62 protein-coding genes and 1 riboswitch (2 of these 63 cut by a window edge) are annotated in these 52,618 nt (G+C 73.3%); of the genes, 34 read left to right on the top strand and 28 right to left on the bottom strand.

Features of this window, described 5'->3' with window-relative positions; translation table 11 throughout:
* Positions 1-652, top strand: partial view of a D-alanine--D-alanine ligase family protein gene (locus BLT67_RS03545; RefSeq protein WP_231945572.1) — the 3' portion only. 467 nt of this gene lie to the left of the window's left edge; only the last 652 of its 1,119 coding nucleotides appear in the window; its start codon lies beyond the left edge, outside the window; the stop codon is at positions 650-652.
* Positions 577-1,227, top strand: coding sequence for a DUF488 domain-containing protein (locus tag BLT67_RS03540; RefSeq protein ID WP_231945571.1), 651 nt, complete (start codon positions 577-579; stop codon positions 1,225-1,227). Before BLT67_RS03545 ends, BLT67_RS03540 begins: the two co-directional genes overlap by 76 nt.
* On the opposite strand, the gene BLT67_RS03535 is transcribed toward BLT67_RS03540, so the two are convergent.
* Positions 1,163-2,086 carry a DMT family transporter gene (locus BLT67_RS03535; RefSeq protein WP_092665746.1) on the bottom strand — a complete coding sequence of 308 codons (924 nt, stop codon included), beginning with the start codon at positions 2,084-2,086 and terminating at the stop codon, positions 1,163-1,165. The two genes, BLT67_RS03540 and BLT67_RS03535, sit on opposite strands and share 65 nt — an antisense overlap.
* Before the next feature lie 130 nt (positions 2,087-2,216).
* On the opposite strand from BLT67_RS03535, the gene BLT67_RS03530 reads away from it, so the two are divergent.
* Complete coding sequence (locus BLT67_RS03530; protein WP_092665745.1) at positions 2,217-2,792, top strand: DinB family protein; 576 nt, start codon at positions 2,217-2,219, stop codon at positions 2,790-2,792.
* A gap of 48 nt (positions 2,793-2,840) precedes the next feature.
* Here the strand turns inward: BLT67_RS03530 and BLT67_RS03525 are convergent, their stop codons facing one another.
* The 7 genes from BLT67_RS03525 to BLT67_RS13635 all read right to left on the bottom strand — a co-directional run bounded on the left by BLT67_RS03525 (position 2,841) and on the right by BLT67_RS13635 (position 7,031).
* The gene (locus tag BLT67_RS03525; RefSeq protein ID WP_157674144.1) at positions 2,841-3,023 is read right to left on the bottom strand and encodes a hypothetical protein; all 183 of its coding nucleotides are present in this window, start codon (positions 3,021-3,023) and stop codon (positions 2,841-2,843) included.
* A gap of 161 nt (positions 3,024-3,184) precedes the next feature.
* Positions 3,185-4,249, bottom strand: coding sequence for a Glu/Leu/Phe/Val dehydrogenase dimerization domain-containing protein (locus BLT67_RS03520; RefSeq protein ID WP_092665743.1), 1,065 nt, complete (start codon positions 4,247-4,249; stop codon positions 3,185-3,187).
* 236 nt (positions 4,250-4,485) lie between these two features.
* Positions 4,486-5,301 carry a YoaK family protein gene (locus tag BLT67_RS03515; protein ID WP_092665742.1) on the bottom strand — a complete coding sequence of 272 codons (816 nt, stop codon included), beginning with the start codon at positions 5,299-5,301 and terminating at the stop codon, positions 4,486-4,488.
* A gap of 60 nt (positions 5,302-5,361) precedes the next feature.
* Complete coding sequence (locus BLT67_RS03510) at positions 5,362-6,069, bottom strand: PRC-barrel domain-containing protein (protein ID WP_092665741.1); 708 nt, start codon at positions 6,067-6,069, stop codon at positions 5,362-5,364.
* A 39-nt stretch (positions 6,070-6,108) separates the two neighbouring features.
* On the bottom strand, positions 6,109-6,372 hold the full coding sequence (locus BLT67_RS13645) for an acylphosphatase (RefSeq protein WP_231945570.1): 264 nt from the start codon (positions 6,370-6,372) through the stop codon (positions 6,109-6,111).
* 26 nt (positions 6,373-6,398) lie between these two features.
* On the bottom strand, positions 6,399-6,656 hold the full coding sequence (locus tag BLT67_RS13640; RefSeq protein WP_157674142.1) for a hypothetical protein: 258 nt from the start codon (positions 6,654-6,656) through the stop codon (positions 6,399-6,401).
* A gap of 24 nt (positions 6,657-6,680) precedes the next feature.
* Entirely contained in the window at positions 6,681-7,031 is a 351-nt protein-coding gene (locus BLT67_RS13635; RefSeq protein WP_157674140.1) for a hypothetical protein, read from the bottom strand.
* 107 nt (positions 7,032-7,138) lie between these two features.
* Here BLT67_RS13635 and ychF point away from each other — a divergent pair, with 107 nt between their 5' ends.
* The 9 genes from ychF (at position 7,139) to BLT67_RS03460 (ending at position 13,586) form a co-directional block, all read left to right on the top strand.
* A complete protein-coding gene (gene ychF, locus BLT67_RS03500; RefSeq protein ID WP_092665740.1) occupies positions 7,139-8,212 on the top strand; it encodes a redox-regulated ATPase YchF in 1,074 nt (357 codons plus the stop codon).
* Between the two features lie 126 nt (positions 8,213-8,338).
* A complete protein-coding gene (locus tag BLT67_RS03495) occupies positions 8,339-8,725 on the top strand; it encodes a VOC family protein (protein ID WP_092665739.1) in 387 nt (128 codons plus the stop codon).
* A gap of 137 nt (positions 8,726-8,862) precedes the next feature.
* Positions 8,863-9,606, top strand: coding sequence for a class I SAM-dependent methyltransferase (locus BLT67_RS03490; RefSeq protein WP_172801974.1), 744 nt, complete (start codon positions 8,863-8,865; stop codon positions 9,604-9,606).
* A 4-nt stretch (positions 9,607-9,610) separates the two neighbouring features.
* Positions 9,611-9,964 (top strand): HigA family addiction module antitoxin, encoded by a 354-nt coding sequence (locus BLT67_RS03485; protein WP_092665738.1) that lies wholly within the window; start codon positions 9,611-9,613, stop codon positions 9,962-9,964.
* Positions 9,964-10,785: an alpha/beta fold hydrolase gene (locus BLT67_RS03480; RefSeq protein WP_092665737.1), complete on the top strand. Its 822-nt coding sequence runs from the start codon at positions 9,964-9,966 to the stop codon at positions 10,783-10,785. Before BLT67_RS03485 ends, BLT67_RS03480 begins: the two co-directional genes overlap by 1 nt.
* A 368-nt stretch (positions 10,786-11,153) precedes the next feature.
* A complete protein-coding gene (locus BLT67_RS03475; RefSeq protein WP_331712168.1) occupies positions 11,154-11,675 on the top strand; it encodes an AAA family ATPase in 522 nt (173 codons plus the stop codon).
* Entirely contained in the window at positions 11,672-12,133 is a 462-nt protein-coding gene (locus BLT67_RS03470; RefSeq protein ID WP_231945569.1) for an NUDIX hydrolase, read from the top strand. The genes BLT67_RS03475 and BLT67_RS03470 overlap by 4 nt, the downstream gene beginning before the upstream one ends.
* A gap of 191 nt (positions 12,134-12,324) precedes the next feature.
* Positions 12,325-13,047: an SDR family NAD(P)-dependent oxidoreductase gene (locus BLT67_RS03465; RefSeq protein WP_231945568.1), complete on the top strand. Its 723-nt coding sequence runs from the start codon at positions 12,325-12,327 to the stop codon at positions 13,045-13,047.
* A gap of 74 nt (positions 13,048-13,121) precedes the next feature.
* Positions 13,122-13,586 (top strand): MarR family winged helix-turn-helix transcriptional regulator, encoded by a 465-nt coding sequence (locus BLT67_RS03460; protein ID WP_092665733.1) that lies wholly within the window; start codon positions 13,122-13,124, stop codon positions 13,584-13,586.
* A gap of 16 nt (positions 13,587-13,602) precedes the next feature.
* Here BLT67_RS03460 and BLT67_RS13330 read toward each other — a convergent pair whose 3' ends face one another.
* The gene (locus BLT67_RS13330; RefSeq protein WP_157674138.1) at positions 13,603-13,773 is read right to left on the bottom strand and encodes a hypothetical protein; all 171 of its coding nucleotides are present in this window, start codon (positions 13,771-13,773) and stop codon (positions 13,603-13,605) included.
* 95 nt (positions 13,774-13,868) lie between these two features.
* Between BLT67_RS13330 and BLT67_RS03455 the strand changes: the two genes are divergently transcribed.
* Together BLT67_RS03455 and BLT67_RS03450 are read left to right on the top strand one after the other, a co-directional pair.
* Complete coding sequence (locus BLT67_RS03455) at positions 13,869-14,594, top strand: competence/damage-inducible protein A (RefSeq protein WP_092665732.1); 726 nt, start codon at positions 13,869-13,871, stop codon at positions 14,592-14,594.
* A 201-nt stretch (positions 14,595-14,795) separates the two neighbouring features.
* Positions 14,796-15,743 carry a zinc-binding dehydrogenase gene (locus tag BLT67_RS03450; RefSeq protein WP_092665731.1) on the top strand — a complete coding sequence of 316 codons (948 nt, stop codon included), beginning with the start codon at positions 14,796-14,798 and terminating at the stop codon, positions 15,741-15,743.
* Between the two features lie 177 nt (positions 15,744-15,920).
* Here the strand turns inward: BLT67_RS03450 and BLT67_RS03445 are convergent, their stop codons facing one another.
* On the bottom strand, positions 15,921-16,625 hold the full coding sequence (locus tag BLT67_RS03445; RefSeq protein ID WP_092665730.1) for a VOC family protein: 705 nt from the start codon (positions 16,623-16,625) through the stop codon (positions 15,921-15,923).
* A gap of 47 nt (positions 16,626-16,672) precedes the next feature.
* Between BLT67_RS03445 and BLT67_RS03440 the strand changes: the two genes are divergently transcribed.
* Positions 16,673-16,990 (top strand): 4a-hydroxytetrahydrobiopterin dehydratase, encoded by a 318-nt coding sequence (locus tag BLT67_RS03440; RefSeq protein WP_092665729.1) that lies wholly within the window; start codon positions 16,673-16,675, stop codon positions 16,988-16,990.
* A gap of 16 nt (positions 16,991-17,006) precedes the next feature.
* Here the strand turns inward: BLT67_RS03440 and BLT67_RS13630 are convergent, their stop codons facing one another.
* On the bottom strand, positions 17,007-17,396 hold the full coding sequence (locus BLT67_RS13630) for a TraR/DksA family transcriptional regulator (protein ID WP_231945567.1): 390 nt from the start codon (positions 17,394-17,396) through the stop codon (positions 17,007-17,009).
* 135 nt (positions 17,397-17,531) lie between these two features.
* On the opposite strand from BLT67_RS13630, the gene BLT67_RS03430 reads away from it, so the two are divergent.
* Together BLT67_RS03430 and BLT67_RS03425 are read left to right on the top strand one after the other, a co-directional pair.
* A complete protein-coding gene (locus BLT67_RS03430) occupies positions 17,532-18,785 on the top strand; it encodes a flavin monoamine oxidase family protein (RefSeq protein ID WP_092665728.1) in 1,254 nt (417 codons plus the stop codon).
* Between the two features lie 268 nt (positions 18,786-19,053).
* Positions 19,054-20,706 carry an ABC-F family ATP-binding cassette domain-containing protein gene (locus tag BLT67_RS03425; protein ID WP_092665727.1) on the top strand — a complete coding sequence of 551 codons (1,653 nt, stop codon included), beginning with the start codon at positions 19,054-19,056 and terminating at the stop codon, positions 20,704-20,706.
* Positions 20,707-20,715: 9 nt separating this feature from the next.
* Here BLT67_RS03425 and BLT67_RS03420 read toward each other — a convergent pair whose 3' ends face one another.
* Positions 20,716-21,195, bottom strand: coding sequence for a hypothetical protein (locus BLT67_RS03420; protein ID WP_231945566.1), 480 nt, complete (start codon positions 21,193-21,195; stop codon positions 20,716-20,718).
* A gap of 139 nt (positions 21,196-21,334) precedes the next feature.
* Here BLT67_RS03420 and BLT67_RS03415 point away from each other — a divergent pair, with 139 nt between their 5' ends.
* On the top strand, positions 21,335-21,718 hold the full coding sequence (locus tag BLT67_RS03415; RefSeq protein WP_092665726.1) for a VOC family protein: 384 nt from the start codon (positions 21,335-21,337) through the stop codon (positions 21,716-21,718).
* An 18-nt stretch (positions 21,719-21,736) separates the two neighbouring features.
* On the opposite strand, the gene BLT67_RS03410 is transcribed toward BLT67_RS03415, so the two are convergent.
* Genes BLT67_RS03410 through BLT67_RS03400 form a run of 3 tightly spaced genes read right to left on the bottom strand, consistent with a single transcriptional unit; the run spans position 21,737 to position 23,783 of the window.
* Positions 21,737-22,045: a biopolymer transporter Tol gene (locus BLT67_RS03410; protein WP_092665725.1), complete on the bottom strand. Its 309-nt coding sequence runs from the start codon at positions 22,043-22,045 to the stop codon at positions 21,737-21,739.
* Positions 22,042-22,488 (bottom strand): Lrp/AsnC family transcriptional regulator, encoded by a 447-nt coding sequence (locus BLT67_RS03405; protein ID WP_231945565.1) that lies wholly within the window; start codon positions 22,486-22,488, stop codon positions 22,042-22,044. Before BLT67_RS03405 ends, BLT67_RS03410 begins: the two co-directional genes overlap by 4 nt.
* Positions 22,485-23,783 carry an aspartate aminotransferase family protein gene (locus tag BLT67_RS03400; protein ID WP_231945622.1) on the bottom strand — a complete coding sequence of 433 codons (1,299 nt, stop codon included), beginning with the start codon at positions 23,781-23,783 and terminating at the stop codon, positions 22,485-22,487. The genes BLT67_RS03405 and BLT67_RS03400 overlap by 4 nt, the downstream gene beginning before the upstream one ends.
* 232 nt (positions 23,784-24,015) lie before the next feature.
* Between BLT67_RS03400 and BLT67_RS03395 the strand changes: the two genes are divergently transcribed.
* A complete protein-coding gene (locus tag BLT67_RS03395; RefSeq protein WP_092665722.1) occupies positions 24,016-25,251 on the top strand; it encodes a saccharopine dehydrogenase family protein in 1,236 nt (411 codons plus the stop codon).
* 24 nt (positions 25,252-25,275) lie between these two features.
* On the opposite strand, the gene BLT67_RS03390 is transcribed toward BLT67_RS03395, so the two are convergent.
* Together BLT67_RS03390 and thpR are read right to left on the bottom strand one after the other, a co-directional pair.
* Positions 25,276-26,061 carry a YwaF family protein gene (locus BLT67_RS03390; protein ID WP_231945564.1) on the bottom strand — a complete coding sequence of 262 codons (786 nt, stop codon included), beginning with the start codon at positions 26,059-26,061 and terminating at the stop codon, positions 25,276-25,278.
* 38 nt (positions 26,062-26,099) lie between these two features.
* Positions 26,100-26,657 carry an RNA 2',3'-cyclic phosphodiesterase gene (gene thpR / locus BLT67_RS03385; RefSeq protein ID WP_092665721.1) on the bottom strand — a complete coding sequence of 186 codons (558 nt, stop codon included), beginning with the start codon at positions 26,655-26,657 and terminating at the stop codon, positions 26,100-26,102.
* 62 nt (positions 26,658-26,719) lie between these two features.
* Here thpR and BLT67_RS03380 point away from each other — a divergent pair, with 62 nt between their 5' ends.
* Both BLT67_RS03380 and BLT67_RS03375 read left to right on the top strand, forming a co-directional pair.
* On the top strand, positions 26,720-27,361 hold the full coding sequence (locus BLT67_RS03380) for a YdeI/OmpD-associated family protein (protein ID WP_092665720.1): 642 nt from the start codon (positions 26,720-26,722) through the stop codon (positions 27,359-27,361).
* Positions 27,349-27,693: a DUF488 domain-containing protein gene (locus BLT67_RS03375; RefSeq protein ID WP_092665719.1), complete on the top strand. Its 345-nt coding sequence runs from the start codon at positions 27,349-27,351 to the stop codon at positions 27,691-27,693. Before BLT67_RS03380 ends, BLT67_RS03375 begins: the two co-directional genes overlap by 13 nt.
* Here the strand turns inward: BLT67_RS03375 and BLT67_RS03370 are convergent, their stop codons facing one another.
* On the bottom strand, positions 27,694-28,116 hold the full coding sequence (locus BLT67_RS03370; protein WP_092665718.1) for an Hsp20/alpha crystallin family protein: 423 nt from the start codon (positions 28,114-28,116) through the stop codon (positions 27,694-27,696).
* Between the two features lie 153 nt (positions 28,117-28,269).
* On the opposite strand from BLT67_RS03370, the gene BLT67_RS03365 reads away from it, so the two are divergent.
* The 3 genes from BLT67_RS03365 (at position 28,270) to BLT67_RS03355 (ending at position 31,871) form a co-directional block, all read left to right on the top strand.
* Positions 28,270-28,722, top strand: a complete 453-nt coding sequence (locus tag BLT67_RS03365) for an SRPBCC family protein (protein WP_092665717.1) — start codon at positions 28,270-28,272, stop codon at positions 28,720-28,722.
* Between the two features lie 249 nt (positions 28,723-28,971).
* Positions 28,972-31,107 carry a DEAD/DEAH box helicase gene (locus tag BLT67_RS03360; RefSeq protein WP_407922513.1) on the top strand — a complete coding sequence of 712 codons (2,136 nt, stop codon included), beginning with the start codon at positions 28,972-28,974 and terminating at the stop codon, positions 31,105-31,107.
* A gap of 14 nt (positions 31,108-31,121) precedes the next feature.
* Positions 31,122-31,871, top strand: coding sequence for a class I SAM-dependent DNA methyltransferase (locus BLT67_RS03355; RefSeq protein WP_092665716.1), 750 nt, complete (start codon positions 31,122-31,124; stop codon positions 31,869-31,871).
* Between the two features lie 372 nt (positions 31,872-32,243).
* Here BLT67_RS03355 and BLT67_RS03350 read toward each other — a convergent pair whose 3' ends face one another.
* From BLT67_RS03350 to BLT67_RS03325, 6 genes are all read right to left on the bottom strand, one after another.
* Positions 32,244-32,906: a DsbA family oxidoreductase gene (locus tag BLT67_RS03350; RefSeq protein WP_092667499.1), complete on the bottom strand. Its 663-nt coding sequence runs from the start codon at positions 32,904-32,906 to the stop codon at positions 32,244-32,246.
* An 87-nt stretch (positions 32,907-32,993) separates the two neighbouring features.
* The gene (locus BLT67_RS03345; protein ID WP_092665715.1) at positions 32,994-33,470 is read right to left on the bottom strand and encodes a GyrI-like domain-containing protein; all 477 of its coding nucleotides are present in this window, start codon (positions 33,468-33,470) and stop codon (positions 32,994-32,996) included.
* Positions 33,471-33,472: 2 nt separating this feature from the next.
* Positions 33,473-33,916: a hypothetical protein gene (locus BLT67_RS03340; protein ID WP_092665714.1), complete on the bottom strand. Its 444-nt coding sequence runs from the start codon at positions 33,914-33,916 to the stop codon at positions 33,473-33,475.
* 10 nt (positions 33,917-33,926) lie between these two features.
* Positions 33,927-34,535, bottom strand: coding sequence for a CDP-alcohol phosphatidyltransferase family protein (locus tag BLT67_RS03335; protein ID WP_092665713.1), 609 nt, complete (start codon positions 34,533-34,535; stop codon positions 33,927-33,929).
* Between the two features lie 65 nt (positions 34,536-34,600).
* Positions 34,601-35,647: an FUSC family protein gene (locus tag BLT67_RS03330; RefSeq protein ID WP_231945563.1), complete on the bottom strand. Its 1,047-nt coding sequence runs from the start codon at positions 35,645-35,647 to the stop codon at positions 34,601-34,603.
* Positions 35,644-36,285: a TetR/AcrR family transcriptional regulator gene (locus BLT67_RS03325; RefSeq protein ID WP_092665712.1), complete on the bottom strand. Its 642-nt coding sequence runs from the start codon at positions 36,283-36,285 to the stop codon at positions 35,644-35,646. The genes BLT67_RS03330 and BLT67_RS03325 overlap by 4 nt, the downstream gene beginning before the upstream one ends.
* Before the next feature lie 71 nt (positions 36,286-36,356).
* On the opposite strand from BLT67_RS03325, the gene BLT67_RS03320 reads away from it, so the two are divergent.
* Together BLT67_RS03320 and BLT67_RS03315 are read left to right on the top strand one after the other, a co-directional pair.
* Entirely contained in the window at positions 36,357-36,764 is a 408-nt protein-coding gene (locus tag BLT67_RS03320) for a VOC family protein (RefSeq protein WP_092665711.1), read from the top strand.
* An 88-nt stretch (positions 36,765-36,852) separates the two neighbouring features.
* The gene (locus BLT67_RS03315) at positions 36,853-38,355 is read left to right on the top strand and encodes an MDR family MFS transporter (protein WP_092665710.1); all 1,503 of its coding nucleotides are present in this window, start codon (positions 36,853-36,855) and stop codon (positions 38,353-38,355) included.
* On the opposite strand, the gene BLT67_RS03310 is transcribed toward BLT67_RS03315, so the two are convergent.
* Positions 38,327-38,812, bottom strand: a complete 486-nt coding sequence (locus tag BLT67_RS03310; protein WP_092665709.1) for a general stress protein — start codon at positions 38,810-38,812, stop codon at positions 38,327-38,329. The genes BLT67_RS03315 and BLT67_RS03310 overlap by 29 nt on opposite strands.
* 134 nt (positions 38,813-38,946) lie before the next feature.
* On the opposite strand from BLT67_RS03310, the gene BLT67_RS03305 reads away from it, so the two are divergent.
* Entirely contained in the window at positions 38,947-39,660 is a 714-nt protein-coding gene (locus BLT67_RS03305; RefSeq protein WP_092665708.1) for a hypothetical protein, read from the top strand.
* 102 nt (positions 39,661-39,762) lie between these two features.
* Here BLT67_RS03305 and BLT67_RS03300 read toward each other — a convergent pair whose 3' ends face one another.
* The 3 genes from BLT67_RS03300 to BLT67_RS03290 are packed head-to-tail and all read right to left on the bottom strand — an operon-like array spanning position 39,763 to position 45,194.
* Positions 39,763-40,923, bottom strand: a complete 1,161-nt coding sequence (locus tag BLT67_RS03300) for an LOG family protein (protein ID WP_092665707.1) — start codon at positions 40,921-40,923, stop codon at positions 39,763-39,765.
* 10 nt (positions 40,924-40,933) lie between these two features.
* A complete protein-coding gene (locus BLT67_RS03295; RefSeq protein WP_092665706.1) occupies positions 40,934-43,975 on the bottom strand; it encodes an AAA family ATPase in 3,042 nt (1,013 codons plus the stop codon).
* A 52-nt stretch (positions 43,976-44,027) separates the two neighbouring features.
* Positions 44,028-45,194 carry an exonuclease SbcCD subunit D gene (locus BLT67_RS03290; protein WP_092665705.1) on the bottom strand — a complete coding sequence of 389 codons (1,167 nt, stop codon included), beginning with the start codon at positions 45,192-45,194 and terminating at the stop codon, positions 44,028-44,030.
* Positions 45,195-45,297: 103 nt separating this feature from the next.
* Here BLT67_RS03290 and BLT67_RS03285 point away from each other — a divergent pair, with 103 nt between their 5' ends.
* From BLT67_RS03285 to gcvT, 7 genes are all read left to right on the top strand, one after another.
* Positions 45,298-48,141 (top strand): Na+/H+ antiporter subunit A, encoded by a 2,844-nt coding sequence (locus BLT67_RS03285; protein ID WP_092667497.1) that lies wholly within the window; start codon positions 45,298-45,300, stop codon positions 48,139-48,141.
* Positions 48,138-48,596 carry a Na(+)/H(+) antiporter subunit C gene (locus BLT67_RS03280; RefSeq protein WP_092665704.1) on the top strand — a complete coding sequence of 153 codons (459 nt, stop codon included), beginning with the start codon at positions 48,138-48,140 and terminating at the stop codon, positions 48,594-48,596. The genes BLT67_RS03285 and BLT67_RS03280 overlap by 4 nt, the downstream gene beginning before the upstream one ends.
* Positions 48,596-50,104, top strand: coding sequence for a Na+/H+ antiporter subunit D (locus BLT67_RS03275; protein WP_092665703.1), 1,509 nt, complete (start codon positions 48,596-48,598; stop codon positions 50,102-50,104). Before BLT67_RS03280 ends, BLT67_RS03275 begins: the two co-directional genes overlap by 1 nt.
* Positions 50,101-50,631 carry a Na+/H+ antiporter subunit E gene (locus BLT67_RS03270; RefSeq protein WP_092665702.1) on the top strand — a complete coding sequence of 177 codons (531 nt, stop codon included), beginning with the start codon at positions 50,101-50,103 and terminating at the stop codon, positions 50,629-50,631. The genes BLT67_RS03275 and BLT67_RS03270 overlap by 4 nt, the downstream gene beginning before the upstream one ends.
* Positions 50,631-50,969, top strand: a complete 339-nt coding sequence (locus tag BLT67_RS03265) for a monovalent cation/H+ antiporter complex subunit F (RefSeq protein ID WP_092665701.1) — start codon at positions 50,631-50,633, stop codon at positions 50,967-50,969. The genes BLT67_RS03270 and BLT67_RS03265 overlap by 1 nt, the downstream gene beginning before the upstream one ends.
* Positions 50,966-51,346 carry a monovalent cation/H(+) antiporter subunit G gene (gene mnhG / locus BLT67_RS03260; RefSeq protein WP_231945562.1) on the top strand — a complete coding sequence of 127 codons (381 nt, stop codon included), beginning with the start codon at positions 50,966-50,968 and terminating at the stop codon, positions 51,344-51,346. The genes BLT67_RS03265 and mnhG overlap by 4 nt, the downstream gene beginning before the upstream one ends.
* Positions 51,347-51,376: 30 nt before the next feature.
* A riboswitch (glycine riboswitch) is annotated at positions 51,377-51,463 on the top strand.
* Between the two features lie 62 nt (positions 51,464-51,525).
* On the top strand, positions 51,526-52,618 hold the 5' portion of the coding sequence (gene gcvT, locus BLT67_RS03255; RefSeq protein WP_092665700.1) for a glycine cleavage system aminomethyltransferase GcvT. 26 nt of this gene lie beyond the right edge of the window; only the first 1,093 of its 1,119 coding nucleotides appear in the window; it begins with the start codon at positions 51,526-51,528; its stop codon lies off the right edge, out of view.

The raw sequence follows: 52,618 nt of genomic DNA, 5'->3' as shown, positions 1-52,618 counted from the left end.
GACCGTGCTCGAGCACGCGGGCATCCGCGTGGCCCCCTGGATGACGGTCTCGCGGCAGGAGTGGGCGGCCGATCCGGATGCGGTGCGGGCGCGGCTCGGCGACTTCCCGATGCCGGTGTTCGTGAAGCCGGCCCGCGCGGGCTCGTCGGTCGGCGTGAGCCGCGTCGCCTCGGTGCTCGACTTCGACCGCGCGATGGACGTCGCCCTCGCCGAGGACACCCGCGCGCTCGTCGAGGCGGGCGTCTCCGGCCGCGAGATCGAGGTCGGCGTGCTCGGCGGCCACCACGGCGATCGCCCCCGCGCGTCGCTGCCGGGCGAGATCGTGCTCGACGAGGGCACCTTCTACGACTTCGACGCGAAGTACCGCGGGCTGCCGACCGCGCGCACCGAGTGCCCCGCCGACCTCGACGAGGCGACCATCCGGGCACTGCAGGAGACCGCGATCCACGCGTTCGAGGCGATCGACGGTGCGGGGCTCGCGCGCGTCGACTTCTTCGTCTCGCCCGAGCACGGCATCGTGCTCAACGAGGTCAACACGATGCCCGGCTTCACCGCGATCTCGATGTTCCCGGTCGTGTGGGAGGCGAGCGGCATCGCGTACGGCGACCTCATCACCGAGCTCATCGAGCTGGGGCTGCAGGAGGAGCGATAGCCACGCTGCTCACCTTCGGCCACGGGCGCCTCGACGGCGAGGGCCTGCGGTCGCTGCTGACGGACGCCGGCGTCGGCCTCGTCGTCGACATCCGCCGCTTCCCCGGCAGCCGCGCCAACCCGGCGGCGGCGCGCGACGCGATCGAGGGCGAGCTCGGCGCGGCGGGCATCGACTACCGCTGGGAGGAGCGCCTCGGCGGCCGGCGGCGGCTGAGCGCCGAGCAGGACGCCGCGTCGCCCGACGGATGGTGGCGCGTCGCGGCGTTCCGCGCCTACGCCGCGTGGACGCGCACGCCCGAGTTCGCGGCGGGGCTCCGAGCGGTGCTCGACGAGGCGGCGGCGCGCGTGGATGCGGGCTCGGCGGATGCGTCGGGCGCACGCACGGCGGTGATGTGCTCGGAGGCCGTGTGGTGGCGCTGCCACCGCCGCGTCGTCGCCGACGTCGCGACGGCGCTCCACGGCGCGGAGGTGCTGCACCTCATGCACGACGGGAGCCTGCGCGCGCACCCGCTCAGCGAGACGGCGACCGCTGCGCGAGGCGAGGTGCGCTGGCCGCCCGCTCCGGCAGGCGCGTGAGCGCGACGCCCGCGAGGCACAGCAGCCCGCCGAGCAGCGCGAGGGGCGGGGGCACCTCGCCGAGGAGCGGCCACGCGGCCGCCGTCGCGAGCACCGGCACGAGGTAGGTGGTCGTGACGAGGCGGCCCGCGGGCATCCGCCGCAGCGCGTATGCCCACGCGAGGAACGCGACCGCCGTCGGCACGATGCCGAGGTAGACGACGCCGACCGTCGCCGCTGCCGGGGCGGCGACGGCCAACTCGAGGAGGGCGCCGCTCCATGGCAGGCTGCCCGCCGCGCCGATCGCGACGCCGACGAACGTCACCTGCAGCGCGGGCAGCCGCCGCAGCAGCGGCTTCTGCACGAGCACGGCGATCGCGTAGGTGACGGCTGCGACGAGTGCGAGCACGACCCCGACGACGCTGAGGGCGCCGCTCGCGGTCGCGAGCCCGATGAGCGCGATGCCGCCGAACGCGACCACCGCGCCGACGATGAGCCAGCGGGGGAAGCCCTCGCCGAGCAGCCCGCCGGCGACGAGCGCGACGATGAGCGGCGCGACGTTGACGAGCAGCGCCGCGGTACCGGGGTCGAGCTCGTGCTCGGCGGCGTTGAGGGCGAGGTTGTAGACGAGGAACCACGCGACGCCGAAGAGCGCGAGCAGCCACCACTCGCGGCCCGTCGGCCGCACCCACGTGCCGCGCAGCAGCTGCACCGCACCGAGCGCGAGCGCCGCGACGAGCAGGCGGCCGAGGGTGAGCGCGCCCGGGTCGTAGACCGGCGCGACGGCGCGGATGACGAGGAACGCCGAGGCCCACGCGAGCAGCGTCACGACGACGGCGGCGAGCACCAGGATGCGCTCGCGCGCGGGGGCGTGGACCATCCCTCGAGCGTAGGGCGGCCCGGCGTGCGATCGCGACGCCCGGGACTGCCGCGATCCGCCCAGATCCCGCCAACGGCAGCCGGCGGCGGGCGCTCCCGGCTCGGCGGCCGTCGGCTGGCAGGATGCGAGCATGGACGACACGAAGGCCACGCTCGCGCGGTACCTCCGCGCCCAGCGGGATGCCCTGCGCTGGAAGCTCGACGGCGTCTCCGAGCGCGACGCGCGCATGCCGATGACCGGCACCGGCACCAACCTGCTGGGGCTCGTCAAGCACGTCGCCTCGGTCTCCGTCGAGTACCTCGGCGACTGCGTTGGCCGGCCCTTCGGCGAGCCGATGCCGTGGCTCGCCGACGACGCCGAGGACAACGCCGACATGTGGGCCGGACCCGACGAGACGATGGACGACGTGCTCGCGCTGTGGGATCGCGCGTGGGCGCACATCGACGCGACCATCGAGGCGCTGCCGCTCGACGCTCCCGCCCGCGTGCCGTGGTGGGGCGAGGAGGAGACGACCCTCGAGCGCCTGCTCGTGCACCTCATCGCCGAGGTCGCGCGCCACGCGGGTCACGCCGACATCGTGCGCGAGACGATCGACGGCGCGGTGGGCCTGCGGGACGGCGTCTCGAACCTGCCCGGCGGCGACGCGTCGTGGTGGGCGGCGTACGTCGCGCGGCTCCGCGCGGTCGCCGAGGCGTCGGGCCGCTAGTCGCTCGCCGGGCCGCCGGCGACGCGCGTGCTTCGCCGGCGCACCGCGTCAGCCCTGACCGGGCGCGTCGGCGTCCCAGCCCTCCGCGGGGTTCTCCTTCGCATCCTCGCCGACCGTCGGCTGCTGCACGTGCGCGCCGCTGTGCGCGCCGCCCGTGACGACGTCGGCGTCGTGCGCGGCACTGTGGTGGCGGTGGGTGCTCGGCGTGTGCTTCGGGATCTCGTCGGTCATCGCCATGCCTCCTTCGGCGGCGCGGGTGCGCCGCGTGCCCCCGACGGTACGGGAGGCGCACCGCTCGCGCCACGGGTCGTTCCCGTCGTGCCCGCCGGGCGGCGGTGGGCCGCCCGAGCCGAGCGCTGCGGTGTGGCCTCCGGGTGCGACCTGCGGATGCGTCAGGCCGAGACGGTCTGGCGCCCCCGGGCCGCGTCGATGCGCGCGTAGGCGAGTGCCTCGGCGGCCTCGAGCGTCGTGGTGCCGCGCTCGCGCGCGCTCTCGAGCACGCTGCGCACCGTCTCGCCGATGCCGGTGAGGCGCTCGGCGATCGCGGGCCACTCGAGCCCGTGCGCGATGCCCTCGAGGTGGATGACGCCGCCGGCGTTCACGACGAAGTCAGGGGCGTAGACGATGCCGCGCTCCTGCAGCCGCGCGGCGCCCGAACGCTCGGCGAGCGGGTTGTTCGCGGGGCCCACGACCGCTCGCACGGGCAGCGCGTCGATCGCCTCGTCGGTGAGGATGCCGCCGAGGCCGGCGGGCACGAGCACGTCGGCCTGCGTCGTGAGGGCCCGCTCGGGAGCGATCCACGTGGCGCCGAGCTCATCGGCGAGCTCGCGCTTGCGCGGGTCGATGTCGGTGACGATGAGCTGCGCGCCCTCGGCGGCGAGCATGCGCGCGAGGCGCCCGCCCACCTGGCCGAGGCCCGAGATGACGAAGGATCGGCCCGCGATCGCCTCGCTGCCGAAGGCGGCCTCGAGCGTCGGGGCGATCGACGAGTAGACGCCGAGCGCGGTCGCGCCGGCCGGTTCGCCCGCCCCGCCCTTCTCGGCGGGCAGGCCCACGACGTGCGCGGTGCGCTCGCGCACGACGACCATGTCGTGCTCCGTCGTGCCGACGTCCTCCGCGGTGCGGTAGCGGCCGTCCATGAGCTCGACGAGGTCGCCGAGGTCGAGCAGCGCAGCGCGGCGGCGGTCGTGGTCGACCGGCTCGCCGATCGGCAGCGCGATGACCGACTTGCCGCCGCCCGCATCCAGCCCGGCCGCGGCGTTCTTGAGCGTCATCGCAGCCGAGAGCCGCAGCGCATCCGCCTGCCCGTCGGCCCAGGTGGGGTACGTCCACATGCGGCAGCCGCCGAGCGCCGGCCCGAGGACGCTCGAGTGCAGTGCGACGGTGATGACGAGCCCGCTGCGGGGGCCCTGTGCGGTCAGGACCCGCTCGTGCGTGAAGTCGGGGATGGCGCTCATGATGCTCTCCTCATCGAGTGCATGCACCGCGTCGTGCGCGGTGCAGTCTGTCGGGTGCCGCGGATCGCGCGGCTGCCTCGATCTTGGTGCGGATGCGCGGCGCGCGCAAGCGAGCACGCGCCCGTTGCGCTCCCCGCGCAATCGCGCCCCGCGGCGGCGGTCGGGAGTGCGCGTCGCGCTCGCTCTGCGCCGGGTCGACGCGCGCGGAGCGGGCCTCCCCGAAGCCGCGGCGAGGGTCAGTCGCCAGCGCCGGACGATCGCTCGGCGCGACGGCGGCCGAGCCCGCGCAGGTCGTCGACGACGGGGATCGCGGCGAGCACGAGCAGGATGCTCGCCGTCGGCACGACCGTCGCGAAGCCGATCGCGCCGTAGGCGAGCGCACCGATGAGGCCGCCGGCGAAGAAGGCGCCGACGAGCAGGGCGTGGAGCCGCAGCCGCTCGAGGTGCGGGCGCACGGGATCCGGGTCGCCGGCGCGGCGCGGGTAGACGAGCTTGCCGAGCTCGATCCCGATGTCGGTGACCATGCCGGTCACGTGGGTCGTGCGGATCTGCGCGTTGGAGATCTTCGTGATGATGGCGTTCTGGAGGCCCATCGTGAAGCCGAGCAGGCCGATGAGCACCCAGTCGCGGCCGCCGGAGGTCAGCTCGTGCGCGATGAGCCCGACGAGCAGCACGAGCAGCGCCTCGACGAGCAGCACGAGGGCGTAGCGGCTGTGGTGGCCGCGCCGCCGGCCCCAGTTGAACAGCAGCGCGCAGCACGCGGCGCCGGCGACGAACGCGCCGATCCCGACCGCGCACAGCAGCGCGACGTCGAGCGCGCCGAGCGCGAGGTTGTCGGCGAGCATCGCCGTCAGCCCCGTCATGTGCGAGGTGTAGAGCGCGATCGCCATGAAGCCGACGGAGTTGAGGATGCCCGCGGTCAGCGCGAGCAGCGCCGCCAGATCGCGGTTGGTGTGCGCGTTCCGCTCGGGACCTGCGATGGCGCGCAGGTGCTGCAGCGCTCGTGCGACGGCGCCGGGCGCCGCCGACGCGCGCGCCTCCTCCGACTCCATGGCTCGAGGCTAGTCGGACGGCTGCGCCGTCGCGGCGGCCCCCGAGCGGAGGACGCGGGGCTACCGCCGGGGCTCGTCCGGCTCGAGGCCCTCGCCCTCCACGACGATCTCCTCGCGCTGCACCGGCACCTGGATCGTCTGCATCTCGGTCACGATCCGCCGCCGCAGCCGCGGGGTGCCGCCGCTGCCCGCGTGCGCGCCCGCCGGGCGGCCCGCCGCATCCGTCGTCCGCGCCGACGCGTCCGGGTGAGCGTCGCCCGCCCGGGCGGCGTCGGGCGCCGCGGGATTGGGGACCGCGCCGTCCTGCACGGGCGCATCGCCGCGCTCGTCGGCGGGCTGGGCGTCGATGCGGTCGGGAGCGGTCGCGGCCGCGCCGCTGGTACCCGCTGCGCCGCCCGCACCCGCCGCGGCGCCCGCATCCGCTGCAACGCCTGCGCCTCCCGCGTCGGCCGCCCTGCGGGGCGGCTCGACCCCGTAGTAGCGGTAGAGCTCGGCCTCCTGCTCGACCGTCAGGTCGTCGGAGCCCGCGATGCGCGGCGCATCCTTCACGACGTCCTTCGCGTGGGCGACGACGATCTCGTCGCCCCGCATCCGCGCCCCCTCGACCGGCACGAACGACTCGTGCATGCCGAACAGCCCCGTGCGCACCGCCATCCAGGTCGGCCGGTCGGTGCCCTCGAGCACGAAGACCTGCTCGACCGTGCCGATGCGGTGGCCGTCGCTGCCGAAGACCTCCGCGCCCTCGTGGATCTCACCCTCGAACGTCATGCTCTCCTCCTTCGTGCGCGCGCCATCGCGCGCTCGTGGTCATGCGATGCGGAACGCCTGCTCGCCGCGAGGCTCCGCGTCGGTCGCCTCGACGCGCTCGACGCGCGCCGACGGCGGGCCGTGGGCGAGCCACGCCGCCATCTCGGCCACCGCATCCGCCGTGCCCTCGACCTCGGCCTCGACGGTGCCGTCGAAGCGGTTGCGCACGCTGCCGGCGACGCCGAGCCGCCGCGCCTCGGCGGCCGCGGCCATGCGGAAGCCGACCGCCTGCACGCTGCCGTGCACGACGAAGCGTCGGCGCACCCGCGCCGGCGCTGCGTCGGATGCGCTCAGGGCTCGACCTCGTCGGGAGCCGGACGAGCGCTGCGCCACTGCTCGGGCAGCTCCTCGTTCGGCGTGCCGTCGGCGTGCACCGGCTGGCCCGTGCGCGGATCGTGCGCGGCCGATTCGTGCCCGACGGTGGGCGGGAACTCGTTGTGGCGGGTGGCGAACGAGTTGGCCGTGCCGCTGTCGTCGGGCGGCCGCTGGTGGTAGACCGGGTCGCCCTCGCGCCGGTCGTAGTGCGGGTCGGTCGACTGGATGGCCATCGCTTGCTCCCTCGCTCGGTGCGGCTACCGCTCCGGCTCGCCCGAGAGCTCCTCGGAGACGTGCTCGTGGCGCTTCGCACCCTGCTCGTGGGCGCGGAGCGCCTCCTCCTGCAGCTCCTGCGACACGCCCTCGGGCTGCTCGGCGTCGAAGCCGCTCGCAGCCCCGTCGGCGTCGTCGCCCGCGACGCCGTCGCCGTGCACCTCCTCGTGCGTGCGCGGATCGCGGCCTGCGCCGGCGTGCCCCTCGTCGGCGAACTCGCCGTGGCGGCTGTCGAACGAGCCCGCGCTGCCGCTGTCGTCGGCCGGGAGGTCGCTCTGCACCGGGTCGACGCCCTCGGGTCCGAGGTTGCGCTCGCTGGGCTGCTGCATGCTCATGGGGGCTCCTCACGTGTCCTGCGGCACACGGTACGGCTGCTGCCTGGGAGCGACAACCCCTCCGATGCGGCCGGGCGGGGCGGATGCCGCCGGTAGGCTGGTCTGTCGTGGCACTCACGATCGGCATCGTCGGACTCCCCAACGTGGGCAAGTCGACCCTCTTCAACGCACTCACCAAGAACACCGTGCTCGCGGCGAACTACCCGTTCGCGACGATCGAGCCGAACATCGGGGTGGTCGAGCTGCCGGACGAGCGCCTCACCCGCCTCGCCGAGATCTTCGGCTCGCAGCGCATCCTGCCCGCGACGGTCTCGTTCGTCGACATCGCCGGCATCGTCAAGGGCGCGAGCGAGGGGGAGGGGCTCGGGAACCAGTTCCTCGCCAACATCCGCGAGGCCGACGCGATCGCGCAGGTCGTGCGTGGCTTCGGCGACGGCGACGTCGTGCACGTCGACGGCCAGGTCGACCCCGCCTCCGACATGGAGACGATCAACACCGAGCTGATCCTCGCCGATCTCCAGACCCTCGAGAAGGCCGTCCCGCGCCTCGAGAAGGAGGTGCGCGGCAAGAAGGTCGACGCGTCGGTGCTCGAGGCGGCCACCGAGGCCCAGCAGATCCTCAACTCGGGCCGGACGCTCTCGCAGGCCGGCTTCGACACCGCGCCGCTGAAGGAGCTCGGCCTCCTCACGGCCAAGCCGGTGCTGTTCGTCTTCAACGTCGACGAGGACGTGCTGGCCGACGATGCCCGCAAGGCCGAGCTCGCCGAGCTCGTCGCGCCTGCGAAGGCCGTCTTCCTCGACGCGAAGGTCGAGTCGGAGCTCATCGACCTCGAGCCCGACGAGGCGCTCGAGCTGCTGCAGTCGCTCGGCCAGGAGGAGTCGGGCCTCGACCAGCTCGCGCGCATCGGCTTCGAGACGCTCGGCCTGCAGACCTACCTCACCGCTGGGCCCAAGGAGTCGCGCGCCTGGACGATCCGCAAGGGCTGGACGGCCCCGCAGGCCGCCGGCGTCATCCACACCGACTTCGAGCGCGGCTTCATCAAGGCCGAGGTCGTCTCCTTCGCCGACCTCGACGCCGCGGGCTCGATGGCGGATGCGAAGGCCGCCGGCCGGGTGCGCATCGAGGGCAAGGACTACGTGATGGCCGACGGCGACGTGGTGGAGTTCCGCTTCAACGTGTAGTCGCGTTCCGGTTCAACCACTGTTGCGCAGTGGATGGAACGCTCTCGCGGACTGCCGTCCGCCTCGCTGCGTGAGGAGCTGTCACAGCTAGATTTATCTTGACGTCGAGATGAAAAGGAGGCAGAGATGAAGCTCCACCATGTTCAGATTTCCATGCCGGCTGGTGCGGAGGATGAGGCGCGACGCTTCTACGGCGACGCCCTTGGACTGCGGGAGGTGCAGAAACCGCCATCCCTGGTCGGTCGTGGTGGCTGCTGGTTCCGCGCCTACGACGGTGATGTCATCGTTGCCGAGATCCACCTCGGCGTCGACAGTCCATTCCGGCCTGCCAACAAGGCCCACCCTGGTCTGGTCTGCGAGTCCCTAGATGAGCTGGAGGCGGTGGCTGAGCGCATCGAGCGGGGGACCTACGAGGTGTCGTGGGCGGAGCGAGACACGTTCGAGGGGTACGCCCGCTTTCATGCACGTGACGGTTTTGGCAATCGCATTGAGGTGATGACGCCGACGGAGTGATCGGAAGACGCTCTGTTGTCGAGATTCCACCAGAGGTTGGTATGCGCGGCGACGTGGTGGAATTCCGCTTCAACGTCTGACGTGTTCCGGTCGTTGAGCCGGCCGCAGGCGAGACGAAACGTACCTATGCTGGTCTCATGATTGACGAGTGGCGACGCGTGTACAGAGAGTCGACGATGGTGGGCTGGGACTTCTCGACCCTCGACGGGCAGCTTAGCGCCGACGAACCGTGGTGGGACTTCGAACAGGATTGCTTCTCCGCCATTGCTTCTGCACGGCGGATTGCGGACCTTGGGACCGGTGGCGGTGAGAGGCTGCTGGACCTGCTGGGCTCGGACGACATCACGGGCAAGAGCATCATCGCCACTGAGGGTTGGGAACCGAACGTCGCGGTAGCGCACCGCGCTCTTGCCTCGCGGGGCATCGCGGTTGTCAGGTACGACTCTGAGCAGGACACGCGGATGCCGTTTGCCGACAGCAGCTTCGATCTCGTGATGTCCCGCCATGAGTCGATTGATCCGCAGGAGATTGCACGGGTGCTGGCTCCTGGGGGTCGATTGTTGACGCAACAGGTCGACGGGCATGATGCGGAGGAGGTCCACGAATGGTTCGGTCAGCCGTTTGAGTATCCGCATGTGACTTCGCGTCGCTTCGTCGATGACATTGAGACGGCGGGCCTGAATGTTGACGTCGTGGACGATTGGCATGGAACGATGGAGTTCGAGAGCGTGACGGCGCTGGTCACGTATCTTGCCTTGACTCCTTGGGATGCGCCGAACTTCTCCGTATCTGAGCACGAGGCCCAGCTGTTGGCGCTGGACGAAGATCGCCCGATCAAGGTGACTCAGCGGCGTTTCCGCGTGTACGCGACGAAGCCGTAGGCCGATGAAGCTGGAGGGTTGGGCCGCACACCGTCAACGCTCACGCAGCGCGGCGGGGACTGAGGCAGATCGGATCGAGACGATCCACCCGGGAGAGATCCTGATGGAGGACTTCATCGAGGGTTTCGGGATCACGCAAAACAAGCTTGCGGTGTCGATCGGTGTGCCCCCGCGCCGGATCAATGAGATCGTGCACGGCAAGCGCGGGATCAGTGAGGACACGGTTATCCGGCTCGCGCGCTACTTCGGCACGTCCGAGGAGTTTTGGATGAACTTACAGTCGAACTATGAGCTGCGGCTCGAGCGTCGAGCGCTGTGCGACATGGTCGCGGCGATCACGCCACTGCGCTTGACGTGATGGACCGCACAGTGCTGCGCCCCGACGGCGTCTGGATCGCGGTCACCGACCTCGGTGGCGATGGCCCCACCGTCGTACTGTTGCACGGCCTCGCGGGGAGTTCACGCGAACCGTTGCCCACGGCGCATGCGCTACCGGGCTATCGTGTGCTGCTCGTAGACCAGCGGGGGCACGGCGCGAGCACGCGGCTTCCCGATGATCTGTCGCGCGATGCGTTCGTCGGAGACGTCGTCGCAGTGATTGAGGAACTCGTCCCTGGGCGGCGGGCGACGCTTGTCGGGCAGTCGATGGGAGCCCACACCGCGTTCCTTGTCGCGGCGGCGAGGCCAGACCTGGTCGAGGGGCTCGTGATGCTGGAAGGGCACGTGGCGGGCAACGGTGATCCGGGAGAGGCTGCCGGACTCGGCAGCTACTTCGAGTCCTGGCCGGTGCCGTTCGAAGACGAAGCTGCCGCGCGGGGGTTCCTCGGTGATGACGCGATCGTCAATGCTTGGGTGGCCGACCTTCTTCAGACCGATGATGGCCTGGTGCCGCGCTTCGATGCCTCGGTCATGCAGCGCACGATCGAGGCCGTCCATGAGCCGCGCTGGCAGGAGTGGGAGGCTCTGCAGGTTCCGACGCTCGCGGTCTTCGCAAAGCATGGGATGTTCAGCGATGCCGATAAGGACGAACTGGTCCGGCGCAGGCCCGAAACGGAGAGAGTAGATCTGGCCGACGGCAGCCATGACGCCCACCTTGACGCCTTCGACGAGTGGACCGATGTGCTCCATCACTGGCTGTCCCGCGATCAGACCGGGCCGTTGCGACCCAGCGGCCGCTGAGGTTGGTCCGTGCCGGAACTTGGTGGAGTTCAGGTTTAACGTATAGAAATTGCCTCTGACCAGGGGCTTTATCCTCTCGACCCTTCGGTTGGGCTCGATGGGTGAGTTCCGGTCTACCATGAGATGCCCAGCGCTTATTGCGCTGACCTGCGCTTTTGATCGGCCCCTGCGGAGCTTCCGCAGGGGCTGGTTCTCATTTCTGCGGGTGTGCGAGCGTCGCCGGCAAGCGGCCTCGGATGGCCTGTTCTCTGGCGGGTTCGACTCGTGCAGCGGGCGTACGTCGAGAGATCGAGTGATCGTCGGTTAGTGTGGGGCACTGGTCGACGGCGGTGCCGTATCGTGACAACGTGGCGCACTACGAAAGATCGATGACCGGCTCACAGAGCTCGCGACTGATAATCATTCGGGGAAACTCGGGAAGCGGAAAGTCGCTCCTTGCCCAATCGATCAGGGCGGCGCGGCCGCGGGGAGTAGCTTTGCTGGGGCACGATACGTTGCGCCGAGAGATCCTTCACGTTCGGGATCGTCCCCAAGCTCTCAGCGTGGCTTACATCGACATGTCGGCTCGCTTTGCTCTCGACAACGGCCTGGATGTCGTTGTTGAGGGGATCCTTCATTCGGAGATATACGGTGACATGCTCACCCAACTCCAACGGGATCATCGCGGTGCTACGCGTGCGTTCGTCTACGAACTCGGGTTGGAGGAAACTCTGCGGAGGCACCGCACGAAGACGCTCGCAGCTGAAGTGTCGGAAGAACAGGTCTCATCTTGGTATCGCGAGTCCGACAGGATTCCCGAACTGGGGGAGATCGTGTTTGACGCTGACGCCAGCGCGAGTGATGCGCTTGCTCAAGTGCTTGCTGAGGTCGGGTGGGGCGAAGCGGAATGACGATCGAGAGCATGGGTAGACGTTCGGTCAAGAAGGCGGTCGGGTACGTCGTCCGCCAAGGGAAGCTGCTCGTGTTTACACATGACGATTTCCTGATGGAGATCACCGGTGTGCAGGTGCCCGCTGGGTCGATCGCAGAGGGCGAGTCGCCTGCGGATGCCGTCGTGCGCGAGGTGGGAGAAGAGACCGGCCTCACCGCCAGGATCGTTCGCTCGCTCGGCGTCGAATCGTACGACATGTGGCCCGCAAAGCCCGAGGTTCACGAACGGCACTTCTTCCAACTCGAGCTGGTACATCCGGATGTTCCGGAGCGCTGGACGTGCGGCGAACAGGATTCGTCCGGTGGAGGCGAACCCGTTAGCTGGACGTGCTGGTGGATGGCGCTGACGGATGCTCACGTTCTCTGCGCAGGCTTTGGCGCACGCCTCGGAAGCGTCGAAGCCGATGATGATCTCTGAGGTTGGTATCTGTGGCGACGTGGTGGAGTTCCGCTTCAACGTGTAGCCGACGGCGCGAGCCCATCGCGATCTTCTCCACCCGTACTGTTGCGCTCATGCACCTTGGCACCTCCTCTTCCGCGGCGCCTCGGCCCGACGCGAGTGCGCCTGCGGACCGCGAGCCGCTCGAGCGGCGTCCGCGGGTCGCGCTCGTGACCGGCGCCGGGCGGGGCCTCGGCGCCGCCATCGCGACGGCGCTCGCCGCCGACGGATGCGCCGTGGCCGTCAACGACCTGCCGGAGAGCAGCGGCGCGGCCGCAGTCGTCGACGCCGTGCAGGCGGCCGGCGGTGAGGCGATCCTCGCGCCGGGCGACGTGACCACCCCCGAGGGCGTGGGCGCCGCGGTAGCGGCGGCCGAGGACGCGTTCGGCCCCATCGACGTGCTCGTGCCGTGCGCGACCGGGCCACAGCCGGAGGCCGCGGTCGAGCACATGACGTGGGAAGACCTGCTGCTGCCGCTGCGCTTCTTCACGCTGAGCCCGCTGCTGCTCGTGCAGGCGGTGCTGCCGGGCATGCGCGCGGCGGGCGGCGGGCGCGTCGTCATAATCGGGTCGGATCTGGCGCAGCGCACCGACGTCGGGTGGTCCGCGTACTCGGCCGCGAAGGCGGCGCAGCTCGCGCTCGTGCGCACGTGGGCTCGGGAGCTCGCCGCCGACGGCATCAACGTGAACGCCGTCGCGCCCGGATGGATCCCCGTCGAGCGCCACGCGTCGACGGCGCCCGAGCACCTCGCGGCCTATACCGCGCGCGTGCCGCTCGGCCGCATGGGGACGCCCGCAGATGTCGCGGGCGCCGTGGTGTGGCTCGCCTCCTCGGCCGCGTCGTTCGTCACCGGCGAGCAGGTGACGGTCAACGGCGGCCACCGCCTCACGTGACGGCACCGCATCGCCGCAGGACGGCCGGCGTCGCGAGCCGCGACGCCGCTGCGGCGCGACCGTAGGATCGGGGCATGGCGACCGGTGAGCAGCAGAGGCAGGAGGACGACCTCCTGCTCGAGCGGCAGGTGTGCTTCGCGCTGTCGGTCGCGTCGCGGAGCGTGGTAGCCGCCTACCGTCCGGTCCTGGCGCCCCTTGGCCTGTCGCATCCGCAATACCTCGTGATGCTCGCGCTGTGGGGTTCCTCGCCGATGTCGCTGCGCGAGCTCGGCGAGCAGCTGCGGCTCGAGCCGGCGACGTTGTCGCCGCTCGTGAAGCGGCTGGAGGCGGCGGGACTTGTGCAGCGGGCGCGGCACGAGGGCGACGAGCGCCGCCTCGACATCACCGTGACGGAGCGCGGCCGGGCGCTGCGCGAGCAGGCGCTCGCGGTGCCCTCGACGATGGCCGAGCGGCTCGGCCTCGACCGCGACGAGCTGCGGCAGCTGCACGGGCTCATGGGGCGGTTGATCGGTGCGGCGGATCAGGCGCCGAGCGCGTAGCCGCTCGCGAGCGGCGTCAGGTGGCGAGCACCACGAACACGATGAGCGCCGCAGCGGTGCCGGCGACCGCGACGCCGCTGAGCACATAGGCGACGATCTTCCAGGCGAGCTGGTCGCCGCGGGTGAAGGCCTGGGGATCCCGCGGGGGCTTCGCCGTCGGCGCGTCGATCTGCTGCTGCGTCGTCATGGCGCGTGCTCCTGGTTGGTCCGCCCGATAGTTCGTGCACTAAGCATATGGGACGTGTGCAGGCGACCCTGGCCAGCGCCTGGCAGGCTTGACCCATGTCGAACCCCACCGCCGCGATGCTCGTGATCGGCGACGAGATCCTCTCGGGCCGCACTCGTGAGGCGAACGCCTACCACCTGGCCGGGCGGCTGACCCAGGTCGGCATCGACCTGCGCGAGATCCGGGTGGTGCCCGACGACCACGCCGTCATCGTCGACGCGATCACGGCGCTCCGGGGAGCGCACGCGCACGTGTTCACGTCAGGCGGCATCGGCCCCACGCACGACGACATCACGGCGGATGCGGTGGCCGACGCGTTCGGTGTCGGGATCGACGTGCGCGAGGACGCCCGCGCGCACCTGCAGGCGGCGGTCGGCGCCGGACGCACGCTCACCGACGAGCACCTGCGCATGGCGCGCATCCCGCACGGCGCCGCGCTCATCGTCAACCGGATGAGCGGCGCGCCGGGCTTCAGCGTCGGCAACGTGCACGTGATGGCCGGGGTGCCGGAGATCTTCGTCGCCATGCTCGACGAGCTGCTGCCCGGCCTCGACTCCGGCAAGCCGGTGCTGTCGCGCGAGCTTCGCTTCGACGTGGGGGAGGGGCGGATCGCCGCCCCGCTGCGCGCGCTCGCCGACGAGTTCCGCACGCTCAGCGTCGGCTCCTACCCGTTCCGCGACGCGTCGGGCTACGGCACGAACATCGTCGTGCGCGGCACCGACATCGAGCTCATCGATCTCGCGATCGAGCGGCTCGAGGCGATCCGCCGCTCGGTGGTCTGATCGGAACACGCGCGCCCGAGGGGCCAGCGGCGCACGTGCGCAGCCGCATCCGCCGGCCCGCGCGCTCGGCCCTGCAACGCCTCTGTCGCCCACGGTATGCCCGTCATACGCTGGCGGCGAACCGACCGGGCCCGCGCTGGCCCGCCTTCGCAGAGCGGCGTAGACTCGATCGCAGGTTGTTCAAATTTTAAGGAGAGCATCATGCGCGCATGGCAGTTCGTCGGCACCCACAAGCCCTTCGAGCGGGTCGACATCGAGGAGCCCACCGCGGGCCCCGGCAAGGTCGTCATCGACGTCAAGGCCGCGGGCCTCTGCCACTCCGACGTCGGCATCCTCGAGGACGAGAAGTGGCTCTCGACGATGAAGGAGCTCCCCGTCGTCCCCGGCCACGAGACCGCCGGTGTCATCAGCGAGGTCGGCGAGGGTGTGACCGACTGGAAGGTCGGCGACCGCGTCGCCGTCTGGCCGCTCGCCGAGATCATGGGCTACATGGTCAACGGCGCCTGGGAGGACCGCGCCGAGGTGTCGACCGACGCGCTCGTCGCGATCCCCGACGAGGTCTCCTTCGCGCAGGCCGCCGCCGCGACCGACGCCGGCATGACCTCCGTCGGCGCGCTCTCGACCGCGGGTGTCGAGGCCGGCATGAAGGTCGGCGTCATCGGCTTCGGCGGCCTCGGCCAGATCGGTGCGCGCGTCGCGAAGCTGCGCGGCGCCGACGTGTACGTCGCCGAGGTCAACGAGTCGATCTGGGACCGCATCCGCGAGGCGGGCGCGACGAAGGTCGCGAAGTCGATCACCGAGTTCGCCGACGTCGAGCTCGACGTGATCATCGACTACGCCGGCTTCGGCGTGACGACGGCGGATGCGCTCAAGGCCGTCAAGTCGTCCGGCGGTGGCCGCGTCGTGCAGGTCGGCATGGGCAAGCTCGAGTCGACCATCGACACCTACTCGCTCATCCTCGGCCGCAAGCAGCTGCACGGATCCATGGGCGGCAGCAAGAACGACATCGAGGAGACCATGCGCTACATGGCCTCGGGCGACCTCAAGCCGACGATCACCGAGATCGACTTCGAGCAGATCCCCGACGGCATCCAGCAGCTCATGGACGGCACCTCAGTCGGCCGCCTCGTCGCGAAGGTCGCCGACTGACCCGAGCGGACCGCGTCGCACATCGATTCCAGGGAGACATCCCCGCTGGCACTCAGGTTCGTCCGCGAGCCTGACGGCCGGCGCTCCCGGGACGCTCGATGTCTTGGTGACGGCCACGCGAACGCCCCTCAGCGCAGCTGCGCGAGGGGCGTTCGCCCGTTGTCGGGGGTGTGCGCCTCAGGACTGCGGCGCAGCCGAGGTGTCGACGCAGACGACGCCGGTGTTGCCGTCCTGATCGGCGATGACCGTGAGCGACGGCGCATCGCTGTCGTCGACGACGGTGCCGCCGGCGGCGACCGCGGCGGCGATCCGCTGCTCGGCGACCTCCGGCGCCACGTACACCTCGAGGTGGAAGCGCTGCGAAGCGCTCTCGCCGCCATCGGCGTCGCCGAACCACAGGTTCGGCACCCGGCCCGACGCATCCCGGATCTCGTCGCTCGGGGAGCCGTGGCCCTGGGCCGCCGCGTCGCCGGTCAGCAGCGCCGCCCAGACGGGCGCGATGGTCGCCGACCGCGCGGTGTCGAGGCCGAGCTCGATGACGCTGACCGCGCCGGGGTCGGCCGTGAGCCCGTGCTCGGCGGCGATCGCGGTGATGCGGCGCGCGAGGTCGACGTCCTTCGCCGTCACCCACTCGACGACGTGCTCGGTGTCGCCGTCACGGTAGATCGCGTCGTCGCTGCTCAGCTTGAGGTCCACTTGCCGCGCGCTCATCGAGACGCGCGGATGGTGGCCGAGGGCGTCGCCGGCTTCGGCGACAGCGGCGACGAAGCGCGCGGCGACGCCGAACCCGTCGACGAGGTAGCGGGCGTGCAGCCCCTGCGCCAGCTTTCGCCAGTCGGCGAGGCCGGCCTCGGCGATCTGCGTACCCGACAGCATGTCCATGGCCGGGAACCCTACTCCCGTGGCGGCCGGAGCGGCAGGATGGGCGCATGAGCGATCCCCAGCAGCTCCTCACGCAGGACCAGATCGACGACGCCGGGCTCGCGGACTGGCGCCGCGTCGGCGACGCCCTGGTCGCCCGGTTCCGCACGAAGTCCTTCGCGAAGGGCCTCGAGCTGGTCAACCGCATCGGTGCCGCCGCCGAGGCGGCGGACCACCACCCTGACATCGCGCTCACCTACGGCGCCGTCGGCGTCACGCTCTCGAGCCACGACGCGGGCGGCATCACGGTGCGCGACGTGCGGCTCGCGCGGGCCGTCGACGAGGCTGCCGCCGCCCTCGGCATCGCCGCGGTGCGCGACCGCTGACGGTCGGACGCCTGCGTCAGCGCGCGCAGTCGATGCAGGTCGTCGCCTGCGGCCGCGCCTCCAGCCGCTCCGGCGCGATCGGCCGCCCGCACACGGCGCAGATGCCGTCCTCCCCGCTGGCGATGCGGGCGGCCGCCGCCTCGACCTCCGCCAGCTCGGCCAGCCGCGCCTGCCGCAGGCCTTCCAGCCGCGACCACTCCGACGACATCGAGACGCCGTCGGGATCGTGCTCGTCGTCATCGCTGAGGACCTCGCGCATGCCGCGCAGGTCGGCGAGCTCGCGATCGACCTCCGCGAGCGCGTCGCGCACCGCCCGTCGACGCGCCTCGACGCTCGCGGCGCGCGCTGCGCGGCCGTCGGGCATCGGCGCTCGCTCGTCGCGGGTCGCCTCGGTGCCTGCTGCCATGCCGCCACCGTAGCCGGGCCGCACGGCACCGCGTGCGCACTGCACGCATCCGCCCTCCACGACCCCCACCGCATCCGCCCGCTGCGCGCCCAGAGCCGAGGCGGCAGACTGGCGCCGACGGGCGAGGGGAGCCGCATGGACGCCGACGTGATCGTGATCGGGGCGGGGATCGCCGGCCTGCAGACTGCCCGACGGCTCGAGGCCGGTGGCCGCTCGGTGCTCGTGCTGGAGGCGGAGGACGCCGTCGGCGGGCGCATCCGCACCGACCGCGTCGACGGCTTCCTCGTCGACCGCGGCTTCCAGGTGCTGAACCCCGCCTACCCCGCGGTGCGCCGCTGGATCGACGTGCCTGAGCTCGGGATCCAGCGCTTCGGTGTCGGCGCCATCGTGCGCAGCGGAGACCGCACGACGCGGCTGGCGCATCCGGCGCGCCACCCGCAGCATCTGCTCTCCACCGTCACGAGCGGCATCGTCGCGCCGCGGGACGCACTCGCGCTGGCCCGGTGGCTCGGCCCCACCCTGCTCGACGCGCGCGTCGCCTCCCGCGCCGAGCACGACGAGACGCTGCGCGCATCCCTCGACCGCGCGGGCCTCACCGGGCCGCTGCGGCGCGATGTGCTCGACACCTTCCTCGCCGGCGTGCTCGCCGACGCCGACGGCGCGACCTCGGCGAACTACGCGCGACTGCTGCTTCGAGCCTTCGCGCTCGGCGCACCCGGTCTGCCGCGCGCAGGCATGCAGGCGCTGCCCGAGCAGCTGGCCGCCGGCCTCGCGGCTCCCGTGCGGCTCGGCACGGCGGCGCGCGAGCTGCGCGAGCGGACGGATGCGGTCGAGGTCGTCACCGACACCGGCCGGCTGCGTGCCCGCGCGGCCGTGGTCGCGGTGGGACCGCAGCACGTCGGCGACCTGACCTCCCTGCCGACCCCGGAGACGCACGGGCTGACGACCTGGTGGTTCCGCGCCACCGGTCGGCCGCGCACCGGGCCGTTCCTGGTGCTCGACGCCTCGCGGCCCGGCGGAGGTCCCGCAGGGCCGGTGCAGCACACCGCCGCGATCAGCGAGGCCGCGCCCTCCTACGCGCCGGCGGGGCGGGCCCTCGTCGAGGCGACCACGCTGCTCGACCGCTCCGGCGAACACGCTGGCGAGGAAGACGTGCGCCGCGATCTCGCGCGCCTCTACGGCACCTCGACGCGCCGATGGGAGGTGCTGGCGCACCACGTCCTCCCGCACACGACGCCCGCGCAGCCGCCGGGGCCGATCGCCCGCGAGCCCGCATGGACGGGGGAGCGCACACTCGTGACCGGCGACCATCGCGCGACCGCGTCCATCCAGGGAGCGCTCGTCGCAGGCTCGCAGGCAGCGCGCGCGGTCGCCCGCGCGCTCGGCTGAGCGGGCAGCCCGGCCGCCGGACCCGGCCCGGCCGCGCGCGGTACCGCACCCGGCCGAGCGCGATGCTCAGGCGCTGCTCGGTCGACTCCCAGGGTCGGCGGGCATCATCGTTCGCGGTACTCCTGGGGCGCCCGATGCCTTGGACGAAGGCCACGCGAATGCCCCTCCGCAGCGAGCTGCGAGAGGGGCTCTCGCCGTCTCAGGGCGGGCCTGCCTGCGCCGGGGCGCAGCGCCGACCGCGCCCGCCCGCGCCTGGGAGAATCGCAGGATGACCGCAACCCTCGTCGCCCAGGGCCTCGCCGGCGGCCACGGCCACCGCACGCTCTTCGACGCGCTCGACCTCACGGTCGCGCCCGGAGACGTCGTCGGCGTCGTGGGCGCCAACGGCGCGGGCAAGTCGACGCTCCTGCGCATCCTCGCCGGGCAGCACGCGCCGCAGGCCGGCACCGTGCAGCTCGCCCCCGCCGACGCCTTCGTCGGCTACCTGCCGCAGGAGCACGAACGACTCGAGGGCGAGACCGTCGGCGACGCGATCGCCCGGCGCACCGGCTGCGCGGAGGCGACCGCCGTGATGGACGCCGCAGCGGCGGCGCTCGGCGACCCCACGCTCGCACCGGACGGCACCGACCCGGCCGACGCCTACGCATCCGCGCTCGACCGATGGCTCGCGAGCGGCGCCGCCGACCTCGACGAGCGGCTGCCGGTGGTGCTCGCCGAGCTGGGGCTCGAGCTCGACGCGGATGCGCTCATGACGTCGCTCTCGGGCGGGCAGGCGGCGCGCGTGGGACTCGCGGCGCTGCTGCTGAGCCGCTTCGACATCGTGCTGCTCGACGAGCCGACGAACGACCTCGACCTCGACGGACTCGAGCGGCTCGAGGCGTTCGTGCAGGGGCTGCGCGGCGGCGTCGTGCTCGTGAGCCACGACCGCGAGTTCCTCTCCCGCTGCGTCACGCGCGTGCTCGAGCTCGACCTCGCGCAGCACAGCAACCGCGTCTACGGCGGCGGCTACGACGCGTACCTCGAGGAGCGCGCGACCGTGCGCCGGCACGCGCGCGAGGCGTACGACGAGTTCGCCGAGCAGAAGGCCGACCTCGTCGCCCGCGCGCGCCGCACGCGCGAGTGGTCGAGCCAGGGCGTGCGGAACGCCATGAAGAAGGCGCCCGACAACGACAAGAACCGCCGACGCGCGATGACCGAGTCGAGCGAGAAGCAGGCGCAGAAGGTGCGGCAGATGGAGAGCCGCATCGCGCGGCTCGAGGAGGTCGAGGAGCCGCGCAAGGAGTGGCAGCTGCAGCTGGCGATCGCCGCGGCGCCGCGCTCGAGCACGGTCGTCTCGACGCTCGACGAGGTCGTCGTGCGGCAGGGCTCGTTCACCCTCGGTCCCGTCTCGCTGCAGGTGAACGCTGGGGAGCGCATCGGCATCACGGGCCCGAACGGCGCGGGCAAGTCGACGCTGCTGCGTGCGCTCCTCGGGCGCGCGGCTCCGGATGCGGGCCGCGCGAGCATGGGTGCGAGCGTCCAGGTGGGCGAGATCGACCAGGCGCGCTCGCTGCTCGTGGGGGAGCGCGCGCTCGCGGACGCGTTCGAGGCGCTCGTGCCCGCGATGGCGACAGGCGAGGTGCGCACGCTGCTCGCGAAGTTCGGCCTGCGCGCCGACCACGTCGGCCGCCCCGTCGACGAGCTCTCGCCCGGCGAGCGCACGCGCGCCGCCCTCGCGCTGCTGCAGGCGCGGGGCGTCAACCTGCTCGTGCTCGACGAGCCCACCAACCACCTCGACCTGCCCGCCATCGAGCAGCTCGAGCAGGCGCTCGAGCACTACGACGGCACGCTGCTGCTCGTCACCCACGACCGGCGGATGCTCGAGGCCGTCCGGCTCGACCGCCACTGGCGCGTCGTGGACGGCCGGGTCGACGAGCGCTGAGCGCGCGGCTCAGGCCGGCAGTTCGCCGCTGCGGTGCGGTCGCAGGACGCCGAGCGCGAGCATCACCAGGCCGCACTCGGCGATCCCGAGCACGAAGTACACCGCCTGCAGGACGCTGAACGGGATGACGACCATCTGCACGAAGATCCAGATGAGCATCCCGAATCCCGCGACGGCGCCGGCCAGCAGCCACCAGCGGGTGCGGCGCAGCGTCAGCACGCCGGCGGCCACGTGGACGCCGCCGACCACCGCTGCGAGCAGCAGCCCCGGCACCAGGTAGCCGCCGAACGGCGACCCCTCGAGGTACTCCGCGGGCGGCACGAGCACGGTGCTGAGCGCCGGCACGAGCGCGCCGACCACGAGCGCAGCGCCACCGGCGATGGCGGTGACGCCGACGAGCAGCTGCACGGCGATCAGGCCGATGCGCGCCAGGCGCACCGCGCCCGCCCTGCGGGCCGTGGCGCCCGCGTCGATCGTCGCGTCATGCATCGCCGTCCCCGTCCGAGGCTGCTTGCGCCCAGTGTGCCGCCGCCGTCGCCACCCGGCAATGTGCGACCCGCGGCCGACCGCGAGGCGGTGTCTTGTCCGGTCCCCCGTCGAGGCGCATGCTGCCCGCGGAGGTGGAACGATGGGCGGCTTCAACCAGGGTTTCAGCAGCTTCGCCGTGCCGGATCTGGCGGCGGCGAAGACGTTCTACGGCGACACGCTCGGCCTCGAGGTGCGCGAGGAGGAAGGGTGGCTCGACCTCACGCTCCCGGGCGGGGCGCGGGTGATGGTCTACCCCAAGGAGGATCACCAGCCGGCGGTGTTCACGGTGCTGAACTTCGCCGTGGACGACGTGCACGCGGCAGTCGACGAGTATTCGGCCAAGGGGCTCGAGTGGCAGCGCTACGAGGGGTTCCAGCACGACGAGAAGGGCGTCGTCTCCGATCCGGAGTTCGGCCCCGACATCGCCTGGACGACGGACCCGGCGGGCAACATCATCGCGTTCATGCAGCTCGACGGCCTGTAGCGCCGGGCGCGGCTCGGCTCACACGGGAGGCGCGGCCTCGTCGAGCGCCGCGAGGCGGTCGGCCGCGCGCGCAGCGCGCTCCGCGGTCGACAGCTCCCACCACGCGGTGCCGCGCTCGCCGAGCCCCTCCTTCGCGAGCTGCACGCGCTCGCGGGCCGCGGCGCGCGCCCCGTCGTCGCGTGCGGCGCCCACCGCAGCCCGCGCCCGCCCGAGGTGCGAGCGGAGCCGCGCCACTACCTCCGCGTCGAGCGACGGATCCTCGGCGCGCCAGCGGCGGCCGTCCACGACGATCCACCGGCCGTCCTCCGTGCGCTCCGCCGGGGTCACCGCACGCCCCAGTCGTAGCGCTCGTGCTGCAGCTTCAGGTACATCAGGGTGTCGGTCTGCCGCACGCCCGGCACCGAGCGGATGCGCGTGGAGACGAGCTCGAGCAGGTGGGCGTCGTCGACGCACACGACTTCGGCGAGCACGTCGTAGGAGCCCGCGGTGATGACGACGTAGTCGACCTCCGGCAGCGCCGCGAGTGCCGCGGCGACCACCTCGAGGTCGCCGTCGGCCCGCACGCCGATCATCGCCTGGCGGGCGAAGCCGAGCTGGCCGGGGTCGGTGACGGCGACGATCTGCATCACGCCCGCCTCGGTGAGCCGCTTGACGCGGTTGCGCACCGCGGTCTCCGACAGCCCCACCGCATCCGCGATCGCGGCATACGGCGCCCGCCCGTCGCGCTGCAGCGCCTGGACGATCGCCTTGTCGGTGTCGTCGAGCGTCACAGCCGGGCCCACGCCTCCGTCAGCACGCTGCGCAGGATCTGCTCGATCTCGTCGAAGTGCGAGGTGTCGCAGATGAGCGGGGGAGCGAGCTGGATGACGGGGTCGCCCCGGTCGTCGGCGCGGCAGTAGAGGCCGGCGTCGAACAGCGCGGTCGAGAGGAAGCCGCGCAGCAGCCGCTCGCTCTCGTCGTCGTCGAAGGTCTCCTTGGTCGCCTTGTCCTTCACGAGCTCGATGCCGTAGAAGTAGCCGGCGCCGCGCACGTCGCCGACGATCGGCAGGTCGGTGAGCCCGCGCAGCGCCGCGCGGAAGGCGCTCTCGTGCGACTGCACGTGCTCGAGCACGCCCTCCTCCTCGAAGATCTCGAGGTTGCGCAGCCCCACGGCGGTCGCGACCGGGTGCCCGCCGAACGTGTAGCCGTGCGCGAACGACGCCCCGGCCTCCCGGAACGGCGCGTACAGCCGCTCGCTCGCGATCATCGCGCCGAGCGGCGCGTAACCGGATGTGAGGCCCTTCGCGCACGTGATGATGTCGGGCTTGTAGCCGTAGCGCTCGGCGCCGAACATCGTGCCGAGCCGGCCGAACGCGCAGATGACCTCGTCCGAGACGAGCAGCACGTCGTGCCGGTCGCAGATCTCGCGCACCCGCTCGAAGTAGCCCGGCGGCGGCGGGAAGCAGCCGCCCGAGTTCTGCACCGGCTCGAGGAAGACCGCGGCGACCGTCTCGGGGCCCTCCTGCTCGATCGCGACCTCGATCTGGTCGGCCGCCCAGCGCCCGAACGCCTCGGGGTCGTCGCCGTGGATCGGCGCGCGGTAGAGGTTGGTGCTCGGCGCCCGGAACGTCGAGGGCACGAGCGGCTCGAACTGCTGCTTGAGCGACGGCAGGCCCGTGATCGACAGCGCCCCCTGCGTCGTGCCGTGGTAGGCGATCGCCCGGCTGATCACCTTGTGCTTCATCGGCTGCCCGGTGAGGCGGAAGTACTGCTTCGCGAGCTTCCACGCCGACTCGACCGCCTCGCTGCCGCCCGAGGTGAAGAAGACGTGGTCGAGGTCGCCGGGCGCGAGCGCCGCGAGCTTGTCGGCGAGCGCCATGGCGGGCGGATGCGCGTACGACCAGAGCGGGAAGAACGCGAGCGTGGACGCCTGCTCGGCCGCGACCGCTGCGAGGTCGGTGCGGCCGTGGCCGAGCTGGTTGACGAACAGGCCGGCGAGCCCGTCGAGGTAGCGCTTCCCGCGGTCGTCGTAGACGTACGCCCCCTCGCCGCGCACGATGACGGGCGTGCGCCCGGGCTCGGCCATGCGGCTGAAGTGCAGCCAGAGGTGGTCATCGGGCTCGGTCACGGTGCGTCCTCCTCGACAAGCGAACCGGGAGCGGATGCCGTGGGCAGTCGCCCAAGGCGGTGCGGCATCCGTCGCCATATGCCCTCCAGGCTACTGATTCCGCCGTGCATCCACTAGAGTCGGGCCACCGCGTCGGTCACCGAGGATCCGCGACCGCTGTGCTCGCGCCGACGCCCGAGAGGAGCCCGCCATGCGCATCCTGCTGATCGGCGCCGGCGGCGTCGGGGGCGCCTTCGCCGCGATCGCCGCCCGTCGCGACTTCTTCGAGGCGATCGTGATCGCCGACTACGACGAGGCCCGCGCGCGCCGCGCCGCCGAGGCCGACGCCCGCTTCACGGCCGCGCGCGTCGACGCATCCGACCCCGACTCGGTCGCGGCGCTCGCCCGCGAGCACGGCATCACGCACGTGATGAACGCCGTCGACCCGCGCTTCGTGCTGCCGATCTTCGACGGCGCGCTCGCCGCCGGCGCCGACTACCTCGACATGGCGATGAGCCTGTCGCGGCGGCACGAGGCCGAGCCCTACGCGAAGGTCGGCGTGAAGCTCGGCGACGAGCAGTTCGCGAAGGCGGCCGAGTGGGAGGCCGCGGGCCGGCTCGCGCTCGTGGGGATGGGCGTCGAGCCGGGGATGTCGGACGTCTTCGCGCGCTACGCCGCCGACGAGCTCTTCTCGTCGATCAGCGAGATCGGCGTGCGCGACGGCGCGAACCTCGCCGTGCACGACGTCGACGGCAACGAGATCTTCGCGCCCTCGTTCTCGATCTGGACGACGATCGAGGAGTGCCTCAACCCTCCCGTCATCTGGGAGCGCCGGCGCGAGGCCGTCGACGGCGGCTGGTTCACGACCGAGCCGTTCAGCGAGCCCGAGGTCTTCGACTTCCCCGAGGGCATCGGCCCGGTCGAGTGCGTCAACGTCGAGCACGAGGAGGTGCTGCTCGTGCCGCGCTGGATCGACTGCGAGCGCGTCACCTTCAAGTACGGCCTCGGCGCCGAATTCATCGGCGTGCTGCAGACCCTCCACCGGCTGGGGCTCGACCGCACCGACAAGGTGCGGGTCGGCGGCGTCGAGGTGAGCCCGCGCGACGTGGTCGCCGCGTGCTTGCCCGACCCGGCATCCATCGGTCCCGTCATGACCGGCAAGACGTGCGCGGGCGTCTGGGTGCGGGGCACGGGCCGCGACGGCGAGCCGCGCTCGACGTACCTCTACCACGTGGTCGACAACGCCTGGGCGATGGCCGAGTACGGCCACCAGTGCGTCGTGTGGCAGACGGCGATCAACCCCGTCATCGCGCTCGAGCTGCTCGCGACGGGCGCCTGGGCGGGCAGCGGCGTGCTCGGGCCGGAGGCGATGCCGGCCCAGCCCTTCCTCGACAAGCTCGTCGAGTACGGCAGCCCGTGGGGGCTGATGGAGGTGCCGGAGCGCTGACGGGCCCGGGTCCGCGGCGCGCCCTCAGACGACCCGGATCCGCTCGGTGACGAGATCGCCGTGCCGGCGCACGAGACCGAGGCGATCGGCGACGGGGGCGGATGCGGTGCGCCGCCCCGTCGTCCACGGCCACGTCATGGCAGCCCACACCGCGAGCACGAGCACGAGCTCCCACAGGATGGAGACCGGCCAGGGCCCGAGCAGGTCGAGCATCGACGGCACACCGGGGTCGCGGCTGAGGTAGCCGTAGTTGGCGCCGGTGACGGCGTTGCCCGCGATCGCGACGCTCGCCCAGCCCGCGGTGAGCGCGAGCACCGTGCCGTAGCCGGCCCACGTCGGCCGGTAGCCGAGGCCCCACACGAGCACGATCGGCGCGACGAGCGCGGCGATGTGCAGCACCCAGAACATCGTGAACTCGAGCCCGGGCGCGTAGTGGTAGCCGAGGTCGGGCGAGACGAAGGCCTGGAGGTTGAGCGTCAGCCCCCAGAAGTACGACACCGCGATCGCCCAGCCCGACTTCGCGATGAGCGCGACGGCGGTCACGACCCGCAGCACGTCGGTGAAGTGCAGCGGCAGCGACTCCTCGATGTGCCAGTAGGCCGGCAGCATCCACCACGCCGTCCACAGGAGCGTCACGACGAGGAGCGCCCAGCCGGCCCGCGCGAGCCAGCGCTCGACCGCCTTCACGTCGCGCGCGCGGCGCACCGCGGCGAGCGCGAGGGCAGTGATGGCCACGGTCGCGATGAGCACGGCGATGTGCTCGGCGCCGAACGGCGCCATGCGCGCCACAGGCTCGTGCGCGAGGAACATTCTTGCAGTGTAGGCAAGACGCCTCAGGTGAGCAAGGTTCAGCTCTCGACGCCGAGCGGGAGCGTCGCGACGACCTCGTGCAAGGGTCGGCGACCCCTCCCGAGCAGCTGGGAGCCGATGAGCGCGACCTCGGTCACCTCCCACTCGGCGGAGCGGTAGGTGTCGAGCACCCGCACCCATCGCAGGCCGCTGCGGCTCCGCGGCGGTCGCGCGAGCGTGAGGTGCGGCACGAACCGCTGGCCCTCGACCGCCGCGCCCGCGTCGTTCGCGGCGCCGCGCACGCGCCGAGCGAGCCGCTCGAGGTCGGCCCGCCCTCGGTGGACGCCGAGCCACAGCACCGCGGGGCGATCCGGATGCGGGAAGGCGCCCGCGCCCCCGAGCCGGCACCGGAAGGGGGTCAGGTCGGCGACCGCGGCGCGCAACCGCTCCTCGAGCGGCTCGACGATGCGCTCGGGCACGTCCGGGAGGAACGCGAGCGTGAGGTGCAGCCGCTCCGCGGGCGTCCAGCGCAGCCCCTCGCGCGGCTCGAGGAACGCAGCGAGGTCGTCGCGCACCGATGCGGGCGGCACGACCGCCACGAACATCCGCCGTCCCATGCCGCCACGGTAGCCCCGCAGCAGGGAGCGCGCGCCGGGGGAGCGGCACGTATCGTGAGCGCATGAGCGAGCTCCGCATCCGCACCACGATCGAGCAGCGCGGGCCGGCCGCGGCGATCGTGCTGACCGACGAGCAGGTCGCGAGCCTCGGGCCCGCGAAGGCTCCGCCCGTGACGCTCACGATCGGCGACGCGACCGTGCGCGTGCGGATCGGCCGCATGGGCGGCGAGAACCTCGTGGGCCTCAGCAAGGAGCGCCGCGAGGCGCTCGGCGTCGCCGCGGGCGACGAGGTCGATGCGGTCATCGCGCTCGACGAGGCGGAGCGGACGATCGAGGTGCCGCCCGAGCTCGAGGCCGCGCTCGCGGAGGATCCGGCGGCCAAGGCGGCGTTCGACGCGCTCGCGCCGTCGCGCCGCAAGGAGCTCGCGCGCTCGATCGCCGACGCGAAGGGCGCCGACACGCGGCAGCGGCGGCTCGAGAAGGCGCTCGACGCGCTGCGGCAGTCGGCGGCCGACGGACGCTCAGCCGCCCGTGAGCTGCCGCCGCATCAGCACGCGCGGGAAGCCGCCCGCGACCGCCTCGGTCGCCGCAGCGAGTGGCGGGAGGCAGCCTCGAGCGCGGCGGCGCACGCCACGTCCCGGCCCCGGCGCCCGGCCTCGCCGCGCCGCGTGAGCCGTCGTAGCCTGCCGGCATGGCGATCGTGATCCGGCGGGCGTACGACGAGCCCCGCGACGACGACGGGCTGCGGGTGCTCGTCGACCGGCTGTGGCCGCGCGGCCTGCGGAAGGACGGCGCGGCCATCGACGCATGGCCGAAGGACGCCGCTCCGTCGACCGAGCTGCGGCACTGGTTCCACGAGCACGGCGACTTCGCCGCGTTCGCCGAGCGCTACCGCGACGAGCTCGAGGCCGGGGAGGCGGGCGCGGCGCTCGCGGCGGCCCTCGCGCCGCACGAGCACGTCACCTTCCTCACGGCGCTCCGGGAGGTCGAGCCGAGCCACGCATCCGTCCTCAGGGACTGGATCGCCGCGCGCTGATCAGCGGCGCTCGATGGGGATGTGCCGCAGCCGCGTCGGGACGGATCCGATCCCCACCCGGATCGTCAGCACGCCGTCCTCGTAGACCGCCGTGATGTCGTCGTCGAGCGCGCCCTGGGGCAGCCGGATGTCGCGTGCGAGCGCGCCGTAGCGGAACTCGGTGCGCTGCGGCTCCTTGCGGTCGGGGTGCCGCTCCGCGTGGATGCGCAGCATGCCGTGGTCGACGGTCACGTCGATGTCGCGGGTGGGGTCGAGTCCCGGCAGCTCGGCGTGCACGGTGAACGCGTCGTCGTCGAGGTGCTCCTCGACGCGGATGCCGGGCAGCGGGCTCTTGCCGTCCCAGCCGCCCATGAGGGCGAAGGCGTCGACCCACTCGGTGAAGGGCGGGAAGATCGGATGCTTGCGAGCGGTCTCGGCGGACATGGCGGGCTCCCTCCGGTCGGCATCGGCGCCTGCTCCCGTGTCTACTCCGCTTCCGTCGGCGACTCAATGGCCGGGGCCCACGCGCCGGGGCGGATCGTGGCGGGCGCGGGGCGGATCGTGGCGGCGCCGGGGCGGCCGTGGTTCGATGACGGCATGAGCGAGACCACCGAGACCCGCGTCGTGCAGGCGAGCCGGGTCATCCAGGCCCCGGCCGAGGCGATCTTCGAGCAGATCGCCGACCCGGCGCGGCAGCCGGCGTGGGACGGCAACGACAACCTCGCCGAGGCGGCGCCCGGGCAGCGCGTGCGTGCGGTCGGCGACGTCTTCTCGATGACGCTGACGGGCGACGGCGCGGTGCGCGAGAACCACGTGGTCGAGTTCGAGGAGGGCCGGCGCATCGCCTGGAAGCCCGCGACGGCCGGTCAGGCACCTGCGGGGCACCTGTGGCGATGGGAGCTCGAGCCCGCGGGCTCCGGCACCCGCGTGACGCACACCTACGACTGGAGCGAGCTGCACGACGAGCACCGGCTCGCGCGCGCCCGCCGCACGACCTCCGACAACCTGCTCGCCTCGATCGAGCGGCTGCAGGCGCTCGTCGAGGGCTGAGGCCGCCCCCGCCGCAGCGGCGTCGCGGGCGGATCGGAGGTGCGCCGCCCCGGCGGATCTGCGCGCCCGCGGGCGGCGAGGCGGTAGCATTGGGGCAGGCGACAGCTCGCCGGTCACTGCGGGTGCCGCATCGCGGCATCCCGTGCACCAGCCGCCGTCGCCGGCTGCACGAGCCGCCGCGACGCGCGGCAGCCGTCGCAGCGACAGCCCGGGACCCTCTCCTGTGGTCCCGCCTCGAACGGAGGACATGTGGCCGACGCCGCAACCATCGATGCGCTCGAGACCGACGCATCCCCCGAGCAGGACGCATCCGCGACCCCCGCTCGTGAGCGCGACGCGCTCATCCCGCAGCTCGCCCGCGCCGTGCGCCAGGTCGAGGCGGGCGTCAAGCGGGGCGCCGCCTCGCGCTCGACCCGCGTGAAGCTGCAGGTCGTGGCGATGCTCGCCCGCGAGGAGCGCGCGCGGGTCAAGGCCGACAGCGGCCTCACCGACGCCCAGCGCGCCGAGGAGCTCAAGCGCCTCGACGGCATCGCCGTCATCCTCGCGAAGGCCGCGAGCCGCGAGCCCACGCTCCTGCCCCTGCTCGGCGAGGGCGCGCCCATCACCGACGCCGTCAAGGAGCGCAAGCGCGAGATGCTGCTCGCCGCCGGCATCGAGCCCGAGCCCGAGGCGCAGCCCGAGCCCGAGCCCGAGTCGCTCGAGCCGCAGGCGCCGCAGGTCGTGCCGCAGTCGGTGCGGCGCGTGCAGCTCGCGAACCCCTTCCTCGAGCCCGACCTGAGCCACGTGCGCCGCAAGCCATCGCGCGACCGGCTGGCCGGGTTCGACCTGCTCTCGCCGCTCTACCTCTCGTTCGAGGTCGCGGCCGACGGCAAGCCGGCGTGCATGCCGCTGCCCGAGCCCAAGCAGCACCTCGCGCCGGGCGGCAAGGAGCTCATGCACCACCAGGCGCAGCTCGTGCAGGCCGCGCGCGACGGCCACCGCACGTTCCTGCTCGCCGACGAGCCGGGCCTCGGCAAGACCGCGCAGGCGCTGCTCGCGGCGCAGGCGGCGGATGCGTTCCCGCTGCTCGTCGTGGCGCCGAGCGTCGTGAAGATCAACTGGGCGCGCGAGACCGAGCGCTGGATCCCCGGCCGCCGCGCCGCGGTCGTCCAGGGCGACGGCGACACGCTCGACGCCTTCGCCGACGTCGTGGTCGTGAACTACGAGGTGCTCGACCGCCACATCGGCTGGCTCGAGCGCTTCGGCTTCCGCGGCATGGTCGTCGACGAGGCGCACTTCATCAAGAACACCCGCTCGAAGCGCTCGCGCCACGTGCTGCAGATCGCAGCGGCCATGCGCGAGCGCGTCGGCAACCCGCTGCTCATGGCGCTCACCGGCACGCCGCTCATCAACGACATCGAGGACTTCGGCGCGATCTGGCGGTTCCTCGGCTGGATCGACCACAAGGAGCCGAACGCCGAGCTCACCGACGACCTCGAGCACATCGGCCTGACGCCGATGGATCGCGGCTTCTACCCGGCCGCGCGCCGGGCCGTGATCGACATGGGCATCGTGCGACGCCGCAAGATCGACGTCGCGAGCGACATCCCCGCCCGCCGCATCGCCGACATCCCGGTCGAGCTCGACGAAGCCGAGGTGCGGTCGATCCGCGCGGCCGAGCGCGAGCTGGTCGAGCGCATGCTGCGCCGCTACGACGCGGCGATCGCGCAGCGCACGGCAGACGCCGACGACGTCATCGACGACGAGCTCGTGCGGCGCATCGCGCGCGGCGAGGTCGAGACGCAGGAGGGGTCGTCGGGCGAGAACGTCTTCGCGCTCGCCCGCCGCATCGGTCGCGCCAAGGCCGACCTCGCCGCCGACTACGCGGGCCAGCTCGCCCACTCGGTCGGGAAGGTCGTGTTCTTCGCCAAGCACGTCGACGTGCTCGACACCGCGGAGGCGACGCTCGCGAAGGCCGGCATCAAGACGGTCTCGATCCGCGGCGACCAGACCCCGACGCAGCGCCAGGCCGCGATCGACGCGTTCACGAACGACGAGTCGGTGCAGGTCATCGTCTGCTCGCTGCTCGCGGCGGGCGTCGGCGTCAACCTGCAGGCGGCCGCCGACATGGTGCTCGCCGAGCTCTCGTGGACGGACGCCGAGCAGACGCAGGCGATCGACCGCATCCACCGCATCGGCCAGTCGATGCCGGTGACCGTGTGGCGCATCCTGGCCGCGCAGACGATCGACACGCGCATCGCCGAGCTGCTCGACACGAAGGCGGGCCTCGTCGGCCGCGCGATCGACGGCGCGGCGGGCGACGAGCCGACGAGCGGCGACCTGCGGCTCGAAGCCGTCGCGGGCATGCTGCACGACGCGATCGCCGCGCGGCGCGCGCGGGCGTAGGCGGGTCGGCGACGGTGCCCGACGCGCTGTTCGCCGACGCGCGCCTCGCCGACGTCTACGACGCGCTCGACCCCGACCGCAGCGACCTCGAGGTCTACGAGCGGCTCGTCGTCGACGAGCTCGGCGCGCGGTCGGCGCTCGACATCGGGTGCGGCACGGGCACGTTCGCGATCATGCTCGCCGGCCGCGGCCTCGACGTCGTCGGCGTCGACCCGGCCGAGGCCTCGGTCGCGGTGGCGCGCGGCAAGCCCGGCGCAGGGCGGGTGGCGTGGCACGTGGGCACGGCGGATGCGCTGCCCCCGATGGCGGTGGACGTCGCGACGATGACCGCGAACGTCGCGCAGGTCTTCGTCGACGATGCGGCATGGCACGAGGTGCTCGGCGCGGCGTGCGAGCGGCTGCGGCCAGGCGGCGCGCTCGTCTTCGAGTCGCGACGCCCCGAGCGGCGGGCGTGGCTCGAGTGGACGCCCGAGGGCAGTCGCCAGGTCGTCGACGTGCCGCACGAAGGCCCAGTCGAGGACTGGGTCGAGGTGACCGACGTCGTCGAGGCGGACGACGGGGGAGCGGTCGTGACGTTCGACTCGCCGACGGTCTTCCACCGCGACGGCGTGCGCATCGACTCGACGTCGACGCTGCGGTTCCGCACGCGGGAGGCGATCGAGGCGTCGATCGCCGCAGCGGGCCTCGACCTCGTCGACGTGCGTGATGCGCCCGACCGGCCGGGCCGCGAGTGGGTCTACGTGGCCCGCCGGCCGAGCCCCTAGGACGCGGCGCGCGGCGCAGCGCGCGATGCCCCCGATCCCGTCGGTCGAGGAGCGCGCGGCGCAGCCGCTCGCGTCACGAGACCAGAGGGAGCGAGCCGTCGGCTGCGGCCTCGTGACGGCAGCGGCGCTGCGCACCGCGGCCTCCTCGACCTACGAGGGTCGGTCGAGGAGCGCGCGGCGCAGCCGGCGATGCGTCCCCTCCCGTCGGTCGAGGAGCGCGCGGCGCAGCCGCTCGCGTCACGAGACCAGAGGGAGCGATTCGTCGGCTCCGGTCTCGTGACGGCAGCGGCCCTGCGGGCCGCGGCCTCCTCGACCTACGGACTTGGCTCCGGCCTCATCGACCTCCGGCCTCATCGACCTGCGGCCTCCCTGCTACTCGGCGACCGGCGCCGCCTCCTCGAGCGCGAGCTCGCGCGCCCGGTCGAGGGCCTGCGTGAAGACCTCCGCGGGCTGCGCGCCCGAGAGGCCGAGCCGCATGTCGAACACGAAGAACGGCACGCCCGTGACGCCGATCTGCCGCGCCTGCGCGATGTCCTCGCGCACGGCCGGCAGGTGGCGCTCGTCGGCGAGCGCCTCGCGGATCTCCTTCGCGGCGAGCCCTGCGCGGGCGCCGATCGTGACGAGCGCGTCGACGTCGCCGATGTCGACGCCCTGCTCGAAGTGGGCCGACAGCAGCGCGTCCTTGACCGCATCCGCGAGCCCGTGCGCCTTCGCGAGGTGCAGCAGCTGGTGCGCGCGGAGGCTGTTGGCGACCACGAGGCGGTCGAAGTCGTAGCGCAGCCCCTCGCCGGCGGCCTGCTCGGTGACGTGCGTGAGCATCTGCTGCACCTGGGCCACCGGCATGCCCTTGACGTTGGCGAGGTAGTCGACCTCGGTGCCGTCGTAGTGCTCGGGCAGGCTCGGGTCGAGCTGGAACGAGTGCCAGGTCACCTGCACCTCGTCCCGGTGCTCCCAGGCGCCGAGCGCCGTCTCGAACCGGCGCTTGCCGATGAAGCACCACGGGCAGGCCACGTCGGACCAGATGTCGATCTGCATGCTGGAGGCCAACGCACGATCGTCGAGGAAGATTCCGGATGCGCTCTGCCGTCTCGCGGGCAGCGGCGCGGTGGGCGCGCGGGCGGCTCAGGCGTCGTCGCGCAGCGGCCAGGTGATGAGCGTGCGGGCCGCTGATGCGTCGCCCTCGGGCGACGGCTCCGTGAGGTACGTCTCCCACATCATCGGCCCGAGCTCGAGGCTCCTCTCGCCCGCCCACCGCACCATCCGGTCGTAGGACCGGGTCATCGAGTCGTAGGAGCCGACGTGCGTGAGCTGCAGCGCCCGCCCTCCCGGGAGGTGCTCGGGGGCGACGCCACCGGCAGGGACGGCCTCCCGCGCAGTGGGGAACCCGACGCTGACGTCGACCCGGTCGGTCGGCATCGACCAGTAGACGCCGACCGGCGGCCCGGCCGGCGCAAGGCCTTGGCTCTGCAGCACGCGCATGAGTGTGCCGAACGCCCGGTCGAAGAACGCGGTGATCTCGGCCATGGGCACCGTCTCGCGGATCGCCGCGATCGTCGTGCGCTCGAGCTCGACGATCTCGGGTGCGCCCTCGGTGACCATGATCAGCGGGGCAGCTCGTCGATGAGCGCGTCGGCCTCCGGGTCGTCCCAGTCGTCGAGGTCGTAGTCATCGTCGGATGCGACGACGGCGGGGGCGGTCGTCTCGCCGTCGTCGTCGGCGTCGTCGTCGCCCAGCCATGCGTCGGCGGCGTCCTCGAGGTCGTCGTCCTCGTCGTCGTCGAGGTCGTCCTCGTCGCGGTCGGCGTCCTCGGCGAGCTCGTCGCGCAGCCACTGCGCGAGCGTGCCGTCGGCCTCGGCCTCGGCCATCGCCTCGACGTTCTCCTCGTCGAGCAGCAGGATCGCTGAGACGTGCTCGCCGTCGCGGCCGACGATCGTGTCGTCGTCGCCGTCCTCGCCGGGCACGCGCTCGACCGAGTCGTGCCAGCCGGCCATCAGATCCTCGACCTGCGCGGCCAGCCGGTCGCGCTCCTCGTGCCATGCGGTCATCGCGTCCTCCTCACGCATCCGGTGCGCTCCCAGTCTGCACCCGGCGGAGGCGACGCGCCTGCAGCAGGTAGTCGATCCCGGCGATCACGTGGAGACCGACGCCGACGAGCATGAGCGTCATACCGACGGGCGTCGCGGCGGGGAGGACGGTGTGGCCCAGCAGGATGACGACGATCGCGGTCAGGAGCACCGCCGTGCGCGTCTTGCCGAGCCACGACACGTGGATGCTGCCGTCGCGCGCAGCCCTCCCCGCGAAGAGCACCGAGAGCACGTCGATGCCCGCGATCACCGCGAGGATCCACCAGTCGAGCGCGCCCGCGAGCGCGAGCGCGAGCGTCACGCCGATGACGCCGATGCGGTCGGCGATCGGATCCAGCACCTCGCCGATCCGGGACGACTGGTCGAGCGCGCGCGCGAGCACGCCGTCGATCCAGTCGGTCGACGCCCAGATGCCCAGCAGCACGACCGGCAGCCACGAGCCGGGGGTGCCCGCCACGATGAGCCAGCACACCGGCACCAGCAGCAGCAGGCGCGCGAGCGTGATCGCGTTCGGCAGCGTCACGACCCGCGTGAAGTACGGGTCGGCCGGATCGCGATCCCTGGCCGAGATGAGGCGCATGCCCTCTTGATAGCACAGCGCCCGAGGCGGCACAGGGCCGCGGCAGCGCCGCGCGCGGCGGCCGGTCAGACGAGCCGCGCCCCCCACCGGCGGGTCGCGAAGCCCACCGCGATCCCGACGAGCGCGCCGACGATCGACTCCACGAGGCGGTCGACGACGAGCTGCTCGACGGGCACGGGGCTCGACAGGTGCACGGCGAGCAGCGCGAGCGGCGTGACGAACATCATGGCGATGCCGTAGTTGCGGCCCACGAGCAGCTCGGTGCCGAACGCGACGAGCGCGATCATGAGGACGAGCACGAGGTCGCTCGGCCGCGTCACGAGGATCGCGGCCGCGAGCAGCACGCCGACGGTCGTGCCCACGATGCGCTGGGTGCCGCGCGCGAGGCCCGCGACGAAGGTGCCGGTGGAGACGGGCACGACGGCGGAGACCATCGCCCAGTACGGGTGGCCGATGCCGAGGGCGGTCGCGATCGAGCCGGCCAGCAGCACGCTGAGCGCGTAGCGGGCGACGCGGCGCAGCTGCACGCGCCTTCCGGCGGAGAGCCGGTAGTCGCGCTCGACCGGGAGCGACTCGAGCGGCGGCAGCCCGCGCATCCTGCGCCACGCCGTGCCGACCGAGCCCACGAGCACGGCGAAGGCGGCGGATGCGGCAGCGACGCCGGTCGCCAGCCCCGCGTCGGCGAGGGAGATGTCGGGGAGCGAAGCGGAGCCGCTGAAGGCGAACAGCGCGAACAACGGGCCCGGCGGATGCCAGTCCTCGGCGTCGGAGACGATCGAGACGAGGCCGGCGAAGAGCGCGCCGAGGGCGATCATCGGCCACACGGGCGCTGGCAGCGTGGCGACGAGCGAGCCGAGCCCGACGGCTGCCACCATGACCGCTGCCGCGGTCAGCTGCATCATGAGCCGCGTGAGGTGCACGCGATTGCGGCCGTAGAGCGACGCGAAGGCGCCGAACGCAGCCCACGCGCCCCACTCCGGATGCCCGATGGCGACGAGCACGAGGAGCGGCAGGGCCGTGCTGATGCTCGCGCGGATCGCGACCCAGTGGGCGCTGTTGTGCGGGCCGAACGTGAGCAGCGCTTGCATGAACTCGTCGCGCGCGCGGGTCACCGTGCACCCTCCGCCGTCGCCGACAGGCCGAGCCGCACCATCTCGACCACCCGGCGGGACAGCGCGTCGCGCACCGGTGCGTCGAGCGAGCGCAGCGGCCCCTCGACTGTCAGCGTCGCGAAGCCGTGCACGGCCGACCACGCGAGCGCCTCGGCGCCCGCGCGCTGCTCGGCGGTGATCTCGCCGCTCGCTACGAGCGCGTCGAGCGCGCGCTCGAGCTGCTCGTAGGGGGTGCGGCCGGATGCGCCGCGCGCGCCGTCGTGGTGCGCCGCGTCGAGGTCGCGGTGCGCGCGGAACGCGAGCCGGAACAGGCCCGGCTCGGCCCACGCGAACTGCACGTAGGCGATGCCGACGGCGGCGATCGCGCCATCCGCCCACGCGCGCGGATCGCGGGCTGGCACGGCCTCGATCTCGCGCTCCATCGCATCCGCCACCATCGCCTGCGCGCGCAGCGCGAGCGCCGAGATGAGCTCGTCGTGGCCCGCGAAGTGCCGGTAGACGGCCGACGGCGCGACGCCCACGATGCGCGCGAGCTCGCGCACGCTCACCCCTTCGGGGCCGCGCTCCCGGGCGACGTCGAGCCCTGCGTCGAGCAGCGCCCGGCGCAGATCGCCGTGGAAGTAGCCCGCTCGTGTCATCGCCCTTGATCCTACGCTCGCGACTGCGCTAATGTGAACGCCGTTCACAGCGCGCGACCCCAGGAGCGGCCATGGCAGTGCAGATGATCTTCCCGAACTACGCGGTCGCCGACATCGGTCGCGCGACCGCGTTCTACGAGGCGCTGGGCTTCGCCAGGAACCCGCAGTTCAGCGACGACGCCACCAGCTGCATGGTCGTGAGCGACCAGGTGGCGATCATGCTGCTCGAGCACGCGAAGTTCGACGGGTTCCTCACCGGCGACCAGCGGCGCGCGCCTCGCGGCATGCTCGAGAACGCCCTCGCCATGCTGCTGGGAAGCCGCGACGAGGTGGATGCGTTGGGTGCGGCGGGGACCGCGGGAGGCGGTACCCTCTCGAAGCCGATCCGGGACGACGAGTGGGGCATGTACGGCGGCCAGCTCACCGACCCTGACGGCCACATCATCGACTTCTTCTTCATGGAGGCGCCGCAGGGCTGATCCGGCCCGCGGCTCCACTCACCTCACGCAGCGACGCGATCCCGCGGGACCACTCCCGCAGGATCGTCGCGCCCTTCCCGGAAGCGACATGCACACCACGACCCAGCCCGCACGGGCGACCCGCGACGCGACCCGCGAGCGCCTGCCCGCGGGCGGCGCCCTCATCATCGCCACCCTGCTCGTCTCGGCGTTCGTCGTCATCCTCAACGAGACGGCGATGAACGTGGCGATCTCCACCCTCATCGAGGATCCGGCGCTCGGCATCGACGAGCGCGCCGCGCAGTGGCTCACCACCGCCTTCATGCTGACGATGGCGGTCGTCATCCCCACCACTGGCTGGCTGATGGCGCGGTTCAGCAAGCGCTCGCTCTACGTCACCGCGATGGCGCTCTTCGTCGCGGGCTCGGTCATCGCCGGCTTCGCACCGTCGTTCCCGCTGCTGCTGCTCGGCCGCATCGTGCAGGCCTCCGGCACCGCCGTGGTGTTCCCGCTGCTCATGACCACCGTGATGCAGCTCGTGCCGCCCACGCGGCGAGGCGCCTTCATGGGCACCATCTCGATGGTGATGTCGGCGGCGCCCGCGCTCGGGCCGACCGTGTCGGGCGCGATCCTGCAGTTCGCCTCCTGGCGCTGGATCTTCCTGGGCGTCGCGCCGCTCGCGCTCGCGATGCTGCTGACCGGTGCGCGCACGCTCGGTGGCCGCCCGCAGGAGCACCGCCCACGCCTCGACGGTCTCTCCATCCCGCTCGCCGCGCTCGGCTTCGGCGGCCTCGTCTACGGCCTCTCGCTCATCGGCGTCGAGGAGCTGCCGGCCTGGCAGCTGCCGACGGCGCTCGGAGTCGGCGTGGTCTCCCTGCTCGGCTTCGTGCTCCGGCAGCTGCGCCTGCAGCGCACCGACGACGCGCTGCTCGACCTGCGCACCTTCCGGCACCCGCTGTTCACCGCATCCGTCGTCGTCATGACCATCGCGATGGCCGCGATGTTCGGCAGCCTCATCATGCTGCCGCTCATCCTGCAGGACTCCATGGGGCTCGAGCCCCTGCACGTCGGCCTCATCACGATGCCCGGGGCGCTGCTGTCGGGCCTGCTGGGCCCCGTGGTCGGCAACCTCTACGACCGCTGGGGTCCCCGGCCGCTCGTCATCCCCGGCGCGCTCGTCGTGCTGGCGGCGCTCGTGCTCTACACAACGCTGCAGCCGACGACGCCGTGGTGGGCGGTGCTCATCATGCAGATGGTGCTGATGCTGGGCTTCGCGTTCACGTTCCCGCCGCTGTTCACCGTGTCGCTCGCGGCGCTGCCGGGCCACCTGTACGGGTACGGGTCGGCGATGGTCGGCACCGTGCAGCAGGTCGCGGGCGGCGCCGGCACCGCGGCGTTCGTGACGATCATGGCCACCCGGCAGGGGCAGCTGCTCGAGCAGGGGCTGTCGCACGGCGACGCCCTGCTCGAGGGCGCGCGCGTCGCCTTCATGGGCGCCGCCGCGCTGTGGCTGCTCGGGGTGGTCGCCACCTTCTGGCTGCGGAAGCCCGCCGACGCGGTGGCCGACGAGCCCGAGCACGAGGTCACGGCGTCGGCGTCGCCCGCCCCATGACCTGCACCGCGGCCGCGGCGTGCTCGTTCGTGACCTGCACGCCGTAGCGCGCGGCCTGGATGGTGCGCACGCTCGTGAAGTCGCGCTTGCCGCCGGTCATGGCGTGCTGCACGACGCCGGCGATGATGCCGAACGCCGCGCCCATGAGCACGGCCCAGAGCATCCACGACCACGAGTCGGCGAGGATCAAGCCGAACAGCAGGCCGACGAAGAGGCCGAACCACGCGCCGCCGAGCGCCCCGCTGATCGCTGCGCGGCCGTAGGTCATGCGGCCGAGCACCTGCTCGACGGAGCTGAGGCCGGTGCCGACGATGCGCACGTGCTCGACCGGGAACCGCGCGTCGCTCAAGCGGTCGACGAGGGCCTGCGCCTCCTCGTAGGTGTCGAACTCGGCGATCGTCGTCGACGGGGGCGTGGGCTGGGTGCGGCCCTGCAGCGGATTCTGCACGTCGGACATGGTGGCTCCTCTCGCTTCCGGCGGAGGCGCTGGGAGGCCCCCGCAACCCATCCAGGCTTCCACCCCGGCCTGGGACTGCGCCGAACCCGGCGCCACGGCGGGCGCCGCCGTCGCGGGGCGGGTAGGTTCGAGGCGTGGAGGAGATCCTGCGCTTCGTCAGCGGCTACTGGTGGTTGATCTTCATCGTCGGCCCGGTCGTGGGCGGATGGATCGGCGGCGTCGCGAAGTACAACGAGCGCCGGCGCCGCGACCGCATCGAGCTCGAGCGCATCCGCCGCGCCCCCGTGCAGCCGCTCGCGGCGGCGCCCCTCCCGACGCCCGCCGACGACGCGGCCGACCTCGCGGCGCAGCGCGCCGACCGCGACCGGCAGATCGAGCGGATCCTCGCCGACCACGAGGAGGTCGACCGCCGCTGGCTCGACTTCGAGCTCGACGTGGCGAAGCTGATCGACTACCCGCTCGTGACCGACATGCGCGAACCGCTCACGCAGACCTTCCACCGCGCGAAGCGGGTCGCGGAGGGGCTGCGGCCCGCCGCGGCGGCCGAGCTGCGGCCAGCGGGCGCGCTCGAGCGCTACCGCGAGGCGGTGCGCGACTACGAGGTCGCCTTCGAGGCCGCCGTGCGGGAGGCGAAGCGGCGCGCCCAGACGCAGTTCACCGAGGCCGAGCGCAGCCGGCTGCAGACCGCCCAGCGGCTCATGGCGGTGGCCGAGAACGAGGCGTCCACGCCCGCCGAGCGGCAGAGCGCCTATCGCCAGGCGCGGCGCGAGCTCGACGGCCTCATCGCGCTGCCGGAGACGACGACCCGCGATCTCGAGCACCGCATCGCGGGGGAGTTGAGCCCGTAGGGGGCAATGCCGCGCAGCGGCGTTGCCCCCGGAGGGCTCAAGGTCCAGGAGCGCGCGGCCGCAGGCCGCTCGCGTCGCGAGACCCGTTCGTCCTGACCTCCGTCACCGCCGATCCTCCGGCGCCGCCGCGTGCAGCGACGCTCCGCTCGGGGCCGGTTCGAACGCCGCGATCGCGGCCACCGCATCCGCGACCTCGTCGACGAGCGCGATGCCGGCCTCGCCGGGCCGGCCGCGCATGACGGCCTGCAGGAGCGGCCACGCGGGCAGCGTCTCGCTCCAGTAGCGCTCGCCGAGCAGCACGAGCGGCGCCCACGCGCCCTCCTCGGCGTAGGAGTTCTCGCACGCGTCCTGGAAGATCTCCTGCACGGTGCCCCCGCCGCCCGGCAGCACGACGATGCCCGCGCTGGCGACGCGCAGCAGGATGTCCTCGCGCACCGAGTTCTGGAAGTACTTCGCGATCGCGGTCGCGAACGAGTTGGGCGGCTCGTGGCCGTAGTGCCACGTGGGGATGCCGAGCGAGACGCCCTCGCCGACGCGGGCGGCGACGGTGCGCGCCGAGGCGATCCAGGCGGGGATCGAGCCGTGGAACGACGGCACCGCGGCGAGCTCGTCGAGCACGTCGTCGAGCTCCTCCGGCGTGAGCGCGACCGCGCGGGCGCCGAGGTTGCCCGCCTCCATCGCCCCCGGCCCGCCGCCGGTCGCGACGACGCGGCCCGCGCGGGCGAGGCCGTGCGCGAGGTGCGCCGTGCGCCGGTACTCCGCCGAGTCGCGCCGCAGCGCGTGGCCGCCCATGATGCCGACGATGCGCTTGCCCTGCACCCACTCGGCGAGCGCGTCGTCGATCGAGTGGTCGTGGAGTGCTGCCGCGAGCGTGTCGGCGATGTCGTGGTGCCGCGTGCGCGACCACGCGTAGACGCGTGCGTCGAACGTCGCGCCGTAGCCGTGCTCGAGGCCGTCGACGAGCTCGTCGGGCGTGTAGAGGGTCGAGCGATAGGCGTTGAACGGCACGTGCGGCACGTCGTCGAACACGAGCGCCCCCTGCCCGATCAGGCGCTCCTTGGCGCCCTCGGGCAGGTCGGCGCCGAGCAGCAGCGACCCGTCGCCGTCGAGCCGCGCGAGCGCGTCGGCGCGGCCCGAGAGGTCGACGTCCTGGATGCGCCAGCCGTGCATGCTCGTCGCGTGCCGCGCGAAGTGGTCGAACGCCGCGAGCGACGAGATGTCGAGGCGGCGCCCGTGCTGCGGTCGCTGGTCGAAGTCGCGCATGCGCGAGAGCCTACTCAGCGCTCCCGGCGCCTCCCTGCGGGCTCGTGGCGCCGGAGGCGGAGACGCGGATGCGGCTGCCGCCGCCGGGCACGGGCGTCACCCGGATGCGCGAGGGGATGCGCTCCTGCATCTGCTGCACGTGGCTGATCACGCCGACGCTGCGGCCGCCGGCGCGCAGGTCGTCGAGCGTCGCGAGGGCGGCCTCGAGCGTGTCCTGGTCGAGCGAGCCGAAGCCCTCGTCGACGAAGAGGGTCTCGAGCGAGACGCCGCCCGACTCGGCCTGTACGACGTCGGCGAGGCCGAGCGCGAGCGCGAGCGAGGCGAGGAACGTCTCGCCGCCCGAGAGCGAGCTCGCGGTGCGCGGCACGCCGGTGTGGGCGTCGAGCACCTGGATGCCGAGGCCGCTCGCCCGCTTGCGGTAGGCCGTCGTCTCGTCGTGCTGGAGCGCGAAGCGACCCTCGGTCATCGCGGCGAGCCGGAGGTTCGCGGCGTCGATGATCGCGCCGAGGCGGGTCGCGAGCACGTAGGTCTCGATGTCCTGCCGCAGCTCGTTCTCCCCGTTGAGCGCGGCGGCGAGCGCGCGCATGGTCGCGGCGGCCTCGGCCCCGTCGGCGAGCGCGCGGATGGCGTCGGTCGCGGCCGCGAGGTCGCTCGCGGCGTGGTCGCGGGTCGTCGCCGCAGCGGTCGCCGAGCGGGCGGCGGCGGTTGCGGCGGCTTCGGCGTCGGCGTGCGCGGCCTCGAGCGGGGCGAGCTCGGGGGCTTCGGGGAGGTCGGTGAGCTCGGGCTGCGCGAGCACGCCGCGAGCGCTCGCGAGGGCGTCGTCGTGCGCGCGGATGCGCTCGCGCAGCGCGGTGCGCTCGGTGCTCGGCAGCGCCATCGCCGCGGCGGCGCCGCGGTCGGGCAGCCCGTGCTCCTCGAGCGCCTTGCCGCCCTGGGCAGCCGCGAGGGCCTGCTCCCGGGCCGCGCGCTCGCGCTCGGCCGCCGCGTCGATCCAGCCGCGCAGGGCTCGGACGCGTGCGGTGGCGGCGGCCTGCAGCGACCGCGCCGACGCATGCCCCTCGAGCGCCTCCGCGAGCCGCGCCCGCGCGTCGGAGAGCCGCGCGTCCGCGCCGGCCGCCGCCGCTCGGGCGGCGCCCGCGGCCGACTCGAGTTGCGCGATCCGCGCGTCGCGCTCGGCGGCCTCGCGATCGTGGCGCTCGAGCTCCTCGGTGCGGCGCTCGCGCTCGGCGACGGCGTGCGTGCACGCGTCGAGCCGTGCGCGCGCCTCGTCGAGCAGCGCGGCGAGCGCCTCGCGGTCGCCCTCGCCGGCTCGCGCCTCGGCGGCGGCGTGCCGGCGCTCGAGGCCGGCGAGCGCGTCGTTCGCCTCGCGCGCCGCGACGGCGGCCGACTCCGCGTCCGCGAGGGCGGCGGCGACGTCGTCGGCCGAGACGGGGTCGTCGCCGGGCGCGTGCGGCGCCGGATGCTCGAGCGACCCGCACACCGGGCACGCCTCGCCCGTCACGAGCGCGGCGGCGAGCTCGCCTGCCATGCCGGCGATGCGCGCCGCCTGCAGCCGCGCGGCCGCTGCGCCCGCCTCGGCCTGCGCGGCGGCGGTGCGCGCCGCGGTCGCCTGTGCGGCGGCGAGCTGCGGCTCGAGCGCGTCGGCCTCGTCGCGCGCCCCGAGCCGGTCGCGGGCGGCCTGCAGCGCGGTCTCCGCGTCGGCGTGCCCCGCCGCGAGCGTCGCCGCCGACTCGCGCGCGGCGACGATCGCGTCGCGCGCGGCGGGCGCGGCGGCGCGCTCCCGCTGCGCGCCGTCCACGGCCTCGTCGGCGCGCTCGGCGTCCTGCAGCGCGCGCCGGGCGGCACGCTCGAGCGACGGCAGCTGCGCCTCGAGCTCGGCCGCGATGTCGGCGCGCGCTACCGCGGCCTGCGCGAGCTCGTGCTCGCGCTCGACCGCCTCGCGCTCGGCGTCGACGCCGTCCGGCAGCAGCGCCGCGGCATCCGTGAGCGCTGCCGCGGCGCGGTCGGCGGCCGTGTCGGCCCGCTCCCAGCGCTCGAGCGGGCCCGCGGCCTCGGCGGCGCGATCGGCGTCGGCGAGGGTGCGGCGATCGGCGTCGACGGCGTCGCGCTGCCGCTCGAGCTCGGTGAGCCGCGCGCTCGCGGCGGTGCGACGCGCCCAGCGCTCGTGGAGCGCCGTCGCCGCGTCGAGCGCCGCTCGGGACGCCCGGCTCGCCTCGAGCGCGACCGCGGCTGCGCGGTCGGCGCGCTCGACCCGTGCCTCGAGCTCGGCGGCGGCGTCGGCCAGGACGCGCGCGTCGATGCGCGCCCCGTCGGCATCCGCCGCGTCGGCATCCGGACCCTCGGCCCCCGCCCCGTCGGCATCGGATCCGTCGGCATCGCGGAGCGCGGCGAGCGCCGCGAGCGCGCGAGCGCCGCGGTCGTCGCGGCGCCGCTCGAGCTCCTCGCGCGCGGAGCCGGCGGCGCGGGCGTCCTCGAGCAGCAGCTCGCGGAGCCGCCGCATGCTGCCGGTGCCGAACAGCCGCTGCAGCAGCTGCTTGCGCTCGTCGCTCGACGCGCGCAGGAACTCGGCGAAGCCGCCCTGCGCGAGCAGGATGACCTGCAGGAACTCGACCTTCGTGAGGCCGAGGATCTCGCCGATCTCGGTGCCCACCTCGCCCGCGCTCACCGAGAGCGGCTCCCAGCGGTCGTCGACGCGCTCGAGCAGCGTCGCCGAGGCCTTCTCCTTCGTCGTGCCGGTGCCGCGCTGCTTCGGCCGCTCGTACTCGGGGGAGCGGCGGACGCGCAGCCGTCGCGCCCCGACCTCGAAGTCGAGCTCGACCCACGTCGGGTGCTCCGGCCCGGCGAGGTCGCTCCGCAGGTGCGCCCTGCCGCCCTCGTACCGCGGAGCGCTGCCGTAGAGCGCGAACACGATCGCGTCGAGGATCGTCGACTTGCCGGCGCCCGTCGGTCCGGCGATGAGGTAGACGCCGTCGGCCGCGAACGACGCGAAGTCGATCTCGAAGCGGTCGCGGAAGGGCCCGAAGGCCGCGAGCTCGAGCCGCAGAAGCCTCATCGGCCGGCCCCGCGATCCGCCGACGCGCGAGCGCGTCGCAGCGCGATCGCGCTCACCGCGCGGTCTCCTCTGCCGCGACCCGCGCGAGCGCGTCGCGGACGAGCTCCGCCTCCGCCTCGCTCGCCCCGACGCCGGCGCGCACGTGCGCGAGGAAGCCGTCGACGACCTCGGCCTCGCTGCGCTGCGCGAGGCGCTCGCGCAGCGCGATCTGCGGTGCCGCGCCGCTCGCGATCCACGTGACCTCGGCGCAGTGGGGCCAGCGCTGCTGCAGGCGGCGCATCGCGTCGATCGGCCGCAGCCGGTCGGTGAGGCGCGCGCGCACCCAGTGATCCTCGGTGCCGTCGTGCGCCGGATCCGCGAGCAGCGCCTCGAGCTCGCCCTCGACGGTCGTGAGCGCGCGCGGCACGGGCAGCGGCGCCCACGCCGTCGACGCGAGCCCCTCGGGGCCGAGCTCGACCACCCATCCGCCGCGCTCGGGGGAGCGCTCGCGGAAGGAGTAGTGCAGCGGTGCGCCCGAGTAGCGCACGCCCTCGCGCAGCTGCTGGCGCGAGTGGAGGTGGCCGAGCGCGACGTAGTCGACGCCGTCGAGCACCGGCACGGGCACGACGTCGAGCCCGCCGGCGGTGATGTCGCGCGGCGCGTCGTCGAGGTCGCTCGCCTCGCGCCCGGCGACGTCCGCCGCGAAGCAGTGCGCGAGCACGACCGAGCGCGCGGGGGCGGCCGCGAGCGACGCGCGGACCGCACCCATCGCCCAGCGCATCGCGTCGGCCTGCGACGCGATGCCCGCCTCGGGCATCGCCGCCCGCAGCGCGACCGGCTCGAGGTAGGGGATCGCGAACACGTGCACCGGGCCGTGCTCGTCGGCGAGCTCGATGAGCCACGAGTCGGGGTCGAGGGCGTCGGTGCTCAGGTGCAGCCCGCCGGCGCGCGCGAAGCCCGCGTTCGCGCCGAGCCGGGGCGCCGAGTCGTGGTTGCCGCTCGCGAGCACGATCTGCGCGCCCGCGTCGCGGATCGCGGCGAGCGCCCCCGTGAGCGCGCGCACGTGGCGGCCGGCCGGCATCGCCGAGTCGTAGACGTCGCCGGCGACGAGCACGACGTCGATCCGCTGATCGCGAACGATGCGGGGGATCGCACCGAGCACGCCGACGAGCGCATCCACCGTGTCGGCCCCGTGGAACGTGCGGCCGACGTGCCAGTCGGAGGTGTGCAGGAGCCGCATGCCACCACGGTAGACGCGACGTCCGACGCGCAGCGCGAGCGGCGCGCGCCGATAGGGTGGAGGGAGCCCCTGCCCGTCGCCCTGAGAGGGACTGCCCCGCGTGATGCTGACCGTGACGATCCTCGCCGTCCTCGGCGTCGTCGCGAGCGCGCTCAGCGGCCGCATGGGCCGGTTCGTCTTCCTGCTGCCCGCCGCCGCGAGCCTCGCGGCCGCCGTCTGGTTCGGCCTCCAGGGGCCCGCGATGGCCGCCGGTCAGGTGCTGCAGGAGCGCGTCGAGTGGATGCCTGCGCTCGGCGTCGCGATCGACCTCCGGCTCGGCGCCCTCCAGTGGCTGCTCGCGATGGTCGTGCTCGGCGTCGGCGGGCTCATCTTCGTCTACTGCGCGTGGTACTTCGACTCGAAGACGCTCGCGTCGCGCACCGTCGGCCTCCTCACCGGCTTCGCCGCGTCGATGCTGCTGCTCGTGCTCTCGGACGACCTGATCGTCCTCGTCGTGGGCTGGGAGCTCACGACGGTCTTCAGCTACCTGCTCGTGGGCCTCAACCACCGGTCGGCGAGCAACCGTCGCGCGGCGCAGACGGCGCTCATCGTGACGACCATCGGCGGCCTGACGATGCTCGTCGGCATCCTCATGCTCGAGGCCGAGACGAGCACGTTCTCGCTCTCGGCGACCATCGCCGACCCGCCGCGAACGGCCGCGGCGGCGTGGGCTGCCGCGCTCATGGTCGTCGGCGCGCTCTCGAAGTCGGCGATCGTGCCGTTCCAGTACTGGCTGCCCGGCGCGATGGCCGCGCCCACGCCCGTCTCGGCGTTCCTGCACGCGGCGGCGATGGTCAAGGCGGGCATCTTCCTCATCGCGGCGATGACGCCCGCGTTCGTCGAGCTGCCCTGGTGGCGCTGGGGCCTCGTGACGCTCGGCATCGCGACGATGCTGCTCGGCGCGGTGCGCGCCATGCGCCAGCTCGACATCAAGGTGCTGCTCGCGCACGGCACGGTGAGCCAGCTCGGCCTGCTCGTGACGGTGCTCGGCATCGGCACGCAGGCGGCGATGCAGGCCGGCCTCACGCTCCTCGCCGCGCACGCGGTGTTCAAGGCGGCGCTGTTCATGGTCGTCGGCATCGTCGACCGCACGACCGGCACGCGCGACCTGCGCGAGCTCGGCGGCCTGGCACGGCGGATGCCCGTGGTGGCGGGCGCCGCGATCCTGTCGGCCGCGTCGATGGCCGGCATCCCGCCCGCGCTCGGCTACCTCGGCAAGGAGGCAGCGCTCGACGCCGCGCTCGGTGACGCGACGGGCGATCTCACCGCGATCGGCTGGGTCGCGTTCCTCGGCATCGCCGTCGGCGCCGCGCTCACGGTGGCGTACTCGCTGCGGCTCGTGCTCGGCGTCTTCTTCGGGCGCCTCGTCACCGAGCCCAAGCGGCCATCGGGCTGGCTCGTGGTCGCCCCGGTGCTGCTGACGCTCCTCGGCCTTGTCGGGGGCTTCGCGGGGGAGACCATCACCGCACTCCTCGCGCCCCACGCCTCGACGGTGCCGGCGGGCGAGGAGGCGCCGCACCTCGCCCTGTGGCACGGCTTCACGCCTGCGCTCGTCGCCTCGATCCTCGCGTGGATCGTCGGAGCGCTCGTGCACCGCGCGGTCGGCGGCCGCCGCCGCGCCCCGCATGGGCAGGATCCGCTCGAGCGCGGCTACCACGCGGGCATGCGCGCCCTCGACCGCCTCGCCGTCGAGGTCACGGGCCGCACGCAGACCGGTTCGCTGCCGATGCACCTCACGACGATCCTCCTCGTCGTCGTCGCCTTCCCCGGCATCGCGCTGCTCGCATCCGGCGCCCTCACGGGCGACGTGCGGCTGTTCGACTCGGCCGGCCAGGTCGCGACGGCCGTCATCGTGAGCATCGCGGCGGTCATCACGACGACGACGCGCGGGCGCCTCAAGGCGTTCATGCTCCTGTCGGTCACCGGATACGGCGTCGCGCTGCTGTTCCTCCTGCACGGCGCCCCCGACCTCGCGCTCACCCAGGCGCTCGTCGAGACGGTCTTCCTCATCGTGCTCGTGCTCGTGCTGCGCCGGCTCCCGAAGTACTTCACCGACCGGCCGCTGCGGGCCGCGCGCTACCTGCGCGCGATGCTCGGCATCGCGGTGGGCACGTTCGCCGCGATCGCCGCGCTCGCGGCCGTGCAGGCCCGCACGGGCGAGCCCATCTCGGTGGGCTTCTACCAGCAGGCGTACGAGTTCGGGCACGGCCTCAACATCGTCAACGTCACGCTCGTCGACATCCGCGCGTGGGACACCCTCGGCGAGGTCTCGGTCGTGCTCGCCGCGGCGACGGGCGTCGCGAGCCTCATCTTCGTGCGCCGCCCGGTCGCGAGCGTGGCCCTGCTGCGGCAGCCCTCGAGCGGCGGCGGGCGGCGCCGGTGGCTGCGCGGCGCGTTCACCGACGAGCTCCACTCCTCCCCGGTGCTCGAGATGATCACGCGGCTGCTGTTCCCCGTGATGATGCTCGTGTCGATCTTCCTGCTCGCCGTCGGCCACAACGAGCCGGGCGGCGGCTTCGCCGGCGGCCTCGTCGCGGGCATCGCGCTCGCCGTCCGCTACCTCGCCGGCGGCCGCGAGGAGCTGCTCGAGGCCGTGCCGTTCGACGCCGGCAAGCTCCTCGGCGGCGGCATGGCGGTCGTCGTGCTGAGCGTCGTGTGGCCCGTGCTCATCGGCGGCCGCATCGGCGAGTCGTACGCGATCGAGGCGGTGCTGCCGCTGCTCGGCGAGCAGAAGCTCGTCACGACCCTCTTCTTCGACATCGGCGTGTGGCTCATCGTCGTCGGCGCGATGCTCGACTTCGTGCGCTCGCTCGGGGCGGGCGTCGACCTGCACGGCGAGCAGAACGTCGCGCCGCGCCCCCAGTGGCGCTCCGACCGGTCGCTGCCCGGCGAGGGGGTGCGCCGATGACCCCCACGCTCATCCTCGCGATCGCCGGCGGCGTGCTCCTCGCCGCGGGCGTCTACCTGCTGCTCGAGCGCAGCCTCATGCGCATCCTCGCGGGCGTGATGCTCGCGGGCAACGGCGTCAACCTGCTCTTCCTCGTCGCCTCCGGGCCCGCGGGCGCCGCCCCGCTCGTCGGCGAGGGGGCGGAGAGCATCGCCGATCCGCTGCCGCAGGCGATGGTGCTCACCGCCATCGTCATCTCGCTCGCGACCGGCGCGTTCCTGCTCGCGATGTCGTACCGCTCCTTCCAGCTCGAGGGCCACGACGAGGTCGCCGACGACGTCGAGGACGCGATCGTGCGCCGCCGCGCCGAAGCCGATCTCTCGAGCGAGGCGTACATCGACACCTCCGGCCCCGACGACTCCTCGTCCGACGACTCCGAGTCCGGCGGCCGCTCCGACGGGACGGGGGTGCGCTGATGGACCTCGCGAACCTCGTACCGGTGCCCGTGCTGCTGCCGCTGCTCGCGGCGGGCGTCACGCTCATCCTCGCCCGCCACCCCGCGTGGCAGCGGGTGGTCTCCGCCACGACCCTCGCGCTCGTCGCGGTGCTCGCCCTCGTGCTGTGCCTCGCGGCGGATGCGCAGGGTCCGGTCGTGCTGTGGGTCGGGGCGTGGCCCGACGGGCTCGGCATCGTGCTCGTCGCCGACCGCCTCTCGTCGCTCCTCGTGCTCGTGTCGAGCATCGTCACCGCGATCGTCGTGATCTTCCCCTCGCGGCGCGACATCGCCGACAGCGCCGCGGGTGCCCCGGTGTCGGTGTTCCACCCGACGTTCCTCGTGCTCACGGCGGGCGTCGCGAACGCGTTCCTCGCGGGCGACCTCTTCAACCTCTTCGTGGGGTTCGAGATCCTGCTGTTCGCCTCGTACGTGCTCATCATGCTCGGCGCGACCCGCGAGCGAGTGCGAGCCGGCTCGACGTACGTCGTCGTGAGCGTCATCTCGTCGACGCTCTTCCTGCTGGCGATCTCGGTCGTCTACGGCGCGACGGGCACCGTGAGCTTCGCGCAGCTGCCCGAGCGGCTCGCCGCGCTCGACCCCGGCATGCAGCTCACCATCCAGCTGCTCCTGCTCGTGGTGTTCGGCATCAAGGCTGCGATCTTCCCCCTCCAGGCATGGCTGCCGGACTCCTACCCGACGGCGCCCGCGAGCGTCACCGCGGTCTTCGCGGGCCTGCTCACCAAGGTCGGCGTCTTCGCGATCGTCCGCCTCCAGACGCTCCTGTTCCCCGACAGCCCGCTCACCGAGCTGCTGCTGGTCGTGGCGATCCTCACGATGCTCGTGGGCATCCTCGGCGCGCTCGCGCAGGGCGAGATCAAGCGTCTGCTCTCGTTCACGCTCGTGAGCCACATCGGCTACATGCTGCTCGGCATCGCGCTCGGCACCGAGATCGGCCTCGGCGCAGCGATCTTCTACATCGTCCACCACATCCTCGTGCAGACGGCGCTCTTCATCGTCGTCGGGCTCATCGAGCGCGTAGGCGGCTCGACGAGCCTCGCGCGCCTCGGGGGTCTCGCCTCGGTGCCGCTGCTCGCGGCGCTCTACCTCATCCCCGCCCTCAACCTCGGCGGCATCCCGCCGCTGTCGGGCTTCCTCGGCAAGGTCGCGCTCATGGACGCCGCGCTCGCGACCGACAGCCCGCTCGCGCTCGCCGCGGTCGTCGCGGGCGTCGCGACGAGCCTCCTGACGCTCATCGCCGTCATCCGCGTGTGGCAGCGCGCGTTCTGGCAGGACCGCGGCGAGGACGACGACCGCGTCCACTCGCTGCGCGTGCTGCCGCGCATCTGGGTCGTGGCGGCCTCCGGCCTCGTGGCGATCACCGTCGCGCTGACCGTCATCGCCGGCCCGCTCACCGACTTCGCCTACCGGGCGGCCGTGGACATCCGCGGCGGTGCCTACCAGTCCGCGGTCGAGGAGGCCATGCCATGAGGCGGCCCGCGCTGCGCTACCGCGTCTCCGTCGCGGCGACGATCGGCCTCGCGATCGTCTGGATGCTGCTGTGGGGCGAGCTCACCCTCGGCGCCGCGGTGTGGGGCCTGCTCATGGCGCTCCTCATCCAGGTGCTCTTCCCGCTGCCGGACGTGCCCGAGCTCGAGTCGTTCCGGCCGCTCGGCTTCCTGCGGCTCGTCCTCGTGACCCTCTCGGGCCTCGCCGTCTCGAGCTTCCAGGTCGCCGCGAAGGTGCTCGCGTTCTGGCGACCGACGCAGAACGCCATCATCCACGTCGACCTCCGCAGCCGCTCGGCGTTCATCACCGCGATCACCGCCGAGCTGACGACGCTCGTTCCCGGCTCGGTCGCGATCGACGCGGGCGAGGGCTGGCTGCTCGTGCACGTGTTCGACGCCTCGACGCCGCTCGCGGTCGAGCGCGCGAGGGCGAAGGTCCTCAGCACCGAGGCGACGGCGCTGCGCGCCTTCGGCACCCGCGAGGACCGCGCGCTCCTGGAGGTGGACTGATGGATGTCGTGCTCATCATCGCCGGCACGATGCTGTTCGTCGCCGCGGCGCTGACCCTCGTGCGCATCGTCCGCGGCCCGGGGCCCGCGGACCGCGTCGTCGCGACCGACGTGCTCATCACGACCGTCGCGGGCTCGCTCGCCGTCGAGGCCGCGATCAACCACCACGGGAACACGCTCTCGGTCATCCTCGTGCTGTCGCTGCTCGCGTTCGCGGGCACCGTCTCGATGGCGCGGTTCGTCGCCGGCCGGCAGGGCGTCGTCGGACCCGATCCGGGGGAGTCGCGCGACCTGGCGGCCGAGGGCGACCGCCCCGACGAGGGGGAGGGGACCCGATGACGCTGGAGGGCATCCTCGACATCGTCGGCGCCGCGCTCATCCTGCTGGGCGCGACCTTCACGCTCACCGCCGCGATCGGGCTCGTGCGCCTGCCGGACGTGCTCAACCGCATGCACGCCGCATCCAAGCCGCAGAGCCTCGGCTTCCTGCTGCTGTGCGCGGGGCTCGCGATCGTGCTGCGGGAGCCCGGCGCGACGACCGTGCTCGCGCTCGCCGCCGGCATGCAGCTGGTCACCGCGCCCGTCGCGACCCAGATGATGGGCAAGGCCGCCTACCGCACCGGGCAGTTCCGCTCCGACATCGTCGTGGTCGACGACCGCACGCCCGAGGACCAGCCCGACGACGAGGATCTCGAAGGGGGCGGCGAGACCCGGTAGGATCGGGGCATCACGCACAGCCGGCCGCTGCACGCCCGGGCGGGAGAGCCCCTTCGGGGGCACCGAAGGAGCAAGCCTCCCCGCCAAACTCTCAGGTTCTAGAACCGCTCGGGAAGGCCACACTGGAGCGGATCGAGACGATCCGCGACAGTGGGGGAGTCCAGACCACGGGAGGACTCATGACCGCGACGGATGCATCGGGGGGCGGGCCGCGCTCGCCGCTGCTGGCCACGCACGAGGCCGCAGGCGCGCAGCTGATCGACTTCGCCGGCTGGCAGATGCCGGTGCGCTACGGCTCCGACCTCGCCGAGCACCAGGCGGTGCGCGAGCGCGCGGGCCTGTTCGACCTGAGCCACATGGCCGAGCTGCGGGTGAGCGGCCCCGACGCCGCCGCCTTCCTCGACCACGCGCTCGCCGGCCGCATCTCCGCCGTCGAGCCGTGGCAGGCGAAGTACTCGCTCCTGCTCGCCGAGCACGGCGGCATCGTCGACGACCTCATCGTCTACCGCACCGGCGAGGCCGAGTTCCTGGTCGTCGCCAACGCATCGAACCGCCACGCGGCCCTCGAGGCGCTCACCGCGCGCATCGCCGGCTTCGACGCGACGGTCGTCGACGAGACCGAGCAGACGGGCCTCGTCGCGGTGCAGGGCCCCGCGGCGCTCGCGATCGTCGGTGCGATCGGCCTCGAGAGCGAGCCGCTCGAGCCCCTGCGCTACTACCGCGCGCTGCCGGGCGTGTTCGAGGGTGAGGACGTGCTCATCGCCCGCACGGGCTACACGGGCGAGGACGGCTTCGAGCTCTACATCGCGGCGCACGCGGCCGAGGACCTCTGGCGCGCCATCGTGCTCGCGGGCGAGGCGCACGGCCTCGCGCTGTGCGGCCTCGCCGCGCGCGACACCCTGCGCCTCGAGGCCGGCATGCCGCTCTACGGCAACGAGCTCTCGCTCGACGTGCTGCCGGCGCAGGTCGGCCTCGGCCGCGTCGTCGCGCTCAAGACGAAGGGCGACTTCGTCGGCCGCGCGGCCGTCGAGGAGGGCCCCGCCGAGGGCGCGCCCGTGCTCATCGGCCTCACCGCCGACGGCCGCCGCGCGCCGCGCTCGGGCTACCCCGTGCTCGACGGCGACCGCGTCGTCGGCGCCGTCACGAGCGGCGCGCTGTCGCCCACCCTCGGCCATCCGATCGCGATGGCCATGGTCGAGCCCGGCTCGGCCGATTCCACCACCCTGAGCGTCGACGTGCGCGGCACGCAGCTGCCCGCCGCCGTCACTCCGC

The sequence above is a fragment of the Agrococcus carbonis genome (assembly GCF_900104705.1).
GTDB classification, from domain to species: Bacteria; Actinomycetota; Actinomycetes; order Actinomycetales; family Microbacteriaceae; genus Agrococcus; species Agrococcus carbonis.
This window is presented reverse-complemented; position numbering and strand designations above follow the sequence as displayed.

What these genes read in the sequence shown, in the direction of transcription:
- BLT67_RS03535 (WP_092665746.1), bottom strand. Translation starts at nt 2,086, where the DNA reads ATGGTCCACGCCCCCGCGCGCGAGCGCATCCTGGTGCTCGCCGCCGTC.
- BLT67_RS03530 (WP_092665745.1), top strand. Translation starts at nt 2,217, where the DNA reads ATGGACGACACGAAGGCCACGCTCGCGCGGTACCTCCGCGCCCAGCGG.
- BLT67_RS03525 (WP_157674144.1), bottom strand. Translation starts at nt 3,023, where the DNA reads ATGACCGACGAGATCCCGAAGCACACGCCGAGCACCCACCGCCACCAC.
- BLT67_RS03520 (WP_092665743.1), bottom strand. Translation starts at nt 4,249, where the DNA reads ATGAGCGCCATCCCCGACTTCACGCACGAGCGGGTCCTGACCGCACAG.
- BLT67_RS03515 (WP_092665742.1), bottom strand. Translation starts at nt 5,301, where the DNA reads ATGGAGTCGGAGGAGGCGCGCGCGTCGGCGGCGCCCGGCGCCGTCGCA.
- BLT67_RS03510 (WP_092665741.1), bottom strand. Translation starts at nt 6,069, where the DNA reads ATGACGTTCGAGGGTGAGATCCACGAGGGCGCGGAGGTCTTCGGCAGC.
- BLT67_RS13640 (WP_157674142.1), bottom strand. Translation starts at nt 6,656, where the DNA reads ATGGCCATCCAGTCGACCGACCCGCACTACGACCGGCGCGAGGGCGAC.
- BLT67_RS13635 (WP_157674140.1), bottom strand. Translation starts at nt 7,031, where the DNA reads ATGAGCATGCAGCAGCCCAGCGAGCGCAACCTCGGACCCGAGGGCGTC.
- BLT67_RS03495 (WP_092665739.1), top strand. Translation starts at nt 8,339, where the DNA reads ATGAAGCTCCACCATGTTCAGATTTCCATGCCGGCTGGTGCGGAGGAT.
- BLT67_RS03490 (WP_172801974.1), top strand. Translation starts at nt 8,863, where the DNA reads ATGATTGACGAGTGGCGACGCGTGTACAGAGAGTCGACGATGGTGGGC.
- BLT67_RS03485 (WP_092665738.1), top strand. Translation starts at nt 9,611, where the DNA reads ATGAAGCTGGAGGGTTGGGCCGCACACCGTCAACGCTCACGCAGCGCG.
- BLT67_RS03480 (WP_092665737.1), top strand. Translation starts at nt 9,964, where the DNA reads ATGGACCGCACAGTGCTGCGCCCCGACGGCGTCTGGATCGCGGTCACC.
- BLT67_RS03475 (WP_331712168.1), top strand. Translation starts at nt 11,154, where the DNA reads ATGACCGGCTCACAGAGCTCGCGACTGATAATCATTCGGGGAAACTCG.
- BLT67_RS03470 (WP_231945569.1), top strand. Translation starts at nt 11,672, where the DNA reads ATGACGATCGAGAGCATGGGTAGACGTTCGGTCAAGAAGGCGGTCGGG.
- BLT67_RS03460 (WP_092665733.1), top strand. Translation starts at nt 13,122, where the DNA reads ATGGCGACCGGTGAGCAGCAGAGGCAGGAGGACGACCTCCTGCTCGAG.
- BLT67_RS13330 (WP_157674138.1), bottom strand. Translation starts at nt 13,773, where the DNA reads ATGACGACGCAGCAGCAGATCGACGCGCCGACGGCGAAGCCCCCGCGG.
- BLT67_RS03455 (WP_092665732.1), top strand. Translation starts at nt 13,869, where the DNA reads ATGTCGAACCCCACCGCCGCGATGCTCGTGATCGGCGACGAGATCCTC.
- BLT67_RS03450 (WP_092665731.1), top strand. Translation starts at nt 14,796, where the DNA reads ATGCGCGCATGGCAGTTCGTCGGCACCCACAAGCCCTTCGAGCGGGTC.
- BLT67_RS03445 (WP_092665730.1), bottom strand. Translation starts at nt 16,625, where the DNA reads ATGGACATGCTGTCGGGTACGCAGATCGCCGAGGCCGGCCTCGCCGAC.
- BLT67_RS03440 (WP_092665729.1), top strand. Translation starts at nt 16,673, where the DNA reads ATGAGCGATCCCCAGCAGCTCCTCACGCAGGACCAGATCGACGACGCC.
- BLT67_RS13630 (WP_231945567.1), bottom strand. Translation starts at nt 17,396, where the DNA reads ATGGCAGCAGGCACCGAGGCGACCCGCGACGAGCGAGCGCCGATGCCC.
- BLT67_RS03430 (WP_092665728.1), top strand. Translation starts at nt 17,532, where the DNA reads ATGGACGCCGACGTGATCGTGATCGGGGCGGGGATCGCCGGCCTGCAG.
- BLT67_RS03425 (WP_092665727.1), top strand. Translation starts at nt 19,054, where the DNA reads ATGACCGCAACCCTCGTCGCCCAGGGCCTCGCCGGCGGCCACGGCCAC.
- BLT67_RS03420 (WP_231945566.1), bottom strand. Translation starts at nt 21,195, where the DNA reads ATGCATGACGCGACGATCGACGCGGGCGCCACGGCCCGCAGGGCGGGC.
- BLT67_RS03415 (WP_092665726.1), top strand. Translation starts at nt 21,335, where the DNA reads ATGGGCGGCTTCAACCAGGGTTTCAGCAGCTTCGCCGTGCCGGATCTG.
- BLT67_RS03400 (WP_231945622.1), bottom strand. Translation starts at nt 23,783, where the DNA reads ATGGCCGAGCCCGGGCGCACGCCCGTCATCGTGCGCGGCGAGGGGGCG.
- BLT67_RS03395 (WP_092665722.1), top strand. Translation starts at nt 24,016, where the DNA reads ATGCGCATCCTGCTGATCGGCGCCGGCGGCGTCGGGGGCGCCTTCGCC.
- BLT67_RS03390 (WP_231945564.1), bottom strand. Translation starts at nt 26,061, where the DNA reads ATGTTCCTCGCGCACGAGCCTGTGGCGCGCATGGCGCCGTTCGGCGCC.
- thpR (WP_092665721.1), bottom strand. Translation starts at nt 26,657, where the DNA reads ATGGGACGGCGGATGTTCGTGGCGGTCGTGCCGCCCGCATCGGTGCGC.
- BLT67_RS03380 (WP_092665720.1), top strand. Translation starts at nt 26,720, where the DNA reads ATGAGCGAGCTCCGCATCCGCACCACGATCGAGCAGCGCGGGCCGGCC.
- BLT67_RS03375 (WP_092665719.1), top strand. Translation starts at nt 27,349, where the DNA reads ATGGCGATCGTGATCCGGCGGGCGTACGACGAGCCCCGCGACGACGAC.
- BLT67_RS03370 (WP_092665718.1), bottom strand. Translation starts at nt 28,116, where the DNA reads ATGTCCGCCGAGACCGCTCGCAAGCATCCGATCTTCCCGCCCTTCACC.
- BLT67_RS03365 (WP_092665717.1), top strand. Translation starts at nt 28,270, where the DNA reads ATGAGCGAGACCACCGAGACCCGCGTCGTGCAGGCGAGCCGGGTCATC.
- BLT67_RS03350 (WP_092667499.1), bottom strand. Translation starts at nt 32,906, where the DNA reads ATGCAGATCGACATCTGGTCCGACGTGGCCTGCCCGTGGTGCTTCATC.
- BLT67_RS03345 (WP_092665715.1), bottom strand. Translation starts at nt 33,470, where the DNA reads ATGGTCACCGAGGGCGCACCCGAGATCGTCGAGCTCGAGCGCACGACG.
- BLT67_RS03340 (WP_092665714.1), bottom strand. Translation starts at nt 33,916, where the DNA reads ATGACCGCATGGCACGAGGAGCGCGACCGGCTGGCCGCGCAGGTCGAG.
- BLT67_RS03335 (WP_092665713.1), bottom strand. Translation starts at nt 34,535, where the DNA reads ATGCGCCTCATCTCGGCCAGGGATCGCGATCCGGCCGACCCGTACTTC.
- BLT67_RS03325 (WP_092665712.1), bottom strand. Translation starts at nt 36,285, where the DNA reads ATGACACGAGCGGGCTACTTCCACGGCGATCTGCGCCGGGCGCTGCTC.
- BLT67_RS03320 (WP_092665711.1), top strand. Translation starts at nt 36,357, where the DNA reads ATGGCAGTGCAGATGATCTTCCCGAACTACGCGGTCGCCGACATCGGT.
- BLT67_RS03315 (WP_092665710.1), top strand. Translation starts at nt 36,853, where the DNA reads ATGCACACCACGACCCAGCCCGCACGGGCGACCCGCGACGCGACCCGC.
- BLT67_RS03310 (WP_092665709.1), bottom strand. Translation starts at nt 38,812, where the DNA reads ATGTCCGACGTGCAGAATCCGCTGCAGGGCCGCACCCAGCCCACGCCC.
- BLT67_RS03300 (WP_092665707.1), bottom strand. Translation starts at nt 40,923, where the DNA reads ATGCGCGACTTCGACCAGCGACCGCAGCACGGGCGCCGCCTCGACATC.
- BLT67_RS03295 (WP_092665706.1), bottom strand. Translation starts at nt 43,975, where the DNA reads ATGAGGCTTCTGCGGCTCGAGCTCGCGGCCTTCGGGCCCTTCCGCGAC.
- BLT67_RS03290 (WP_092665705.1), bottom strand. Translation starts at nt 45,194, where the DNA reads ATGCGGCTCCTGCACACCTCCGACTGGCACGTCGGCCGCACGTTCCAC.
- BLT67_RS03285 (WP_092667497.1), top strand. Translation starts at nt 45,298, where the DNA reads ATGCTGACCGTGACGATCCTCGCCGTCCTCGGCGTCGTCGCGAGCGCG.
- BLT67_RS03280 (WP_092665704.1), top strand. Translation starts at nt 48,138, where the DNA reads ATGACCCCCACGCTCATCCTCGCGATCGCCGGCGGCGTGCTCCTCGCC.
- BLT67_RS03275 (WP_092665703.1), top strand. Translation starts at nt 48,596, where the DNA reads ATGGACCTCGCGAACCTCGTACCGGTGCCCGTGCTGCTGCCGCTGCTC.
- BLT67_RS03270 (WP_092665702.1), top strand. Translation starts at nt 50,101, where the DNA reads ATGAGGCGGCCCGCGCTGCGCTACCGCGTCTCCGTCGCGGCGACGATC.
- BLT67_RS03265 (WP_092665701.1), top strand. Translation starts at nt 50,631, where the DNA reads ATGGATGTCGTGCTCATCATCGCCGGCACGATGCTGTTCGTCGCCGCG.
- mnhG (WP_231945562.1), top strand. Translation starts at nt 50,966, where the DNA reads ATGACGCTGGAGGGCATCCTCGACATCGTCGGCGCCGCGCTCATCCTG.